The 55,834-nt window shown below is 63.0% G+C and carries 53 protein-coding genes; 31 read left to right on the top strand and 22 right to left on the bottom strand.

Annotated elements, in window-relative coordinates; all coding sequences use genetic code 11:
* Positions 1–105: 105 nt before the first annotated feature.
* Positions 106–2,127: a transketolase gene (gene tkt / locus NH195_RS04660; protein WP_066703861.1), complete on the bottom strand. Its 2,022-nt coding sequence runs from the start codon at positions 2,125–2,127 to the stop codon at positions 106–108.
* 350 nt (positions 2,128–2,477) lie between these two features.
* Between tkt and NH195_RS04655 the strand changes: the two genes are divergently transcribed.
* Both NH195_RS04655 and NH195_RS04650 read left to right on the top strand, forming a co-directional pair.
* On the top strand, positions 2,478–3,026 hold the full coding sequence (locus tag NH195_RS04655; RefSeq protein WP_066703858.1) for a hypothetical protein: 549 nt from the start codon (positions 2,478–2,480) through the stop codon (positions 3,024–3,026).
* Between the two features lie 3 nt (positions 3,027–3,029).
* Positions 3,030–3,446, top strand: coding sequence for a cell division protein ZapA (locus NH195_RS04650; RefSeq protein WP_066703855.1), 417 nt, complete (start codon positions 3,030–3,032; stop codon positions 3,444–3,446).
* Between the two features lie 267 nt (positions 3,447–3,713).
* Here NH195_RS04650 and grxD read toward each other — a convergent pair whose 3' ends face one another.
* From grxD to NH195_RS04625, 5 genes are all read right to left on the bottom strand, one after another.
* Positions 3,714–4,073 (bottom strand): Grx4 family monothiol glutaredoxin, encoded by a 360-nt coding sequence (gene grxD / locus NH195_RS04645; RefSeq protein WP_066703852.1) that lies wholly within the window; start codon positions 4,071–4,073, stop codon positions 3,714–3,716.
* Between the two features lie 115 nt (positions 4,074–4,188).
* Positions 4,189–4,419 carry a BolA family protein gene (locus NH195_RS04640; RefSeq protein ID WP_066703849.1) on the bottom strand — a complete coding sequence of 77 codons (231 nt, stop codon included), beginning with the start codon at positions 4,417–4,419 and terminating at the stop codon, positions 4,189–4,191.
* Between the two features lie 162 nt (positions 4,420–4,581).
* Positions 4,582–5,067 carry a hypothetical protein gene (locus NH195_RS04635; protein ID WP_066703846.1) on the bottom strand — a complete coding sequence of 162 codons (486 nt, stop codon included), beginning with the start codon at positions 5,065–5,067 and terminating at the stop codon, positions 4,582–4,584.
* Between the two features lie 71 nt (positions 5,068–5,138).
* A complete protein-coding gene (gene purL, locus NH195_RS04630; protein ID WP_066703844.1) occupies positions 5,139–7,298 on the bottom strand; it encodes a phosphoribosylformylglycinamidine synthase subunit PurL in 2,160 nt (719 codons plus the stop codon).
* Positions 7,299–7,742: 444 nt separating this feature from the next.
* A complete protein-coding gene (locus tag NH195_RS04625; RefSeq protein ID WP_066703841.1) occupies positions 7,743–8,648 on the bottom strand; it encodes a LysR family transcriptional regulator in 906 nt (301 codons plus the stop codon).
* 224 nt (positions 8,649–8,872) lie between these two features.
* Between NH195_RS04625 and NH195_RS04620 the strand changes: the two genes are divergently transcribed.
* From NH195_RS04620 to NH195_RS04560, 14 genes are all read left to right on the top strand, one after another.
* Entirely contained in the window at positions 8,873–9,844 is a 972-nt protein-coding gene (locus NH195_RS04620; protein WP_081423796.1) for a lysophospholipid acyltransferase family protein, read from the top strand.
* Position 9,845: 1 nt separating this feature from the next.
* The gene (murI, locus tag NH195_RS04615) at positions 9,846–10,658 is read left to right on the top strand and encodes a glutamate racemase (protein ID WP_066703838.1); all 813 of its coding nucleotides are present in this window, start codon (positions 9,846–9,848) and stop codon (positions 10,656–10,658) included.
* A 128-nt stretch (positions 10,659–10,786) separates the two neighbouring features.
* Positions 10,787–11,815 carry an N-acetyl-gamma-glutamyl-phosphate reductase gene (argC, locus tag NH195_RS04610; RefSeq protein ID WP_066703836.1) on the top strand — a complete coding sequence of 343 codons (1,029 nt, stop codon included), beginning with the start codon at positions 10,787–10,789 and terminating at the stop codon, positions 11,813–11,815.
* 30 nt (positions 11,816–11,845) lie between these two features.
* The gene (ccmE, locus tag NH195_RS04605) at positions 11,846–12,289 is read left to right on the top strand and encodes a cytochrome c maturation protein CcmE (RefSeq protein ID WP_081423795.1); all 444 of its coding nucleotides are present in this window, start codon (positions 11,846–11,848) and stop codon (positions 12,287–12,289) included.
* Between the two features lie 115 nt (positions 12,290–12,404).
* Positions 12,405–12,986, top strand: coding sequence for a thermonuclease family protein (locus tag NH195_RS20755; RefSeq protein WP_238379695.1), 582 nt, complete (start codon positions 12,405–12,407; stop codon positions 12,984–12,986).
* A gap of 148 nt (positions 12,987–13,134) precedes the next feature.
* Positions 13,135–13,746 (top strand): holin-associated N-acetylmuramidase, encoded by a 612-nt coding sequence (locus tag NH195_RS04595; protein WP_066703831.1) that lies wholly within the window; start codon positions 13,135–13,137, stop codon positions 13,744–13,746.
* The gene (locus tag NH195_RS04590; protein ID WP_066703828.1) at positions 13,737–14,336 is read left to right on the top strand and encodes a holin family protein; all 600 of its coding nucleotides are present in this window, start codon (positions 13,737–13,739) and stop codon (positions 14,334–14,336) included. The genes NH195_RS04595 and NH195_RS04590 overlap by 10 nt, the downstream gene beginning before the upstream one ends.
* On the top strand, positions 14,329–14,511 hold the full coding sequence (locus NH195_RS04585; RefSeq protein ID WP_238379694.1) for a hypothetical protein: 183 nt from the start codon (positions 14,329–14,331) through the stop codon (positions 14,509–14,511). Before NH195_RS04590 ends, NH195_RS04585 begins: the two co-directional genes overlap by 8 nt.
* Positions 14,511–14,657 carry a hypothetical protein gene (locus NH195_RS21080; RefSeq protein WP_155846074.1) on the top strand — a complete coding sequence of 49 codons (147 nt, stop codon included), beginning with the start codon at positions 14,511–14,513 and terminating at the stop codon, positions 14,655–14,657. The genes NH195_RS04585 and NH195_RS21080 overlap by 1 nt, the downstream gene beginning before the upstream one ends.
* Positions 14,654–15,088 (top strand): hypothetical protein, encoded by a 435-nt coding sequence (locus NH195_RS04580; RefSeq protein ID WP_066703822.1) that lies wholly within the window; start codon positions 14,654–14,656, stop codon positions 15,086–15,088. The genes NH195_RS21080 and NH195_RS04580 overlap by 4 nt, the downstream gene beginning before the upstream one ends.
* Positions 15,089–15,260: 172 nt before the next feature.
* On the top strand, positions 15,261–17,231 hold the full coding sequence (locus NH195_RS04575; protein ID WP_066703819.1) for a heme lyase CcmF/NrfE family subunit: 1,971 nt from the start codon (positions 15,261–15,263) through the stop codon (positions 17,229–17,231).
* Positions 17,228–17,680 carry a cytochrome c-type biogenesis protein gene (locus tag NH195_RS04570; RefSeq protein ID WP_066703817.1) on the top strand — a complete coding sequence of 151 codons (453 nt, stop codon included), beginning with the start codon at positions 17,228–17,230 and terminating at the stop codon, positions 17,678–17,680. The genes NH195_RS04575 and NH195_RS04570 overlap by 4 nt, the downstream gene beginning before the upstream one ends.
* Positions 17,681–17,913: 233 nt before the next feature.
* On the top strand, positions 17,914–18,477 hold the full coding sequence (locus NH195_RS04565; RefSeq protein ID WP_066703814.1) for a DUF2087 domain-containing protein: 564 nt from the start codon (positions 17,914–17,916) through the stop codon (positions 18,475–18,477).
* Positions 18,478–18,556: 79 nt separating this feature from the next.
* Positions 18,557–19,333, top strand: a complete 777-nt coding sequence (locus tag NH195_RS04560; protein ID WP_066703811.1) for an enoyl-CoA hydratase-related protein — start codon at positions 18,557–18,559, stop codon at positions 19,331–19,333.
* Between the two features lie 7 nt (positions 19,334–19,340).
* Here the strand turns inward: NH195_RS04560 and NH195_RS04555 are convergent, their stop codons facing one another.
* A complete protein-coding gene (locus NH195_RS04555; protein ID WP_066703808.1) occupies positions 19,341–19,781 on the bottom strand; it encodes a MarR family winged helix-turn-helix transcriptional regulator in 441 nt (146 codons plus the stop codon).
* Between the two features lie 70 nt (positions 19,782–19,851).
* Here NH195_RS04555 and NH195_RS04550 point away from each other — a divergent pair, with 70 nt between their 5' ends.
* Positions 19,852–20,304: a hypothetical protein gene (locus tag NH195_RS04550; RefSeq protein ID WP_066703806.1), complete on the top strand. Its 453-nt coding sequence runs from the start codon at positions 19,852–19,854 to the stop codon at positions 20,302–20,304.
* Between the two features lie 79 nt (positions 20,305–20,383).
* On the opposite strand, the gene NH195_RS04545 is transcribed toward NH195_RS04550, so the two are convergent.
* Together NH195_RS04545 and gltX are read right to left on the bottom strand one after the other, a co-directional pair.
* Positions 20,384–21,682 (bottom strand): citrate synthase, encoded by a 1,299-nt coding sequence (locus tag NH195_RS04545; protein WP_066703803.1) that lies wholly within the window; start codon positions 21,680–21,682, stop codon positions 20,384–20,386.
* A gap of 246 nt (positions 21,683–21,928) precedes the next feature.
* Positions 21,929–23,371: a glutamate--tRNA ligase gene (gene gltX / locus NH195_RS04540; protein WP_066703800.1), complete on the bottom strand. Its 1,443-nt coding sequence runs from the start codon at positions 23,369–23,371 to the stop codon at positions 21,929–21,931.
* A gap of 81 nt (positions 23,372–23,452) precedes the next feature.
* On the opposite strand from gltX, the gene NH195_RS04535 reads away from it, so the two are divergent.
* On the top strand, positions 23,453–25,618 hold the full coding sequence (locus NH195_RS04535) for a ComEC/Rec2 family competence protein (RefSeq protein WP_238379693.1): 2,166 nt from the start codon (positions 23,453–23,455) through the stop codon (positions 25,616–25,618).
* A gap of 57 nt (positions 25,619–25,675) precedes the next feature.
* On the opposite strand, the gene lexA is transcribed toward NH195_RS04535, so the two are convergent.
* The 5 genes from lexA to NH195_RS04510 form a co-directional block, all read right to left on the bottom strand.
* Positions 25,676–26,395: a transcriptional repressor LexA gene (lexA, locus tag NH195_RS04530; protein WP_066703797.1), complete on the bottom strand. Its 720-nt coding sequence runs from the start codon at positions 26,393–26,395 to the stop codon at positions 25,676–25,678.
* A 382-nt stretch (positions 26,396–26,777) separates the two neighbouring features.
* Positions 26,778–27,950 carry a molybdopterin molybdotransferase MoeA gene (locus tag NH195_RS04525; RefSeq protein WP_066703794.1) on the bottom strand — a complete coding sequence of 391 codons (1,173 nt, stop codon included), beginning with the start codon at positions 27,948–27,950 and terminating at the stop codon, positions 26,778–26,780.
* Positions 27,951–28,439, bottom strand: coding sequence for a cyclic pyranopterin monophosphate synthase MoaC (gene moaC / locus NH195_RS04520; RefSeq protein WP_066703791.1), 489 nt, complete (start codon positions 28,437–28,439; stop codon positions 27,951–27,953).
* On the bottom strand, positions 28,439–29,239 hold the full coding sequence (gene trpC, locus NH195_RS04515; RefSeq protein WP_066703788.1) for an indole-3-glycerol phosphate synthase TrpC: 801 nt from the start codon (positions 29,237–29,239) through the stop codon (positions 28,439–28,441). Before trpC ends, moaC begins: the two co-directional genes overlap by 1 nt.
* A gap of 118 nt (positions 29,240–29,357) precedes the next feature.
* Positions 29,358–30,539 carry a cytochrome P450 gene (locus NH195_RS04510; protein WP_066703785.1) on the bottom strand — a complete coding sequence of 394 codons (1,182 nt, stop codon included), beginning with the start codon at positions 30,537–30,539 and terminating at the stop codon, positions 29,358–29,360.
* Between the two features lie 60 nt (positions 30,540–30,599).
* On the opposite strand from NH195_RS04510, the gene NH195_RS04505 reads away from it, so the two are divergent.
* The 6 genes from NH195_RS04505 (at position 30,600) to NH195_RS04480 (ending at position 38,284) form a co-directional block, all read left to right on the top strand.
* The gene (locus tag NH195_RS04505; protein WP_238379692.1) at positions 30,600–32,426 is read left to right on the top strand and encodes a sensor histidine kinase; all 1,827 of its coding nucleotides are present in this window, start codon (positions 30,600–30,602) and stop codon (positions 32,424–32,426) included.
* Positions 32,410–33,645 carry a sigma-54-dependent transcriptional regulator gene (locus tag NH195_RS04500; protein WP_066703779.1) on the top strand — a complete coding sequence of 412 codons (1,236 nt, stop codon included), beginning with the start codon at positions 32,410–32,412 and terminating at the stop codon, positions 33,643–33,645. Before NH195_RS04505 ends, NH195_RS04500 begins: the two co-directional genes overlap by 17 nt.
* 123 nt (positions 33,646–33,768) lie before the next feature.
* Positions 33,769–34,770, top strand: a complete 1,002-nt coding sequence (locus NH195_RS04495; protein WP_066703777.1) for a DctP family TRAP transporter solute-binding subunit — start codon at positions 33,769–33,771, stop codon at positions 34,768–34,770.
* 301 nt (positions 34,771–35,071) lie between these two features.
* Positions 35,072–36,079, top strand: a complete 1,008-nt coding sequence (locus tag NH195_RS04490; protein ID WP_066703774.1) for a DctP family TRAP transporter solute-binding subunit — start codon at positions 35,072–35,074, stop codon at positions 36,077–36,079.
* 115 nt (positions 36,080–36,194) lie between these two features.
* Positions 36,195–36,884 (top strand): TRAP transporter small permease, encoded by a 690-nt coding sequence (locus NH195_RS04485; RefSeq protein WP_066703771.1) that lies wholly within the window; start codon positions 36,195–36,197, stop codon positions 36,882–36,884.
* A gap of 5 nt (positions 36,885–36,889) precedes the next feature.
* Positions 36,890–38,284: a TRAP transporter large permease gene (locus NH195_RS04480; RefSeq protein WP_066703768.1), complete on the top strand. Its 1,395-nt coding sequence runs from the start codon at positions 36,890–36,892 to the stop codon at positions 38,282–38,284.
* A gap of 134 nt (positions 38,285–38,418) precedes the next feature.
* Here NH195_RS04480 and trpD read toward each other — a convergent pair whose 3' ends face one another.
* Complete coding sequence (gene trpD / locus NH195_RS04475) at positions 38,419–39,435, bottom strand: anthranilate phosphoribosyltransferase (protein ID WP_066703765.1); 1,017 nt, start codon at positions 39,433–39,435, stop codon at positions 38,419–38,421.
* Positions 39,432–40,019 carry an anthranilate synthase component II gene (locus tag NH195_RS04470; RefSeq protein WP_066703763.1) on the bottom strand — a complete coding sequence of 196 codons (588 nt, stop codon included), beginning with the start codon at positions 40,017–40,019 and terminating at the stop codon, positions 39,432–39,434. The genes trpD and NH195_RS04470 overlap by 4 nt, the downstream gene beginning before the upstream one ends.
* A gap of 217 nt (positions 40,020–40,236) precedes the next feature.
* On the opposite strand from NH195_RS04470, the gene NH195_RS04465 reads away from it, so the two are divergent.
* Both NH195_RS04465 and NH195_RS04460 read left to right on the top strand, forming a co-directional pair.
* The gene (locus NH195_RS04465; RefSeq protein ID WP_066703757.1) at positions 40,237–41,658 is read left to right on the top strand and encodes a divergent polysaccharide deacetylase family protein; all 1,422 of its coding nucleotides are present in this window, start codon (positions 40,237–40,239) and stop codon (positions 41,656–41,658) included.
* Positions 41,659–41,769: 111 nt separating this feature from the next.
* Positions 41,770–42,540 carry a DUF2189 domain-containing protein gene (locus NH195_RS04460; RefSeq protein WP_066703754.1) on the top strand — a complete coding sequence of 257 codons (771 nt, stop codon included), beginning with the start codon at positions 41,770–41,772 and terminating at the stop codon, positions 42,538–42,540.
* Here the strand turns inward: NH195_RS04460 and NH195_RS04455 are convergent, their stop codons facing one another.
* The 6 genes from NH195_RS04455 to bcp form a co-directional block, all read right to left on the bottom strand.
* Positions 42,541–43,425, bottom strand: coding sequence for a DMT family transporter (locus tag NH195_RS04455; protein ID WP_066703752.1), 885 nt, complete (start codon positions 43,423–43,425; stop codon positions 42,541–42,543).
* A gap of 3 nt (positions 43,426–43,428) precedes the next feature.
* Positions 43,429–43,929, bottom strand: a complete 501-nt coding sequence (locus NH195_RS04450) for a hypothetical protein (RefSeq protein ID WP_066703750.1) — start codon at positions 43,927–43,929, stop codon at positions 43,429–43,431.
* Between the two features lie 106 nt (positions 43,930–44,035).
* Positions 44,036–44,584 carry a bactofilin family protein gene (locus NH195_RS04445; RefSeq protein ID WP_066703748.1) on the bottom strand — a complete coding sequence of 183 codons (549 nt, stop codon included), beginning with the start codon at positions 44,582–44,584 and terminating at the stop codon, positions 44,036–44,038.
* Positions 44,574–45,878, bottom strand: coding sequence for a M23 family metallopeptidase (locus tag NH195_RS04440; RefSeq protein WP_066703737.1), 1,305 nt, complete (start codon positions 45,876–45,878; stop codon positions 44,574–44,576). The genes NH195_RS04445 and NH195_RS04440 overlap by 11 nt, the downstream gene beginning before the upstream one ends.
* Before the next feature lie 329 nt (positions 45,879–46,207).
* On the bottom strand, positions 46,208–47,035 hold the full coding sequence (locus NH195_RS04435; RefSeq protein ID WP_066703733.1) for a ferritin-like domain-containing protein: 828 nt from the start codon (positions 47,033–47,035) through the stop codon (positions 46,208–46,210).
* Between the two features lie 10 nt (positions 47,036–47,045).
* Positions 47,046–47,504 carry a thioredoxin-dependent thiol peroxidase gene (gene bcp / locus NH195_RS04430; protein ID WP_066703730.1) on the bottom strand — a complete coding sequence of 153 codons (459 nt, stop codon included), beginning with the start codon at positions 47,502–47,504 and terminating at the stop codon, positions 47,046–47,048.
* Positions 47,505–47,591: 87 nt separating this feature from the next.
* On the opposite strand from bcp, the gene NH195_RS04425 reads away from it, so the two are divergent.
* The 5 genes from NH195_RS04425 (at position 47,592) to lpdA (ending at position 55,831) form a co-directional block, all read left to right on the top strand.
* Entirely contained in the window at positions 47,592–50,987 is a 3,396-nt protein-coding gene (locus NH195_RS04425; protein WP_066703727.1) for a YhdP family protein, read from the top strand.
* A gap of 26 nt (positions 50,988–51,013) precedes the next feature.
* Positions 51,014–52,075: a tRNA preQ1(34) S-adenosylmethionine ribosyltransferase-isomerase QueA gene (queA, locus tag NH195_RS04420; protein WP_066703724.1), complete on the top strand. Its 1,062-nt coding sequence runs from the start codon at positions 51,014–51,016 to the stop codon at positions 52,073–52,075.
* 157 nt (positions 52,076–52,232) lie between these two features.
* Positions 52,233–53,510, top strand: a complete 1,278-nt coding sequence (locus NH195_RS04415) for an MFS transporter (protein ID WP_066703721.1) — start codon at positions 52,233–52,235, stop codon at positions 53,508–53,510.
* A gap of 86 nt (positions 53,511–53,596) precedes the next feature.
* On the top strand, positions 53,597–54,223 hold the full coding sequence (locus NH195_RS04410) for a DUF924 family protein (protein WP_066703718.1): 627 nt from the start codon (positions 53,597–53,599) through the stop codon (positions 54,221–54,223).
* Between the two features lie 213 nt (positions 54,224–54,436).
* Positions 54,437–55,831 (top strand): dihydrolipoyl dehydrogenase, encoded by a 1,395-nt coding sequence (gene lpdA / locus NH195_RS04405; protein WP_066703715.1) that lies wholly within the window; start codon positions 54,437–54,439, stop codon positions 55,829–55,831.
* Positions 55,832–55,834: the final 3 nt, after the last annotated feature.

Raw genomic sequence — 55,834 nt, 5'->3', positions numbered from 1 at the left:
TCACGGCAGGGGGCGCTGTCTGGCAAGAGTAACGTGGGGGCAGGACATAAAACAAACGCCCGCGCAAGGGGCGCGGGCGTTTGTATCGCATCAGGGGCGTGGCACTCAGCCCAGCAGAGCCTTGACCTGAGCCACGATGTTCTCGGCGGTGATGCCGAATTTCTCGTAGAGTTCTTCGGCCGGGGCAGAAGCGCCGAAGCGGTCCATGCCGACGAAAGCCTGTTTCGCTTCGCGGCCACGCTCGCCCAGGAGCCAGCGGTCCCAGCCGCCCGCGCGCATCGCGGCTTCGACGCCGACGCGCACCGGACCGGCCGGAAGCACCTTGCGGCGATAGGCTTCGTCCTGCTCGGCGAAGAGCTCCATGCAGGGCATGGACACGACACGGGTGCCGATGCCGTTCTCCTGCAGGATCTTGCGGGCTTCCATGGCGATGGCCACTTCGGAGCCGGTGGCAATCAGGATCGCGTCGCGCTTGCCTTCGGCCTCGGCCAGCACATAGGCGCCTTTCGAGACGAGGTTGGCGGTTTTGTGTTCGGTCCGCAGCGTCGGGACGTTCTGACGGGTCAGGACGAGGACGGAGGGGGTCTTCTGCGCGGTGAGTGCGATTTCCCAGGCTTCGGCGGTTTCGACCGTGTCACAGGGACGGATCGTCAGCGTGTTCGGCGTCGCGCGGCAGATCGCGAGATGTTCGACCGGCTGGTGCGTCGGCCCGTCTTCGCCCAGACCGATGGAGTCATGGGTCATGACATAGGTCACCGGAATGCGCATCAGGGCCGACAGACGCATCGCCGGGCGCGCGTAATCGGTGAAGCAGAAGAAGGTGCCGCCATAGGGGCGAATGCCACCGTGCAGCGCCATGCCGTTCATCGCGGCGGCCATGCCGTGTTCGCGGATGCCGTAATAGACGTAACGCCCCTTGCGGTTGGTCTCGTCAAACACGCCCATGTCAGCGGTGAGCGTGTTGTTCGAGCCGGTGAGGTCGGCGGAGCCGCCGATGGTCTCGGGCATGATCGGGTTGATCACTTCGAGCACCTTTTGCGAGGAGGCGCGGGTGGCGAGGCTCGGCGCGGTTTCGGAGACCTGCTTCTTGAACGCCTTGATCGTGGCGGAGAGCTTCTTCGGCGCATCCCCCGCGAAGACGCGGTTGAACTCGGCCTGACGGCGCTCGGACTGCTCCTCGAAACGGGCTTCCCATGCGACGCGCTCGTGGCGGCCTTTGGAACCGATTTCTTCCCACTGGGCTTTCACTTCGGGGGCAACCTCGTAAGCGCCCCAGTTGACGCCATAAGCGGCTTTCGCGGCGGCGAGCTGGTCGGCGTTGGTGAGCGCGCCGTGGCCTTTGGACGTGTCCTGCGCGGCGTGACCCAGAGCGATATGAGTCTTGCAGGCGATCATCGACGGTTTCTTGGATTTCTTCGCGGCCTCGATGGCGGCGTCGATCTGGTCCGGATCATGACCGTCGATCGCCTGCACATGCCAGCCCGCGGCCTTGAAGCGCGCCACCTGATCGGTGCGGTCGGCGATGTCCACGGTGCCGTCGATGGTGATGTTGTTGTTGTCCCAGAAGACGATGAGCTTGGAGAGCTTCTGACGTCCGGCGAGCGCGATGGCTTCCTGGCTGACCCCTTCCATGAGACAGCCGTCACCGGCCATCACATAGGTGAAGTGGTTTTGCAGCTTGGAGCCGAAGCGCGCCCGCAGGCTTTCTTCGGCCATGGCGAAACCGACGGCGTTGGAAATGCCCTGACCGAGCGGGCCGGTGGTGGTCTCGACACCGTCCAGCAGGAAGTTCTCCGGGTGACCGGCGGTCTTCGCGCCCATCTGGCGGAAGTTCTTGATCTCTTCCAGCGGCATTTCCTTGTAGCCGGTGAGGTAGAGCAGGGAGTAGATCAGCATGGAGCCGTGGCCCGCCGACAGGATGAAGCGGTCGCGATCCGGCCAGAGCGGTGCGGAGGCATCGAATTTCAGATGCTTGCCGAACAGCACGGTGGCCACATCGGCCATGCCCATCGGCATGCCGGAGTGACCGGAGTTGGCACCGGCGACGGCATCGAGCGTCAGGGTGCGGATGGCGGCGGCACGCATCCAGTGATCGGGGTGCGCCTCGCGCAGGGTTGCGATATCCACGGGCGGATCTCCTTTAGGCTCCCAAACTGGGCCGGACCCCGTGGAATCCACGGAAATTCCGGCCTTTCGGGCCTCCTGATAACGATGTGACGGCAAAGTGCAAGCGGCGAGGCACGCCTGCGACGCTATTGTGCGCGCGCATTCGGGGGATGGTGGGCGCTTTCCGGCCCCGGATCAGGAGGCATGTTGGTAAATCCGGCCCTATGAGATAGTCTCGCGAATCAAAGGACAGAACATGAGGCCCGCGCGCTTCGCCCTTGAGGACAAAGGAAGTTTCGGCTTTCATGGAGGTTAGGGCAGGGGGGGCAGAGCAGGCTCGTGGTGACAAAGCAGAATGTGAGTAGGTGGCAATGAGCGAGATTTCCGATTTCGAGGCCCGGATCACAGCGGCGCTTGAGCGGATCGGGCGTGCGGTGGCGGTGGCCGAAGAGCGCGCCGAGGCGGCACAGTTCCAGGCCGACGCCCTGGTCGGCGGAGGAGTCGCGAGCGAGGTGCTTGAGGCCGAGGTCGCCCGTCTGAACGATGCGCTGGCCGAAGAACAGAGCGCGAATGCCCAGCTCGAGGAGCGGGTGAAGGCCATTCACGACCGTCAGGAGAGCCATGTTGCGGCGCTCGAAGACGAGGTCGAGACGCTGCGGCGTCAGTTGATGGATCACGACCGGGAAATGCAGAAGTTGCGCCATGTGAATGCGCAACTGCGTGAGAACAACGCGGCGCTGCGGGCCGCCAATGCCGAAGGGCTGGGCGACGCGGGTCTGATCGACGAAGGCATGCGCGCGGAACTCGAGGCGCTCAAGGTGGCGCGTGAGGTGGATGTGACAGAGCTCGATGCGATCCTGACGGAGCTGCGCGCGGTGATGGCGCGAGCGACCGGTGCGCAGCCGAGCGAGGAGGTGTAAACGATGCCCGAAGTGAAAATCTCCATCGGTGGACGCGAATTCGATGTGGCCTGTCAGGTGGGTGAGGAACATTTCCTGAAATCCGCCGCCGAGCTTCTGGACAACGAGGCCTCGGTCTTGTCGAGCCAGATCGGGCGTTTGCCCTCCGAACGCATGCTGTTGATGGCGGGGCTTATGCTTGCGGACAAGACGGCCGGGATGGAAGAGCAGATGCGCGCGCTGGAGAGCAAGCTTGGCGCACAGGAGGCGCTGATCGAGGAGATGCGGGCGCGCCCCGCCCCGGAACCGCAGAAGATCGAGGTGCCGGTGGTGCCCGCCGATGTCACCGACACGCTGGCAGAGATGGCGGCGCGGGCGGAGGCGATGGCGGCGGCCTTCGAGGAACGTCTGGGCGTCACCGATACGCTGGATGAGGCGTGATGCTTCGGTCCGTCGCGCTTGGGCTGTCTGTCGTCATGGCAGACGTGGCGCCGGACGGGAATTCGCTTTTTACACCTGATGTCGGCGACGCGCAGGGATGACGCTCTTTCGAAGGTCCGGACGGGCAGACACGGCTGATCTTCCAGAACGGAGATGAGGCCCGTCTGATTGCCGGGGATTGTTGGTTTTCGATCAAATAAAACTCTGAGTAGACAGCAAAAAAGGCGCGGTCAGCCCGCGCCTTTCGTCATTTTCAAAGACCGGAGATCAGGCGTTCGCGGCGCGGATCTGGTCGGCTTTCTCGGTGTCGAACGCGACGCCCTTGTCCGCGAGCATCTGGTCAAGCTCGCCCGAGAGCGTCATCTCGATCACGATGTCGCAGCCGCCGACGAATTCGCCTTTGACGTAAAGCTGCGGGATCGTCGGCCAGTCGGAGAACTCCTTGATTCCCTGACGCACTTCCTCGTCGGAGAGCACGTCGACGTCGAGATAATCGACACCCATGAAGTTCAGGATGCCCGCCACTTTCGACGAAAAACCGCAGCGCGGCATGAGTTTCGTGCCCTTCATGTAGAGAACGACATCGTTCTCATCGACGGTTTTCTGGATGGTGTCTTGCGCAGTCATGATCAATGTCCTTTGGGTGGTCTTCACGGAGTCCGCGAAGGCCGTATTTGAAAAGCCGGGGCAGGCGGTTGAACACTATATAGAGCGTCTCCAGTGCCCCGGCCAGAAGTTCCACTTATTCCGGCGCGCGGGTGGTGAGCGCCAGGGCGTGCAGCTCGCCGCTTTCGAGCTGGGCTTTGAGGGTCGCGTTCACCGCGCGTTGTTGCTGGACGCGGTTCATGCCCTTGAAAGACGGGTCGATCACCTCGGCGGCGAAATGCTGGCCGTCGTCGCCCTGAACGATGATCTGGGCGTCGGGCAGACCTGCGCGGATCAGGTGTTCGATGTCAGAGGCGGTGATGGCCATGAAGGGCGCTCCTTAGCGTCGTGATTGGGTCGGAGTGGAATGTAAGCTCTGCACCGGGGCGCTGCAAGCGCTCAAACCGGAGAGGGGCTTTGTGTGGCTTTGCAGAGCGGTTTTTCCTGTCGGATTTGCGTCGGACTTCTGTCGGACTTTTGTCGGGCAGGCTTACGCGCCGGATCTTTGGGCAAGTGCGTCGAGAAAGGCGTCGAAATCGGCGGCCAATGTCTCGGTGTCGGCCCAGAGACGGGCGCATTTGCGTAGGAGCCGCAGGCGTTCGGCCGCCAGATCGTCGGGCAGGTCGAGGGCCGCGGCCTCGACCAGTTGCTTCATCCGCTCGTGCAGTGGTTTGAGCCGGTCGAAATCCCGGAGCATGGCGGGCAGCAGCGTCGGGTCGTCGCGCCAGCTTTCGCCGTTGAAGCGCATCTGCGTGACGCGCTGGCCCGCGCCCGCGCAATCGTAGAGCACACAGCCGCGGTTGCCGATGGTTTCGAGCTGGTCGTGACAGGAGCAGAGATGGCTGGAGAGATTGGGGCAGGGGGTGCCTGCCGGTTTGTCGAAGGAAAACAGATCGCCCTTGTCGAGTGTCAGTCCCACGCAACAGAGCGCGGCGCAGCGGGAACAATCGGAGGTGAGGTCGGGCGTGTCAGTCATGTGTCTCTCATAAAGCAAAAGGCCCGCGAGGGGGCGGGCCTTTCTTTGAGGATTTGTCCAGCAAAGGAAACTCAGCCGAAAATCTCGGTAAAGGTGCCGCGATAGATGGCGGAGAGTTCGGCGAGCGGGGCCTCGGAAGCGCCGAATTTGACCGCGTCGCCGGTGAATTTGCCGACGGTCGCGATCGGCACACCGGCCTGAGCGGCGGCGGCCATCAGGGCCTCGGCCTGGTCGAAGGAGCAGGCGATGAGATAGCGGGCCTGATCTTCGCCGAACAGCGTGGGTGTGTCCTCTGCGTCGAGCGTGACGCCGACACCGGCGGCTTCGGCCATCTCGAAGGCCGCAAGCGCAAGCCCGCCGTCGGAGAGGTCGGTCACGGCGCCGATCAGTTTGCCATTGGCGCGGATGAACTCACCGTTGCGCTTCTCGGCGGCGAGATCGACATGCGGCGCGTCGCCGTCTTCGCGATTGAACACTTCGTAGAGGAGGGCGGATTGACCGAGGAGGCCCTTGGTCTCGCCGATCAGCAGGGCGACATCGCCTTCGTTCGCCAGACCGGCGATCAGATCGTCTTCGGAGGCGATAAGCCCCACGGCGCCGATGGTCGGGGTGGGCAGGATGCCTTCGCCGTAGCTCTCGTTGTAGAGCGAGACGTTGCCGGAGACGATCGGCATATCGAGGAAGGACACCGCTTGGCCGATGCCGTCGAGCGCGCCGACGAACTGGCCCATGATTTCGGGCTTTTCAGGGTTGCCGAAGTTCAGGTTGTCGGTGGTCGCCAAGGGCAGGGCGCCGACGGCGGAGAGGTTGCGATAGGCTTCGGCCACGGCTTGCTTGCCGCCCTCGACCGGGTTGGCGCGCACGTAGCGCGGCGTCACGTCAGAGGTGAAGGCGAGCATTTTCGGCGTGCCATGGACGCGGATCACGCCGGCGCCGAGGCCGGGAGTCCGCACCGAGTCGGCCATCACTTGCGTGTCGTATTGTTCATAGACCCAGGCTTTGGAGGCGTAGTTCGGCGAGGAGATCAGGCCTTTGAGCCCGTCGATGCCGTCGATCTGGGGCACCTCAGCGACCTGTTCGGCCTCGGGCGTCGGCACCCACGGGCGGTCGTATTCCGGCGCGGAGGAGGCGAGTGTGGAGAGCGGCAGATCGGCCATGCATTTGCCGTTGTGCATGATCAGGAAGCGGTCTTCTTCGATGGTCTCGCCGACGATGGCGAAATCGAGGTCCCATTTCTCGAAGACGGCGCGGGCTTCGGCCTCTTTCTCGGGCTTCAGCACCATGAGCATGCGTTCCTGAGATTCGGAGAGCATCATCTCATAGGCGGTCATGTTGGGTTCGCGCTGCGGCACGTTTTCAAGGTCCAGACGCACACCCAGGCCGCCCTTGTCGCCCATTTCCACGGCGGAACAGGTGAGACCGGCGGCCCCCATGTCCTGAATGGAGATCACGGCGCCGGTCTGCATCAGCTCCAGCGTGGCTTCCATCAGGCATTTCTCAGTAAACGGGTCGCCGACCTGAACGGTGGGGCGTTTCTCTTCGATGCTGTCGTCGAATTCGGCCGACGCCATGGTCGCGCCGCCGACGCCGTCACGACCGGTTTTCGCGCCAAGGTAGACGACGGGCATGCCGACGCCGGAGGCGGCCGAATAGAAGATCTTGTCGGCGTCTGCGAGGCCCGCTGCGAAAGCGTTCACAAGGCAGTTGCCGTTATAGGCGGCATGGAAGCGCACTTCGCCGCCCACGGTCGGAACGCCGAAACAGTTGCCGTAACCGCCGACACCTTCGACCACGCCGTGGACGAGCTGTTTGGTCTTCGGGTGATCCTTGACGCCGAAGGACAGCGCGTTCATCGCCGCAATCGGGCGCGCGCCCATGGTGAACACGTCACGCAGGATGCCGCCGACACCGGTCGCGGCACCTTGGTAGGGTTCGATATAAGAGGGGTGGTTGTGGCTTTCCATCTTGAAGACCACGGCCTGACCGTCGCCAATGTCCACAACGCCCGCGTTCTCGCCGGGGCCACAGATGACCTGCGGGCCAGTGGTGGGCAGTTTGCGCAGGTGGAGTTTCGAGGATTTATAGGAGCAGTGCTCGTTCCACATGGCCGAGAAAATGCCCAGCTCGGTAAAGCTCGGCTCGCGGTTCAGAATGCGCAGGATCTCAGCGTATTCTTCCGGCTTGAGACCGTGGGCGGCGATGATCTCTTCGGTGATGGCGGGTTCGGTCATGAGTGTCCCCTCGAATGTCCCCGGGCTTGTCCCCCGTGGGCGGCAGCGTCATACCGCGCCCTCTTAGGACGTTTGGCGGTTTTGGGAAAGGGGCTAAAGCAATGCGGAGTACGGCCAAAGCGCATGGATTCCCGATGTTTCGTCGGATTTGGCCGGGATTGTCCGGGGTGAGCCCGTCTTGCGACACAAAACCGGGATAAAAGCAAAAAAAAGGCCGAGCAAAGCTCGGCCTAAGTCCAACAGGGAGGTAAAACCGCAAAGAGTTGCCTCAATCAGCGGCTTCATTGCTGCATTTAAGGGCGGTTTGTGAATCGTTCAAGGGATTTTCTGCGCATGCATTGCAATGCCGCCATGCAGAAATTGCATATCCTTATGTCCATCGCGGACCTGTCGTCCTGCATTCCCGCATGCGAGACTGTTTGCGAGACGCGTGCGATGGGGCGATCAGAGCAATTCGTCCTTGCGCATGACGCGGCGGTGGGCGTTGATTTCCTCGATGATGAAATCGCGGAACACCTCGATGCGTTTCGAGTGGCGCAGCTCTTCGGGATAGGCGAGAAACACCGGTACTTCGCCGCTTTCCACTTCGGGCAGGACCCGGACGAGATGCGGCGAGGTCTCCACGAGGTAATCGGGCAGAACGCCGACGCCGAGATGGTTCAGAACCCCCTGCAACACGCCGAAATAGTTGTTCACGAAAAGCTTCGAGCGGATGTTGTGATCGTTCAGTTCCTCGACCAGACGGGCGCCTGCGGCGACCTGATGGGCGTTCGGGTTCTGACAGATCAGCCGGTGCTTCGTCAGATCGTCCATGGTTTCGGGCATGCCATGCTCGGCCAGATATTCCGGCGTCGCGAACAGGCGCATGCGGATGTTCATCAGACGCTTGCGGATCAGATCGGCCTGCGATGGCTCTTTCATCCGGATCGCCACATCGGCCTCGCGCATCGGCAGATCGAGCACACGCTCCTCAAGCATCAGGTCGATGTTGAGCTCAGGGTATTTCTCATAAAGCTTGGAAAGGCGCGGCGCGAGCCAGAGCGTGCCGAAGCCGGTGGCGGAGGTGACGCGCAATTCGCCGTAGACCTCTTCTTCGCTGTCTCGAATGCGTGCGGCGGCGGCGTCGAGCCGTTTCGCCATGGCGCGGGTCGCCTCGAAGAGCAATTCACCCTGCTCGGTGAGAATCAGCCCGCGGGCATGGCGGTGGAACAGTGTCGTGGAGAGCGATTCCTCGAGCGCCCGGATCTGTCGCGAGACGGCGGACTGGCTCAGATGCAGCGCATCCCCCGCATGGGTGAGCGATCCGGCATCCGCCACCGCGTGAAAAATTCTCAGCTTGTCCCAATCCATACCCGTCACCTGCTCCTCCTCCTCTTTCGGACAGTTTACACGAAACCTAGCCCGAAAAGGAATTTTGGCCGCTTCATTCTTTGTTTTCGCACAGATCGCAAGGGGAATGCCTTGCGCGAACACAAATTGACGCAAGGATATGAAGCAATTGCAAAGATTTCGGGCAGAGATGGTTGATCGCGGGCAAAGTGCCGGGCTTAATGGAATTCGTTCGGGAGGGGCGCATGCAGATCGGGGAACCACATTCGGGGCCACAGGAGGGGCTGAGCACGCGGGCTTTGAATGCGCGCCAGGTGGCCCGTGACATTTCATATGCCAGCGCGGCGGCGACGCGCACCGGGCGGGTGCTGATCCGGGTGATGGAGAACGCCACGGGGCGGCTCAGCCTGATGAAACGCGCCCGTGGATACGACGCGGATGTGGCGGCGGGGGGCGATTTCTGGGCGGTGATGGCGGCCCGCTACGGGCTGACGCTCGAAGTGGCGCGCGGCGCGTTGGACAATATCCCGACCGAGGGGCCGCTTGTCGTGGTGGCCAATCATCCTTACGGCATTCTCGACGGGCTGATGCTGGGCCATATCCTGTCGCTGACGCGGGGCGACTTTCGCATTCTGGCGCATCGGGTGTTCCGCCGGGCCGAGGATCTCGACAAGGTGATCCTGCCGATTTCCTTCGACGAGACGAAAGAGGCGCTGGCGCTCAATCTGGAGACCCGCAAGGAGGCGCTGCGCTATCTTGGGGAGGGCGGCTGTATCGGGGTGTTTCCGGGCGGCACGGTGTCGACTGCCGCGACACCTTTGGGGCCGCCGCTGGATCCGGTCTGGCGGGCGTTTACCGCGAAAATGGTGGCGAAATCCGGGGCAACCGTGGTGCCGATTTGTTTCGACGGGGCCAATTCGCGGCTGTTTCAACTTGCGAGCCATGTCCATGCGACGCTGCGCATGGGGCTCTTGATCCGGGAATTCCGTCGCAGCCTCGGCGCGCCGGTGCGGGTGGCGATCGGCGATCCGATCGGTCCGGAGCGGCTGGCCGAATTCCGCGGCGACAGCAAAAAGCTTATGGATTTTCTGCGCGCCGAGACCTATTCACTATCGTCAAAGCCTTTGGCGCAGGCCGGGCTGGGCTTTGAATTCGAAGCGAAACATGGCGCGCGGCTCCGCACTCAGGACCGTAGAGGCCTTAAGGATCGGTATTGAGATGGCAGTCGGTATTTTTGACAGTGGTTTGGGCGGGTTGACGGTGCTCGATGCGGTGTCGAAGCGGCTTCCCGATGTGCCCTTTGTCTATTTCGGCGACAATGCGCATGCGCCTTACGGGGTGCGCACCGCCGATGACATTTACAACCTGACGACGACGGCGGTGGAACGTCTCTGGGAGGCGGGCTGCGATCTTGTGATCCTCGCCTGCAACACGGCCTCGGCGGCGGCGCTCAGACGGATGCAGGAAAGCTGGATTCCCCGCGACAAGCGGGTGTTGGGCGTTTTCGTGCCGCTGATCGAGGCTTTGACCGAACGGCAATGGGGCGACAACTCGCCACCGCGCGAGGTCGAGGTGAAACACGTGGCGCTTTTTGCGACTCCCGCCACCGTGGCATCCCGCGCGTTTCAGCGTGAGCTGGCGTTTCGGGCGATTGGCGTCGATGTCGAGGCGCAGGCCTGTGGTGGTGTCGTCGATGCCATCGAAGAGGGCGACATGATCCTGGCGGACGCTTTGGTGCGGTCGCATGTCGATGCGCTCAAACGCAAGATGCCGACGCCGGACGCGGCCATTCTGGGCTGTACCCATTATCCGATCATGCAGGAGGCCTTTCAGGAGGCTTTGGGCGCGGATGTGAAGGTGTTCAGCCAGGCCAACCTGGTGGCCTCGTCGCTCGCCGATTACCTGACGCGCCATCCGCAGATGGTCGGGCCGGGCACCGAGTCGATGTTCCTGACCACGGGCGATCCGGTGAAGGTCGCCCGCGGCGCGACGCAATTCCTGCGACGAAAAGTCGAGTTCACCAAGGCGTGACGGGTTTGGGAGAGGGGCTTTGCCCTGCGCCCACCCGTCGCAATTGCGATAAATTCAGAATCCTTCTAAGTTGAGGGCTCCTGTCGGCTGGTGAGGGCATGACAGGGCCGATGTGAGAGACGACCGACATGACCTATAAAATCGCCATTCTTGGAGCTTCCGGCTATACGGGCGCCGAACTTGTCCGCCTGATCGCGACCCATCCGATGATGGAGATCGTGGCGCTGTCTGGCGACCGCAAGGCGGGGATGGAAATGGCTGAGGTCTATCCGCACCTGCGTCACATGGATCTTCCGGCGCTGTGCAAGATCGAGGACATTGATTTCGCCACGGTCGATCTGGCGTTTTGCGCGCTGCCGCATGCGACCTCGCAAGCGGTGATCAAGGAGCTGCCGCCGACCACCAAAGTGGTCGATCTGTCGGCGGATTTCCGGCTGCGCGACCCGGGCGAATACGAAAAATGGTATGGCAAGCCGCACTCCGCCGTGGAGATCCAGAAAGAGGCCGTTTATGGCCTCACGGAATTCTACCGCGACGAGATCAAATCCGCGCGTCTGGTGGCCGGGACCGGGTGTAATGCCGCGACGGGCCAGTTTATCCTGCGCCCGCTGATTGCGGCGGGGGTGATTGATCTGGACCAGATCATTCTCGATCTCAAGGTGGCGGTGTCGGGTGCCGGGCGTTCGCTCAAGGAACACCTGCTTTACGGCGAGTTGGAAGACAACGCCTTCGGCTATTCCATCGGCGGCAAGCACCGGCATCTGGGCGAGTTCGATCAGGAGTTTTCCAAGATCGCGGGCCGCGATGTGCGCATCCAGTTCACACCGAACCTGATCCCCGCGACGCGCGGCATCCTTGCCACGGCTTACGTGCAGGGCGAAGCGAGCGCGGTGCATTATGCGCTGGCCGATGCCTATATGAACGAGCCTTTCATCCATGTGCTGCCCTTCGGCCAGGCCCCCGCGATGAAACATGTGCGCGGCTCGAATTTCTGCCATATCGGCGTGGTGGAGGACCGCATTCCGGGCCGCACCATCGTCATCGGCACCATCGACAACCTGACCAAAGGCTCGTCCGGTCAGGCCATTCAGAACGCCAACCTGATGCTGGGGCTCGATGAGACCATGGGTCTCATGAATGTGCCCATGTATCCGTAAGGGAGCTGAGGAGGAGATCCCATGGCCGGTTTGAAAAACCTTAAAAAGACGCGCCGCATTCAGGTCTTTGCCGTCGCCGCCGTGGCGCTGGCGCTGTCCACCGGCATGATCGGCTATGCGATGCGCGACGGGATCAACCTCTACCGCGACCCGTCGAAGGTGAAGGCCGAGCCGCCGCGTGCGGGCGAGATTTTCCGCTTGGGCGGGCTTGTCGAAGACGGCACTCTGGTGCGCGGCGAGGGTACCCATGTGACCTTCTCCGTGACCGACGGGGCGGAGACCATTCCGGTGACCTTCGAGGGCGTGTTGCCGGATCTCTTCGGCGAAAATCAGGGCATGATCGGCACCGGGTCGATGGTCGGCGGCACCTTTGTGGCGACCGAGATTCTGGCGAAACACGACGAGACCTATATGCCGAAAGAGGTGATGGACTCGCTGAAAGAGACCGGGGTCTATAAAGAGCCGGAGAGCTGAGCCTCTGTTCTGCTGCTGCAAGCGCAGCAAGTGTTTTTCTTGAAATCTTAAAAAATCTCCCCTTCAATTCCCGCTATTCCGGGGGGAATGAAGCATGTTTGAATTTCTTTTTGCCGTGGCCATCGTCATTGGCGGTCTTTTCATTCGCAATGCCAGGAAAGAGGCGAGGCGTGCCGTGCGTCGCGCGTTTAAACCGGCAGAGCCTAAGCCGCTCTATCGGCCAACACCGAAGCCTGCACCCTTCAATGAAAAAACGGCCAGAGAGGCTTTGGAAAAGCCCGTCTTGCGGGGCACCGCTTATGTCGTCGATGGCGATACGCTGACCATCGCCAAGACCCAAATCCGTCTCTTTGGTGTCGATGCGCCGGAGCTTAACCATCCTTATGGCAAAAAAGCGAAATGGGCCTTGGTTAAGCTTTGCAAAGGTCAGTCCATACGCGCCGAGGTGACGGATGTGGACACTCATGGCCGCACGGTTGCGCGGTGTTACTTGCCCGATGGGCGGGACTTGTCGGCTGAGATGGTCAAGCAGGGCCTCGCAATCGACTGGGCGAAATTCTCAGGGGGAGCATACAGATCCATGGAGCTGCCGGATGTTCGTCAAAAGCTCTGGCTTGCGGATGCGCGTCAAAAGGGGCGGATGCAGGTTTGGGAGAAGTTTGAGGCCAAACAGAAAGCGCGCAAAGAGAGCGAGTGAGAACTGCAATCTCTTCACGATGCGCGGCTTTTTCTCCCGCGTTTAAAGGCGGTTAATTGCCTTTAAAAGGCTGTCCGAACGCCCAACTCCGGCTGCGTTAACCTTTTTGCGCGAGCCTCAACTCATCAATTTGGTGGGATTGAGGCAGATGAAAACAGTACAGCAAATCGCGATGGAAATCGTCGCCCGCGAGGGTGGCTACGTCAACGACCCCGACGATCCGGGCGGGGCGACGAAATACGGGGTGACGCTTGGTACGATGCAGCGGATCGGGCTTGATCTCGATGGCAACGGACGGGTGAGCGAGACCGATGTCAAACGGCTGACGCGCGACAAGGCGCGGGACATCTTTGTCGAATATTACTTTCACGGACCGCGGATCGACGAATTGCCGCCAGTGCTGCAAGCCAGCGTGTTCGACATGTATGTCAACGCGGGCGCCAATGCGGTGCGGATTTTGCAGAGGCTTCTTAATGACATGGGTCAGCGCATCGCCATCGACGGGGCGGTCGGGCCGCAGACCATCGAGGCGGCGTTTATCGCCCAGTCTCTGGCGCCGAATTACCTTGCGGACGCTTACGGCATCGCCCGGCGCAACTACTATTACGCGCTGGCGGATCGCCGTCCGGGATCGCGCAAATATGCCAAACGCCGGGATGGCGGCAAAGGCGGCTGGATCACCCGCGCCGAAGAGTTCATTTCCTCGCGCTATCACCTGACGGAGGCCGAGCATGCCGCGCGGGTGGCGGCATGGGGCTGATTGGGCGGATTTTTGACGCGCTGTTCGGCGACGGGCGCAATGTGGTGAAGGACACGGCCGAAGTGTTCTTTGAGAACAAGGAAAACGCCGGCGCGCGGGAAGCGGGTTATCGCGCGGCGGCGATGCAGCAATTCGCGGGCGAATTCGCGACGGCGCGCACCGGCTATTTCGACCGGTTCATGGATGCCTTGAACCGGGTGCCGCGCCCGCTGATGGCTTTTGGCACCATCGGGCTTTGCGTCTCGGCCATGGTCGATCCGATCTGGTTTGCCTCGCGGATGCAGGGGATCGCGCTTGTGCCGGAGCCTCTGTGGTGGCTGTTGGGCACCATCGTGTCCTTCTATTTCGGCGCGCGTTACCAGGTGAAATCGCAGGAATTCCAACGCTCTGTCGCCTCGACCATGGCGCAGGCCCCGGTGGTGCAGGCCAATATCGCCGCGTTGCGGGCGCTCGATGCGGGCGCGCAGGGGCAGGGGCTTGCGTCCGGCTCGGGATGGGCTGCCACAGACGTGGAGGCTCAGGTCGATGTGCCGGGTGCCGAGGCGCCGAACCCTGCGCTTGCGGCCTGGAGGGAGGGACGTGATGAGTGAGGCTCTGATTGGCGCTTTGGCTGAACACGGGCCCTGGGTGCTCATGGTGTTTTTTCTGCTCTATCGCGACCTGCAAAAGGATCAGGCGACGCGGCGGGTTCTGGATAAGAACACGCAGATCCTGATCGAGATGACGACGATGATCCGGGAGCGTCTGCCCCGAGGAGGATCGTGATGCGGAGGTTCGGGATGCGTTGCGACAGGATGAAAGCGGCGTTGCGGGAGCTATGGCTGGGCGAGGCCCTGACCGCGGCGCTGAGACGGAACCGGGAAGCGGCGGATGCGCTCGACGCCGTCGTGAAGGAGATGTTGAAGCAATGAAACAGGTTCTTACTCTCTATGGCGTCGTGCTGGGCGTTTTGGCGGTTGCGGTGGCGATGTTCGGTGTGGCGGAGGCGCTTGTGCTGAGCTTCGGGGCCATCGCGTTGATGGCGCTGATGATCTCCGGCACGTTTCTGTGGCTCTGGCAGGTGCGGGCCACGCCTCTGGCGCTGGGCATGTCTTTGAGCTGGGCCGGATCGGGTCTGACCACCGGCTGGTGGTGGGCGATGCAGGTCCTGCAAAGCCCGCTCTGTGGCCCTGTGGCGGGGATCGAGGCGGCGGCGCTGTTTCTGTTCCTGTCGCTCCTGATCTCCGGCGCGGTGCTTCACTTTTCGGTGATACAGGGGACCTTCGGGCTTTCGGGCCTCAAATTCCTCTGGCCGGTGTTCGGCGCGGTGATCGTCTCTTTCGGGGTGCTTTTGATCCTCTGAGGGCAAAAGTTGGTGGGAAGGGACGCGAAAGGGGCCGGGGGCGGCCCCTTTCTTTATGGCAGAGCGATGGGAACGGCCCGGTGCCCCGGCCTTCATTTCCTTGCGACACGCGCGCGCAGCCCATTGGCGGACGGCCCGCGAGCGGGTAAAACCGGACAAAAGGGAGGCGCCTATGCTTGTAGAACTCGGACATTTTGCCCTCGTCATGGCCTTTTTCGTGGCTCTGGCGCAGACCGTCCTGCCGCTTTGGGGCGCGCAGAGCGGCAACCGCGCCATGATGGCCGTGGGCGAACCGGCGGCGATGATCCAGCTTGTGCTGATCGCCTTTTCCTTCGGCGCGCTGACCTATGCCTTCGTCACCTCGGACTTTTCGCTCAAGGTGGTGGTCGAGAACTCGCACACGCTCAAACCGATGCTTTACAAGGTCTCGGGCGTCTGGGGGAACCACGAGGGCTCGATGCTCCTCTGGGTGTTGATCCTTGCTCTGTTCGGCGGGGCGGCGGCGCTGTTTGGCGGCAATCTTCCCGCAACACTGCGGGCGCGGGTGATCGGCGTTCAGGGCTCGATCGGCGTCGCGTTCCTGGCCTTCATCCTCTTTACCTCGAACCCGTTCCTGCGCCTCGCCATGCCGCCGATGAACGGCGACGATCTCAATCCGCTGTTGCAAGACCCCGGCCTCGCCTTTCACCCGCCGTTTCTCTATCTCGGTTATGTCGGCCTCTCCATGACCTTCTCCTTCGCCGTCGCCGCCCTGCTCGAAGGCCGTGTCGATGCCGCATGGGGCCGCTGGGTCCGGCCGTGGACTTTGGCCGCCTGGGTGTTCCTGACAATCGGTATCGGGCTCGGCTCCTGGTGGGCCTATTACGAGCTTGGCTGGGGTGGATTCTGGTTCTGGGACCCGGTGGAGAATGCCTCGCTGATGCCATGGCTTTTTGCCGCCGCTTTGCTGCACTCCGCCATCGTCGTCGAGAAACGCGAGACGCTGAAAAGCTGGACCATCCTTCTGGCGATCATGGCCTTTGGCTTTTCGCTCATCGGGACGTTCCTCGTGCGTTCGGGGGTGATCACCTCCGTCCATGCTTTTGCCAACGATCCGGAGCGCGGCGTGTTCATTCTTTTGATCCTCGCGATCTTCATGGGCGGCGCGCTTCTGCTTTTCACGATTCGTGCCAATGCGATGCAGGCCAAGGGCGTGTTCTCACTGGTCTCCCGCGAAAGCGCCTTGGTGATCAACAACATCCTGCTGGCGGTGTCGTCCTTCGTCGTCTTCATCGGCACGATCTGGCCGCTCATCGCAGAAGCCTTCTGGGGCCGTAAACTCTCCGTCGGCGCGCCGTTCTTCAACGCCGCCTTTACGCCGTTTTTCGTCGCTCTGGCGATCCTTTTGCCGATCGGGGCGATCCTGCCGTGGAAACGCGCGCGGATGGGGGCGACCGTGAAAAAACTCATCCCCTCGATGGTCCTCGCCTTCGCCGTTCTTGGCCTGATCTGGTCGATCCAGACAGAGAAAACGCTCTTGGGTCCGGTCGGCATCGCGCTTGGCACATGGCTTCTGGCGGGGGCGGTGCAGGATCTTTTGCTGCGCACCGGCAAGACCGTTAATCTCGGTCGTCTCACCCGTCTGCCGCGGGCCGATTGGGGGCGTCTGCTGGCTCATGGCGGGCTTGGCATCACCATGGCGGGGATCGCCGGGCTGACGGCGTGGACGGTCGAAGACATCCGCGTGGTGCAGGTCGGCGAGACCTTCGAGGTGGCGGGCTATACCATCGCGCTCGAAAAGGTCGAGCGGGCGCAGGGGCCGAACTATATCACCACCATGGCGACCATGTCGGTGTTCGAGGGCGACAAGAAGGTCGCGACGCTCCACCCGGAGAAACGCAACTACCCGGTGGCGCAGATGCCCACGACCGAAGCGGGCATCGACAACGGGTTTCTGCGTGACGTCTATCTGGTGATCGGCGATGTGCAGTCGAATGGCGGCTGGGCGGTGCGCACCTATATCAAGCCGCTCGCCAACTGGATCTGGGGCGGCACGATCATCATGGCCTTCGGTGGGCTGCTGTCGCTCACGGATCGTCGCTACCGCGTCGGCGTCGGCGCGCGCAAAGCCCATGGCGCAGCGAAGGGAGTGCCCGCCGAATGAAACGTCTGCTTCTTGCCCTCGCACTTCTGATCGCCACGCCGGTTTTGGCCGTGCAGCCCGACGAGGTGCTGCCGGACCCGGCGATGGAGGCCCGTGCGCGCGATATTTCCCAAGGTCTGCGCTGCCTCGTCTGCCGCAACGAGAATATCGACGAATCGAACGCCACGCTCGCCAAAGACCTGCGGCTTCTGGTGCGTGAACGTCTCGTCGCGGGGGATACGAACGATGAGGTGGTGGACTATGTGGTCGACCGCTACGGCGAATTCGTGCTGCTGAAACCGACGATGAATGGCGCCAACAAGGTGCTCTGGATCGCGGGGCCGGTGATGCTGATCCTCGCGCTTGGCATCGGCATTTCCTTCATCCGCCGCCGGGGGCAGGAGAGCGAGGTCGTCCCGGAACTGACCGACGAGGAAAAGACCCGGCTTGAGAGCCTGATGCAGGAGTGACGCACCGCTTTGCGTTTCCTTTGCTGCTGCAAATACTCGGGAACCCTGCCGCTGGACACAAAGCGGCGGGTTTTCTATACAGTCCGCACGGTCCGCAGTTCACCGAGTCGCTGCCGCCCTTTTGGGTAAGCTGAACCTGCTCTTATAAAACCTTCCGGTCTTTCCGCGCGTCTCAGGCGTGGGCCAAGGGCAGCTCCCCGCACGACATCTGACGCGATCCACGGAGTGAACCGATGACTCGTGAGACTATTTCTCTCACCCTTCCCGATGTGTCCGCCTTTGCGCGGGTGCTGAAATCCGAATTCGATGGCGGCGCGATCCCCGGCCATCAGAGTTTGCTCAATGCCATCGCCCGCGCGGGCGGGTATCGCAATTTCCAGCACCTTAAGGCCACGCAAACCGGCACCGACCCGGTCGAACCCGTCGAGGGCCGGGCCGTGTCTCGTGCTTTGGCGCGGTTTACGCCCGAGGGCTTGCTGGAGAGCTGGTCCACCAAACGCAAGGTGCGCCAGCATTGCCTTTGGGCGCTCTGGGCGCAGGTGCCGCCGCGTACCGTGTTCACCGAGAAGATGATTTCCGAACTGTTCGACGGCATGACCGCTTTCCGTGATCCGGCGCAGATCCGGCGCTCGCTGATCGAGGACGGGCTTCTGGAGCGCAACCGCGACGGCTCGCGCTATGTCCGGCTTGAAGCGAAACCCGATGCGACGGCGCAGGCGGTGATCCGCGAGGTGCTCCGCCGCCGCAGCGCCAATCCGAGCGTGCCGGAACGGACCTCGTCTCTCTATGGTCTCTGAGCGCATTTGACGGAGCGTCTCTCTTTCTTTTGTCCGCCAAGCCCTTATCTTGGGCGCGCAAACAGGGAGAGAGACGCGCATGCAGTACGAGACCATCCGCTTTACGCTGGACAACGACATCGCGACCGTGACGCTCAACCGTCCGGCGGTCAAAAACGCGCTCAACACCCAGATGCGCGCCGAGATCACCCATGCGGTGCGCGATGCCGGGCGATCTGCGCGGGTGATCGTTCTGACCGGGGAGGGCAACGCGTTTTGTTCGGGTCAGGATCTCGGCGACGGGGTGGATGCGGCGACGGCCGATCTCGAACGCACGCTGCGCGACGAATACGAGCCGATGCTCTACGCGATCCACGAATGCCCGGTGCCGGTGATCGCCGCCGTCAACGGCGTGGCGGCGGGAGCAGGGGCGTCGCTGGCGCTGGCCTGCGATGTGGTGATCGCCACGCAATCGGCGATCTTCCTACAGGCGTTTTCGCGCATCGGCCTCATGCCGGACGCGGGCGGGACCTATATCCTGCCACGCACCATCGGCATGGCGCGGGCCATGGGGTCGGCGCTGTTCGCCGATGAGGTCACGGCGTCGCAGGCCGAGCGCTGGGGCATGATCTACGAGGCGGTGCCGGATGGGGATTTCTCGGCGCATTGGCAGGCTCGTGCGGCACATCTCGCGAAGGGGCCGACGGTGGCCTATCGCCACATCAAGGAGGCGATGCACGCCTCCTATGACAATACGCTGGAGCAGCAACTGACGCTTGAGGCGAAGCTGCAAAACCATTGCGGCCAGACGCGGGATTTCAAGGAGGGCGTGCTGGCGTTCCTTGAAAAGCGCAGACCGAAATACGAGGGGCGTTAACGCCCTCTCAATGATCTGACAGGTTGCCGATCACACGGGACAGGAGCGCCGCGAAGGTCTGGCGCTCTTGCTCCGTCAGCCCGGCCATGGCCCGGTCGTTGACCTCGCCCGCCGCCGCCGTCGCCGCTTGTTCCAACCCCTTCGCCCGCTCCGTGAGCCACACGGTCTGAACCCGCGCATCCGCCTCATGGGCGCGGCGCGTGATCAGCCCGTCGCGCTCCATCCGCGACAGGGTGTTGGCCATGGTCGCCTGCTCGACGCCCAGCTCCGTGACCAGCTCGCGCTGGGTCTGCCCCTCCCGCTCCCAAAGCGCCAGAAGCACCGGAAACGTGCCGGTCGAGAGCCCCAGAGGCTTGATCTGTGCCTGAAGCGCGCGGGCGAAGAGGCGGGCCATCAGGTTGACCTGATAGCCTTCGGAACAGGTGCGGGTGAAATCTCTCTCTGTCATGGGGCTTGTCTGACGCATGATAGCAAGCTATGCAATATTAGATAGCAAGCTATATAAGTGGAGACTCATCATGCCGACTTTCCTTCCCAAACTTCACGCGCTTTTCGGCGCAACCGGGCTTCTGATCGTTCTGGCCAACTGGAGCGCCACGGTTATCACTCTGATCATCGGCGACAAATACGTGATCGCCCTGACCAAGCTCTCCATCGCCTGGGGCCTTCTGGCGCTCATTCCGATGCTGATCTTGGCCGGGTTCAGCGGCAACCGTCTCGGCCAGCGGATGCGCGGGCCTTTGATCGCCGCAAAACAAAAGCGGATGAAGCTCATCGCGTTCAACGGTCTGGTGTTCCTCGTGCCCTCGGCCCTGATCCTTGTGCCACTTGCGATGCAGGGGCAGGGCGGGGCGGTCTATTATGTGATTCAGAGCGTCGAATTGCTCGCGGGCGCGACGAATATCACGCTTCTGGGCCTGAATATGCGCGACGGGATACGGCTTGGCCGCCGTCGGATCTCTGCCGCCTGAGGGTTTTCCGATGGCGCAAATACTCAAAGAAAAACCCGCCGTTTCCGGCGGGTTTTCCAATTTCGAAGGCTGAGAAAGATCAGCCGCGGTCTTCGACGTTCACATAGGAACGCTGGGCGTGACCTGTGTAGAGCTGACGCGGACGGCCGATTTTCATCGCCGGATCCTCGATCTGTTCTTTCCACTGGGAAATCCAGCCGATGGTGCGCGACAGGGCGAAGATCGGGGTGAACATCGCGGTTGGGAAGCCCATCGCTTCGAGAATGATGCCGGAGTAGAAGTCGACGTTCGGGAAGAGTTTCTTCTCGGCGAAATACGGATCTTGCAGGGCTTGTTTTTCAAGCTCCTTGGCGACCTGAAGCGTCGGGTTGTTCTCGATGCCCAGGAGTTCCAGAACTTCGTCGGCGGACTGTTTCATCACGGTCGCGCGCGGGTCGAAGTTTTTGTAGACGCGGTGGCCGAAGCCCATCAGGCGGAACGGATCGTTCTTGTCTTTCGCGCGGGCGATGTATTCCGGGATGCGATCCACGGTGCCGATCTCGCGCAGCATCTCGAGGCAGGCCTGGTTGGCGCCACCGTGTGCCGGACCCCAGAGGCAGGCGATGCCAGCCGCGATACAGGCGAACGGGTTGGCCCCCGAGGAGGACGCGAGACGCACGGTCGAGGTCGAGGCGTTCTGTTCGTGATCGGCATGGAGCGTGAAGATACGGTCCATGGCGCGCGACAGGATCGGGTTCACCTCATAGGTCTCGGCCGGAACCGAGAAGCACATGTGCAGGAAGTTCGAGGCGTAATCGAGATCGTTGCGCGGATACACGAAGGGCTGGCCGATGGTGTATTTGTAAGCCATCGCGGCAATGGTCGGCATTTTCGCGATCAGACGGATGGTCGCGACTTCGCGCTGATGCGCATCGGCGATGTCGATGGAGTCGTGGTAGAAGGCGGACATGGCGCCAACGACACCGACCATGATGGCCATCGGGTGGGCGTCACGACGGAAGCCGGTGAAGAATTTGAGCATCTGTTCGTGCACCATGGTGTGGCGCGTCACAGTGTTCTCGAATTTCTCCATCTGGGCCGCAGTCGGCAGTTCCCCGTAGAGAAGCAGGAAGCAGACTTCGAGGAAGTGGGATTTCTCGGCCAGATCGCCGATCGTGTAACCGCGGTGCAAAAGCACACCTTCTTCGCCGTCGATGAACGTGATCGAGCTTTCGCAGGAGGCGGTGGAGGTGAAGCCGGGGTCAAAGGTGAACACATCGGCCTGGCCGTAAAGCTTGCGGATGTCGATGACGTCGGGCCCCTCGGTCGGGGAAAGGACGGGAAGCTCGTAAGAGGTTCCGTCGAGCGTCAGGGTCGCAGTCTTCTGAGTGTCTGCCATGGTGGTTCCTTCGGTTGGCGGTGACTTCCCCGCGCTGCTTTTGCAGGCGGCGGAAATTCCGCTGGTGGTCACGCGGACGCCCGGGCGGATCCCGGACACCGTCTTGGCTAGGTCCCGTCCCGTAAACTCGGGAGGGACCGATTCCGAGCCTTGGGCCAGAGCGCCGGAAGCGCTTCTGGGCCGGGGCCTGACCGGAACGGGGTTCCGGCCTGAATTTCGCACGTGACCGTCTCTAGAACGCCCCGGTCACTCCTCTTGCGCCGCCGCCTGCGCGCTGATCCTCATGAAATCGCCGATCCGGGCGAGGCTCTCCTCGCGGCCAAGTACCAGCATCATGTCGAGCACGCTCGGGGTGACCGCACGGCCGGCGAGGGCGGATCTCAAGGGGCCGGCGACCTTGCCGAACCCGAGCTCCATTGCTTCCATCACGCGGCCGACAGCCTCCTCCAATGCGTCGCGCTCCCAGCTAGCACTTTGCAGGTGCGGCGTCAATTCTTCCAGTATACCGTTGGATACAGACCCCAGTTGTTTTTCCGCTTTCTCGTCCATGTCGACGGGCCGCGATATCAGTGCAAAACGTGCCTTTTCAAGAAGTTGCGGGTAGGTTTTGCTCGACCCCTTGACGCAATCGAGCGCCGCGCCCAGTCGCTCTTTTTGCTGCGATGTCAGGGCGGGTTCGCCCGCCGCCGCGAGGTAGCCCTCGATTTCGCTCAAGATTTCAGCATCCGCCATGATCGCGATATGCTGGCCGCAGATGTTTTCGAGTTTCTTGGTGTCAAACCGCGCCGGAGCCTTGTTGATTCCATCGAGATCGAACCATGCCTGCGCCTGCGCATCGGTGAAAAATTCGTCATCTCCATGCGACCAGCCGAGCCGCGCGAGGTAGTTGCGCATCCCTGCCGCCGGGTAGCCCATGGCCTGATATTCCTTCACGCCGACCGCGCCGTGACGTTTCGACATTTTCTTGCCGTCCGGCCCGAAAATCAGCGGGATATGAGCATAGACCGGCACCGGCCAGCCCATCGCGTTGTAGATTGTCATCTGACGTGCGGCATTGGCGAGGTGATCGTCACCCCGGATCACATGGGTCACGCCCATGTCCTGATCGTCCACAACCACAGCCAGCATGTAGGTCGGTGTCCCATCCGAACGTAACAGGATCATGTCGTCGAGCTGATCGTTTTTGAAGGTCACGTCGCCCTGCACCCGGTCCTTGACCACGGTGACGCCTTTGCGCGGCGCTTTCACCCGGATCACATAGGGCATGTCCGGGTAGCTCGACGGGTCGGCATCGCGCCAGGGCGAGCGGAACAACGTGCTCTCCTTCCTGGCGCGGGCCTCTTCGCGGAAGGCTTCGATCTCGTCCTGAGTCGAGAAACATTTATAGGCCTTGCCCATCTCCAACATCTCGCGCGCCACCTCGGCGTGCCGCTCCGCGCGCTCGAACTGGCTCACCGCTTCGCCGTCGTAATCAAGCCCGAGCCACGCCATGCCGTCGAGAATGCCCTGGGTCGCGCTGTCGGTCGAGCGCACCCGGTCCGTGTCCTCGATCCGAAGCAGGAACTTGCCGCCACGGCCCCGGGCATAGAGCCAGGAGAACAGCGCCGTGCGGGCGGTGCCGATATGCATGTCGCCGGTGGGCGAAGGGGCGATGCGGGTGACGACGGGTTTGGCGGCGGTATCGGACATGGGAAGATTAACCTTTTGGTAACCATGTTGGCGGATGCTTTTCGTCACCGGGCATAAGGGAAGGCGGAAGGGGAAACAAGGGTGCGCGCCCTCAGGAAACTGGCACAGATCCCCCTCGACATCGTCGATGGTCAACGCGGGCGGCTGTTCCTCTGGACGCCGGTGTTTTACGCCATGGGGATCGGCCTGTTCTTCACGCTGCCGAATGAACCTTCGCGTGCGCTGCTGGTGGTCTTGCTGGCCTGTGCGGTTGCGCTTGGCCTGCTGCTTTGGCGTGTGCCGCCGCAGATTGCGCCCTTCGTAACCGCGCTTCTGCTTGTGCTGGCCGGGTTGCTCATCGCCGGGTTTCGCACGCAGAGTGTCGCCGCACCGGTGCTGAATTACCGCTATTACGGTCCGGTGGAGGGGCGGGTGATCAAGATCGACCGCTCCGCCTCCGATGCGCTGCGCCTGACGCTCGACCGGGTGGTGCTGCGCGATACGGCACCGGGGCGCACGCCCGCGCGGGTGCGGGTGTCGCTGCATGGCGATCAGCCGTTTGTCGCTCCTGAACCCGGGCTGCGCCTCGCCATGACGGCGCATCTCTCGCCGCCGCCGGGGCCGACCGAGCCGGGCGGCTTCGATTTTCAGCGCATGGCCTGGTTCGACCGCCTCGGCGCGGTGGGCTACACGCGCACGCCGGTTTTGCGCGCCGCCCCGGTCGATCCAAGCCCTGTTCTCTGGATTCACCGGCTGCGGCAGATTTTGTCGCAGGATCTGCAAGCCAAACTGCCCGGCCAGACCGGCGCTTTCGCCGCCGCGATCCTGACCGGGGATCGCGCGGGCATTTCACAGGACACGGCGGAGGCGCTTCGGGGTGCCAATCTATCGCATCTTCTGGCGATTTCCGGGTTGCACATGGGGCTTCTGACCGGGGTGGTGTTCTTTGCTCTGCGGCTGGGCCTCGCGATGATCCCCGGCGCGGTGCTGAAATGGCCGATCAAGAAACTGGCGGCCGGGGGGGCGCTCCTCGCGGGCGCGTTCTATCTGGCGCTGTCGGGGTTCAATGTCGCGACCGAGCGGGCCTTTGTCATGGTCTCGGTCATCCTGATCGCCGTGCTGCTGGACCGGCAGGCGATTTCGCTGCGCACGGTCGCCATCGCGGCGTTGATCCTGCTGACGCTCCAGCCCGAAGTGCTCCCCGAACCCGGTTTCCAGATGTCCTTTGCCGCCACCACGGCGCTCGTCGCGGTGTTCTCCATCATTCGGCGGTTGCGGCTGATGTGGTCTTGGCCGTCGTGGCTTCGCAGCCTCGCGACGGTCGTGATCTCCTCCGGCGTGGCGGGCATCGCCACCGCGCCGGTCGCCGCCGCGCATTTCAACCGGATCGCGGATTTCGGGCTGATCGCCAATGTGGTCTCTGTGCCCTTGATGGGGGCGATGGTGATCCCGGCGGCGGTGCTGGCGCTGGTGCTGACGCCCATCGGGCTGCAATCGCTGGGGCTGGCGGTGATGGGCTGGGGCATCCGCTGGATTCTGTTCGTGGCCGAGACCGTGTCCTCATGGGAGGGTGCGGTCAGCCGTTTGCCGTCGCCGCCGCACGCCACATTGCCGTTGATTGCGCTGGGGGCGCTGTTCGTCATCCTCTGGCGCGGGCGGGCGCAGCATGTCGGGCTGATCGCGGTGCTCTGGGGCTTCTGGCTCTGGAGCGTCGCCGAACGTCCGGCGCTATTGATCTCCGACGACGGGGCGCTGGTTGGGCGGATGGGGCTGGACGGACGTGCGCTGTCGAAAGCGCAGGGCAGCGGGTTTGCCGCAACGGTCTGGCTGGAGAATGACGGCGATCTGCCGGATCAGGAACGTGCCGCTGCACGCACTATGCCGCCCTTGGACGTCGGGCCGCTCCGGGTGCGTCATGTCACCGGACGTGGCTGGCAGGAGGCGGTGCGGGCGGCCTGCGCCGAGGCCGATCTGGTCATTGTGAACCAGCTTTGGGACGAGGATATGCCAGAGGGATGCCTTTTGGCCGATCTCGGCATGTTGCGGCAGAGCGGCTCGCTCGCGGTGTCCCAGACGGGCGAGACGGTCACGATCCGTACCGCCTATGCCGCCTCGGGCCTGCGGCTCTGGAATACACCGGCGTTGCGTGGGGCACATGCGCCCTCCGCGCGGGAGGTGAGGGCCGGGCTTTTGCCCGCCGCCATGGGATTGCGGTTCCATGAGGCGGGGACCGGGATGGGTCGTCTGGCTTTGCGCGGCGCACCGTGAACATGAGAAAACCGCCACATTTGACTGCGGCGGTTCCTGACGTTTGGGCGTTGAGCCTCAATAGCTGCGGATCAGCCCCACCAGTTTGCCCTGCACCTCGACCAGATCGGCGGGCAGGACGCGGGTCTTGAACGCCGGGTTCGCCGCTTCAAGCGCGATCGTGTCGCCCTGGCGTTGATAGCGTTTGAGCGTGGTCTCGTAGCCCTCGACCATGGCAACGACGATGTCGCCGTTGCTGGCCTGACTGGTTTCGCGGATGACCACGATGTCGCCGTGGTTGATCCCGGCGTCGATCATGGAATCGCCTTTGACTTCAAGCGCATAGTGATTGCCGCGCCCCGAAAGCATCGACCCCGGTACGGCCACGTTCATTGCCCCGTCGGAGATCGCCTCGATCGGCAGGCCGGCGGCGATCTTGCCCATGATCGGGAGGTTGATCGCGGTCACCGCCTCGATCTCCATCGCGGCGGGGGGCGTGTGATCCGGGCGGTCGCCATCAATCACGCGGGGCGTGAAACCGCCAGACTGGGCCGCAGTCGGCGCGGTGGGCGCGCCGCCGAGGCTTTCAGGCAGTTTGACGATCTCAATGGCGCGTGCACGGTGCGCAAGGCGGCGGATGAAGCCGCGCTCTTCCAGCGCCGTGATCAACCGGTGAATCCCGGATTTAGAGCGCAGATCGAGCGCCTCTTTCATTTCATCGAAGGAGGGCGGAACCCCGTCCCTTTGAAGTCTGGTGTTGATGAAGTCCAGCAGCTGGAGCTGTTTTTTCGTCAGCATCGGCTCATTCCTCTGTCCCGTCCTCTGTTCTGGCGCGGCCATCGAGAGGGTGTTTGTCTCTTGTGTGACCCAGCCTGTGTCTGAGCGCCGGATGTAATGCACCGGCATGGGAGCCACGGGGCCGGAAATGCGCATTCTGATCGGGGTGGCGGAGGGAGGAGTGCTCGTCCCGACGCTTTTCCGACCAAAGGCCACGGGGCCACCGCTTTCCGTCAGTCCCCAGACGGGTTTTTGCGTGTGTTCTGAAAATGTTCTACCGCTGTTCCCGAAATGTGTCAATGTTCCTCTCCGTCTCACCAGAAAGCGATCTGTTGCGCCTTTGAGGAGAGTTGAGTGCAGCTTGGTTAAAACGGAGTTAATTTTGTCGGGAGCAGACGGTTTTTTACAGGCGGATCACGTCGACGGTTTCACCCGTCTTGCGCGCCGGATCGCCGACCGGGCGCACCAGGAGCGCGTTGGCCTGCGAGAGGATGGACATGAGCGAGCTGTCCTGACGGTCGAAAGGTTGCACGCCGTCCTCGGTCAGGATCGCACGCATGTAATGTTCGCGCGGGCCGTTTTCGGAAATATCCTGCAACAGCAAGGCTTTGCTGCGTGGGGCCGGGGCAGGGGGGAGCCCTGAGAGCGCAGTAAGCGCAGGCAGCAGGAAAAGCTGGGCCGTGACCATGGCCGAGACGGGGTTGCCGGGCAGGCCGAGCATCACCGCCCCGTTCAGCGACCCCGCCATCAGCGGTTTGCCGGGACGCATGGCGACCTTGTAGAAGGCGCGCGCGAGGCCGAGTTTTTCGGCCACCTTGCCGACCAGATCGTGATCGCCCACGGAGGCGCCGCCGATGGAGACGATCATGTCGGCCCCCTCGGCCATGGCGAAAGTGGCGGCCAGCATATCTTCGTCATCCGGCGCGATGGGCAGCATGCGGGCGACGCCGCCCGCCGCTTCGATCAGTGCGGCGAGGCCGAAGGAATTGGAGGCGATGATTTGCGAGGGGCCGGGCGTCTCGCCGGGCATCACCAATTCGTCGCCAGTGGCGATGAGCGCCACGACCGGGCGGCGCGTGACGGTCACCTCGGGGATGTTCATCGCGGCGAGAAGGTTGATGTCCTGCGGCGTCAGGCGGCGCGGGGCGGCCAGCCGGTCACCGGATTTGAAATCGCCCCCCAAGGGCCGGATGTTACGGTTCCCGGAGAGCGTTTCCGCGACGGTGATGACATCGCCGTCGCGGGAGACGTCTTCCTGAATAATCACGCGTGTGACGCCTTCTGGCACCGGCGCGCCGGTGAAGATGCGCACCGCGTCTCCATCACTGAGCGGACCCGCATAGCCATGACCGGCGGCACTTTCGCCGATGACGGTAAAGGTGTCGCCAACCGAGGGATGATCGGCCTTAACGCCGTAGCCGTCCATGGCGGAGGAGGCGAAGGGCGGCTGATCGCGCATCGCAATCGCATCTTCGGCCAAAACCCGCCCCGATGCCTCGCGCAGAGGAACGCGTTCGGTGCCGAGCGGATGGCAAAGTTTGAACACGTTTTCAAGCGCTTCATCGACGGTGATCATTTACTTGGCCTCACCAGAAATCTCATAAGTCCCGGATTTGCCGCCTTCCTTGCGCAGAAGCCGGGTCTGGACGATCTCCATGCCCTTCTCGGCGGCCTTCAACATGTCATAGACGGTGAGCGCGGCGACAGTGGCGGCGGTCAGCGCTTCCATCTCGACACCCGTTTGGCCGGAGGTCTTGACGGTGGCGCGAATGCGGATGCCGGGCAAGCTTTCGTCCGGCTCCAGATCGAGCGTTACCTTGGTGATCGGCAGCGGATGGCAGAGCGGGATCAGATCGGAGGTGCGTTTCGCCCCCATGATCCCCGCAAGCCGCGCCACGCCAAGAACGTCGCCCTTTTTCGCCGTGCCCTGGGTCACCAGCGCCAGTGTTTCGGGCGTCATTTTTATGGCGGACTCGGCGGTGGCCAGCCGGTCGGTCACGGCCTTGCCGGAGACATCGACCATATGGGCGTGGCCTTCCCCGTCGAAATGCGTCAGCTCCGCCATTATGCCGGAACCGGATTGGCGAGAAGCGCGCGGGTCGCGGCCTCGACATCGTCCTGACGCATCAGGCTTTCGCCGATGAGGAAACAGCGCGCGCCGTAACCCGCCATATCGGCGAGGTCCGCAGGCGTGAACAGCCCGCTTTCGCAGACCAGCGTGCGATCCGCCGGGACGAGTTTCGACAGCTCCCGCGTGGTGTCGAGCGTGGTCTCGAAAGTCTTGAGGTTGCGGTTGTTGACGCCCAGAAGCGGGGATTTGAGCTTGAGCGCGCGGTCCAGCTCCTCTGCGTCATGCACCTCGATCAGAACGTCCATGCCGTAACCGAAAGCGGCGTCTTCCAGATCGGCGGCCAGCGCATCGTCGACGGAGGCCATGATGATCAGGATCGCATCGGCACCCCAGGCGCGGGCCTCGGCCACCTGATAGGTGTCATAGAGGAAATCCTTGCGCAGAACCGGCAGGGAGACCTCGGCGCGGGCGGCTTTCAGGAACTCGGGCGCGCCCTGAAACGATGGCGCATCGGTCAGGACCGACAGACAGGTCGCGCCGCCGGCCTCATAGGCGCGGGCGATGGCAGGCGGATTGAAATCCGGGCGGATGAGGCCCTTGGACGGGGAGGCTTTCTTGACCTCGGAAATCAACCCGTAGCCGGTCTGTGCGGCTGTTTGCAGCGCCTTGGCAAAGCCGCGCGTGGGGCTTTGGGCGGAGGCTTCGGCTTCAAGATCGGACAGACTCACGGATTGCTTCGCCGCGGCCACTTCTTCGAGCTTATAGGCTTTGATTTTATCGAGAACGTTGGACATGGGGGCAGAGATACCTTGCAGGGGCGATTTAGGGAAGATGGCAAAGGGCCACTTTGAGGGTTTTCTGATGGGGTAAATACTCACTGTTGCGCCATGAGTATTTGGGCCATCAGAAAGCCTAGGTGCGTACCCTGAGACGTGCTAGGCCGTGAAAATGCCATGTGTCGGCGTAGACCGGTGGTTCGGTGAGGTAGATATTCGGGCAGCGCTCGAACAGGAGCGGCAGGGCAACGCGCATCTCCAAGCGGGCGAGAGGCGCGCCGACGCAGAAATGGATGCCCGCGCCGAAGGAGGTGTTCTGTTTCACCTTGCGGGTCGGATCGAAGCGGTCGGGATCGTCCCATGTGTCGTCGTCGCGGTTGGCGGCACCGAGCAGAAGCCCGATCTTGTCGCCGCGTTTGAGCGGTTGGCCTAGGAAACTGGTGTCCTCATAGACCCAGCGTTGAAACAGGTGCAGTGGCGGATCGAAGCGCAGGAGCTCTTCGATGGTGCCGTCGATCTTGTCATCCGAGAGGAATTCGCGCGGCGTGTTCTGTTCCAGAAGGGTTTTCACCGCGATGCCGAGGCTGTGGACGGTGGCTTCGTGACCGGCGTTCAGCAGGAGAATGCAGGTGGTGATCAGCTCATCGGTGGTCAGTTTTTCGCCATCCTGTTCGGCGGCGATCAGTGAGGTGATCAGATCATCGGCGGGTTTGGAACGCCGCTCCTCGACGTAGGAGCGCATGAAGTCGGAAAACTCGGTGGCGGCTCTGGCGGCGGCGTCTTCGATCTCTCGGGTCCGATTGGGCGTGTAGACCGCGACCATGGCGTTGGACCATGTCAGGAGCTGGTCCGACATTTCTTCGGGCACGCCCAGCAGGCGGCAGATGATCCGCACCGGCACCATTTTCGCAAAGGCGGGCATGAGATCGAATTCCTCATCGGGAAAGCGGTCGATGAGATCGTTGGTGATCTCTTCGAGGTCCGGGATCAGCGCCTTGATCCGCCGCGAGGTGAAAGCGCGGAGCACCAGCGAGCGCAGCCTTGTGTGCCGCTCGCCTTCGAGTTCCAGCATCGAGTGATCCTCGATGTCGTAAAAGGCGCGCAGATGGGCGGGGATGTCGGGTTCGAAGCCCTCGGGGGCCTCCCGGCCAAAGCGGTTGTCGCGCAAGGCCATCGACACCCCGTCATAGCCCGCCACCACGGGCAGGTTCAGGTCCTCCCAGAACACCATCTTGCCGCCCGCGCGCAGACGGTCGTAGAACGGGTAGGGGTTTTGGACGAAATCGGGGTCGGAGGGGGAGAGGGCGAAGCGTTTCATGGCCGGGAAGGTGATCGCAAGCGCTTCCCTTTGCAAGCGGGAGTTTCTAGAGTCCCGGACATGACGTCACAGGAAATGCCTCATGCCGGCGCGCCCTCTGCGGAGGCCGAGCGCCATGCCGCCCGCCGCCGGGTGTTTACGGCTCTTGCCGGGCTGATTGTCGTGGCGATCTTCGGGTTGGGTGTGTTCGGGTTTTCCTTTCGCGCCGCCCTCGATCAGGCGGCGGCGCGGGGCACGTCGGATCTGACGCTTTCCGCAGATCGTCTGACCACCGGGCTGCAACGCTATCGCGAGCTGGCGGTGTTCTTGTCCGATCACCCGACGGTGACGGCGCGGGTTACGGCGCCTGCCGATGGCGGGGCGCTTGACGCCGATGCCCTGTTGCAGGGGGTGGTGGACAAGACCGGGGCGTCGTCGATGATGGTGGTCTCGACCACGGGAGAGGTGCTGGCGAGCGCAGGCGAAAGCCACTTGCCGAAAGGCGCGCAGGCAGCGCTGACGCGGGCGCTGGACGGAGCGCTGGGCATCGCGCATTTCGTAGATCCGGAAGCACGCCGCCGCTACATGTTCGCAGCCCCGGTGTTCTCGCCCGAGGGGCCGCCGGTGGCCGCCGTTCTGGTGTCCGTCGACATCGGATTACTGGAATGGGGCTGGCCGTCGGAGCCGTCGGCAATCTATTTCACCGATGACTATGGTGTGATCTTCGTGGCCAATCGCTCCGAGTTGATCCTCAGGGGCGGCCTGGGCGGGGCTTTGCCGGTGCGGGGGACGCATCTTCTGGCAGGGCACGACATCTGGACCCATGACATGGGCCCCTACATCCCGTCACCGGCGCTGCATCTGACGAAACCTCTGCCGGTCGTCGGGCTGACTGCGGAGCTTTTGCTGGATCTGCACCCGGTCATCGCGCAGGCGGGGTTGCAGGCGGGGCTGGCCGCCGCTCTGGCCTTGGTCTTCGCGGCTTTTCTGTTCTTCACCATGGAACGACGGCGGACGCTTGCGGAGGCCAATGCCCGGCTTGAGGCACGGGTGGCGGCGCGGACCGAGGCACTTGAGATCGCCAACCGGGAGTTGCAGCACGAGGTGCATGAACGTCACGAGGCAGAGGCCCGGCTCAAGCGTGCGCAGGCCGATCTGGTGCAGGCGGGGAAACTCTCGGCGCTGGGCGAGATGTCGGCGGGGATCAGCCATGAGCTCAATCAGCCGTTGATGGCGATCCGGTCCTTTGCCGAGAATGCCCAGGCTTTTCTCGAACGCGACAGGCCGGAAAAGGCCGCCGACAATCTCGGGCGCATTTCCGAACTGGCGCGCCGGATGGGACGGATCATCAAGAACCTGCGTGCCTTTGCCCGCCAGGAACCGGAGACCGCGACCAATGTCGAACTGACCGGTGTGATCGAGGCGGCGCTGGAGATGACGCAGGGCAAGATTTCGCGGGCGGGCGTGACGCTTGACTGGACGCCGGTGGCGCAGGTCTGGGTGCGGGGCGGCGAGGTGCGCCTTCAGCAGGTGGTGATGAACCTTCTGTCGAACGCGGTCGACGCGATGATGGATGTGGAAGACAAGCACATCACGATCCGTCTGGTCCCGGGGGCTGTTGAGGGCGAGACGGGTGGCGATCCGACGCGCCTCACGGTGGCGGACAGCGGGCCGGGGATTGCCGAGCCGGAAAAGATCTTCGACCCGTTCTATACCACGAAAGAGGTGGGCGCGGCGCAGGGCATGGGGCTTGGTCTGTCGATCTCCTACGGGCTGGTGCAGAGCTTCGGAGGGCGCATCCGCGGCGAGAACCGCCCCGAGGGCGGGGCGGTGTTCACCATCGAATTGCAGCCCGCCGATGTCAGCGGAACTATGGGCGGGCAGGAGGTCCATGATGGCACATATTGAACGCGTACTTCTGGTCGATGACGACGCCTCGGTGCGTGAGGCCTTGGGGCAGACGCTGGAACTGGCCGATCTGGTGCCGACGCTGGCGGGCAGTTACATCGAGGCCAAAGATCACATTTCGCGCGAGTTTCCCGGTGTGGTGGTGTCCGACATCCGCATGCCCGGCAAGGATGGCTTTGCGCTTTTGGACTTCGCCCAGAAGGTGGACCCGGAACTGCCGGTGATCCTGCTGACCGGAGAGGGCGACGTGCCGATGGCGGTGCGGGGGATTTCCTCGGGCGCGTTCGATTTTCTGGAAAAACCCTGCGCGCCCAAGGACCTGATCGCGGTGGTCGAGAAGGCGTTGAAAACCCGCGCGCTTGTGTTGGAGAACCGTCGCCTCAAGCGGCAGGTGGAGCAGGGCGATGCCGCTGCGCGCCTGCTCCGGGGTACCTCCGAGATGTCGGTAAAGATGCGGGATGCGGCGCGAACCGTGGCGCGTTCGGCCTCCGACGTTCTGGTGACCGGCGAGCCGGGGGTGGGGACGGCGAAGATGGCCGAGGTGGTGCATCTTTTGTCGGCGGGTTCGATGGCACCTTTCCTGAAATTCTCCGCCTCGGCGATGACGCCCGATACGCTGGTGCAGGCTTTTGCTCAGGCGGAGGGCGGATCGGTGTTCCTCGACGAGATCGTACAGCTCACCAGCCCGGCGCAATTCGCGCTGCTGGAGCTTTTGGAAACCCACGATCGGCCGCGTCTCATCGCCGGGACCTATGCCGATCTCTCGGCTGAGGCGGGCGCGGGGCGGTTTTCGCCCGATCTGTTTTACCGGCTGGAGGCGGCGGTGATCCGCATTCCGCCGCTGCGCGAGCGGCGCGAGGACATTCCGGTGCTGTTCCGGCATTACGTCAACATCGCCTGCGAACAGAGCGACCTGCCGGTGCCGGAAATTACGCCCGATGTCATCTCCCGCCTGATGGCGCAGGACTGGCCGGGCAATGCGCGCTCCCTGATGAACGCGGCGATGCGGTTCGCCATGGGGCTGACGGAGGGGGAGGCGCAGGAGGAGCTGGGGCTTGCGGAGCAACTGGCGCAGGTCGAGCGGTCTCTGTTGATCGCGTCGCTGCAACGTCACAAGGGCAATGCGACGGAGGCGGCCAAGGGTCTCAAACTGCCGCGCAAGACCTTCTACGACAAGCTGACGCGGCATGGGGTGAGGGCGGAGGAGTATCGCGCCTGACGTCCTTTGCGTTCTGCAAAAGCATGACCCGATACCTTGGGTTACATTGCTTGACGCTACGTCCACCTGTCTTCTGAGCGTAACCCGGGAGGGAGTGGTCCGGGGAACCTTGGGAGGTACATCATGAAATTTCTGACTTGCGCGCTGGCGACCGGCGTCTTCGTTTCGTCTGCTGGCATGGCCGTGGCGGCCTGCGATCCGGGCGAGATCGTCATCAAGTTTAGCCATATCGTCAATACCGACAAGCATCCGAAAGGCATTGCGGCCAATCTGTTGATGGATCGGGTAAACACGGAAATGGACGGCAAGGCCTGTATGGAGATCTATCCGAACGCCACGCTCTACAATGACGATCAGGTGCTTGAGGCGATGTTGCAGGGCGATGTGCAACTGGCCGCGCCCAGTCTGTCGAAATTCGAGACGTTCACGAAACAGTTCCGCATCTTCGATCTGCCCTTCATGTTCAAGAACATCGCCGCGGTGGACGAGTTCCAGAGCTCGGAGACCGGGCAGGCGATGAAAGAAGGCATGGTGCGGCGCGGGCTTTTGGGGCTTGAGTTCTGGCACAACGGGCTGAAACAGATCACGGCGGACCGGCCGGTTCTCTGGCCCTCCGATCTCGAAGGGCTGAAGATGCGGGTGCAGCCCGCCGAGGTGATCATCGAACAGATGAAAGCGCTGAAAGCCAACCCACAGCCGATGGCTTTTCCCGAAGTGTACGGCGCGTTGCAGACCGGCGTGGTGGACGGCCAGCAGAACACCTATTCCAACATCTACGGCCAGAAATTCTTCGAGGTTCAGGACGGGGTGACAGAGACCAATCACCTTCTTCTGGACTATATGGTGGTGACCTCGGTCGATTGGTGGGACAGCCTGCCGGACGATGTGCGCACGCAATTCGCGACGATCCTGCATGAGGTGACCCAGGCGCGCAACGGCGAGTCCGAGCGGGTCAACATGGAGGCGAAACAGGGCATCCTCGACGCCGGTGGCGTGGTGCGCGAACTGACGGATGAACAGCGCGGGGCCTGGGTCGAAGCGATGAAACCGGTCTGGAGCCTGTTCGAGGACGAAGTCGGGGCGGAGAATATCGCTGCGGCGCAGGAGATCAACGCTCGGCATTGAACAGGCTGCGCGGCGCGATCCGGGCCGCGAGAGGCGCCGTGAGTCGAACTGTGCGATTTTCCACACATACGCAATTTTCTTGCGTGCGGAAAATCGCACACTTGCGTGAGATGCATGCCTGCTATGCGTCTTTGCCTTCATGTAACAATCTGAAACCAAATGGTTTTCAAGAAAGTTTCATCTATCTCACAGGAATACTTGTCGGATCGCAGGCGGGTTTGTTTCCTCTGTCGCAGAGTGAAGCGGGTGAAATCCGCCCGATCACCCCACCGACATATGATTTCATGATGGGAGGACAGACATGAAATTCCTGGCTACCGCCGCCACCGCCCTGGCACTTTCCGTGACCGCCACCACCGCTTTCGCCTCCGCGGGCTGCGACGACGGCGAGATGGTGATCAAGTTCAGCCACGTCACCAACACCGACAAGCACCCGAAAGGCATCGCGGCCCAGCTTTTTGCCGATCGCGTGAATGCCGAGATGGACGGCAAGGCCTGTGTCGAGGTCTATCCGAACTCCACGCTCTACAACGATGACCAGGTGCTCGAGGCGATGCTTCAGGGCGACGTTCAGATGGCCGCGCCGTCGCTGTCGAAATTCGAGACCTTCACCAAGCAGTTCCGCATCTTCGACCTGCCGTTCATGTTCAAGAACATGGATGCTGTCGAGGAATTCCAGAATTCCGACGCCGGTCAGGCGATGAAGGAATCGATGGTGCGCCGCGGCCTTCTGGGCCTCGAGTTCTGGCACAACGGCATGAAGCAATTCTCCGCCAACAAACCGCTTCTGGAACCGATGGATGCCGCCGGTCTCAAGTTCCGCGTGATGCCCTCCGACGTGCTCGTCGCCCAGATGGACGCGCTGGACGCCAGCCCGCAGCCGATGGCCTTCTCCGAGGTCTACGGCGCGCTGCAAACCGGTGTCGTGGACGGGCAGGAAAACACCTGGTCCAACACCTACGGCCAGAAGTTCTTCGAAGTGCAGGACGGGGTGACCGAGACCAACCACGGTCTGCTGGACTACATGGTTGTGACCTCCGTCGACTGGTGGGAAGGGCTTGACGCCGACATCCGCGACCAGCTTGCGACCATCCTCCACGAGGTGACCGTCGAGCGCAACGCCGCGATCAACGAGGTCGACGCCGACAACCGTCAGGCGCTTCTCGATGCCGGTGGCGTGATCCGCGAACTGACGCCGGAGCAGCGTCAGGACTGGGTCGATGCGATGAAACCCGTCTGGGAGAAATTCACCGATGACGTGGGCGCCGACAACATCGCGCTGGCGCAGGAAATCAACGCCAAACACTGAGCGCTGATCATCATGGCAGGGTCCCGTCGATGACGATGGGGCCTTGCCTGCATCCGCAATGCCGGATGCCACGGGTCCCCCGGACCCGACAGAGGGACAACAGGGGTCAATCTCCATGACACAATATCAGGACAACCTGCCGAAATCGGCGGTGGCGAAGTTCTTCGACGGGCTCGAGGAAAACGTCATCGCGGCGATCCTTGGCGTGATGACGCTCATCACCTTCGTCAACGTGGTGCTGCGCTACGTGTTCAACCATTCCCTGATCTGGGGCCTCGAAGTGGTGCTGATCCTCTTCGCCTGGCTCGTGCTTCTGGGAATTTCCTACGGGTTCAAGAAGACCTCGCATCTGGGCGTCGACGCGTTGATCAACGTGCTGCCAACGCGGGGGCAGCGGCTCATGGCGGTGCTTTCGGCGCTGGCCTGTCTCGCCTATGCGATGCTCTTGATGAAAGGCGCCTGGGATTACTGGGCCCCCTTTGCCGCGTTGCAGCCGACCGAAGGCCGCTGGTTCCCGCTGGGCTTCACCGAGAACGTGCGCGACCGGGCGTTTTACATCACCGATCAGGTGCCCATGCTCGGCATCTTCCGCTGGCTCGAAGATGCGATCAACTATGGCGACAGCTATGACAAGCTGCCGCGCGTGGTCCCCTATGTCATCATCCCCTTCTCGGCGGCGCTGATGCTTTTGCGCGTGGTGCAGGCCACGATCCGCATTCTGGCGGGCAAACAATCCAGCCTTATCGTGTCCCACGAGGCCGAAGACGAAGTCGAGCGCGTGGCGCACGGCGAATACGAGGAATAATCCCAATGGACGTCGTCTTTCTTTTCGTCATGGTGGTGGGCCTGTTGCTGATCGGTGTGCCGATCGCGGTCTCTCTCGGCCTGTCCTCCATGATCTTCCTGCTGGTGTTCTCCGACACTTCGCTGGCCTCCGTGGCGCAGTCGCTCTATCAGGCCATGGCCGGTCACTACACGCTTCTGGCCATCCCCTTCTTCATCCTCGCCTCGTCGTTCATGTCGACGGGCGGTGTGGCGAAACGCATCGTGCGCTTTGCCATCGCCTGTGTCGGGCATTTCCACGGCGGTCTGGCGATTGCGGGCGTGTTTGCTTGTATGATCTTCGCCGCTCTGTCCGGCTCGTCGCCCGCAACCGTGGTGGCCATCGGCTCCATCGTCATCACGGCGATGCGCCAGATGGGCTATACCAAGGATTTCGCCGCCGGTGTCATCGCCAACGCGGGCACCTTGGGTATTCTGATCCCGCCGTCCATCGTTATGGTGGTCTATGCCTCCGCAACAGACGTCTCCGTCGGGCGGATGTTCCTTGCGGGCGTCATTCCGGGGCTTTTGGCCGGCACCATGCTCATGCTGGCGATCTATGTCATCGCGCGGGTCAAGAACCTGCCGAAAGGCGACTGGGCCGGCTGGAGCGAAATCGGCCGCTCCTTCCGCGAAGCCTTCTGGGGGCTGATGCTCATCGTCATCATCATGGTCGGCATCTACGGCATTCCGGGCATCACCGGTGCGATCTTCACCCCGACCGAAGCCGCCGCGGTGGCCTCCGTCTATGCCTTCCTTGTCGCCTCTTTCATCTACCGCGACATGGGGCCGCTGGCGGATCGCGACGGCACCGGGCCGAAATCCCTTCTGGCGAAACCCTATGCGCTGATCACCGCCTTCTTCCACAAGGACACGCGTCACACGCTGTTCGATGCGGGCAAGCTGACGATCATGCTCATGTTCATCATCGCCAACGCGCTGATCCTGAAACATGTGCTGACCGACGAACAAATCCCGCAGCAGATCGCCAATGCCATGCTGTCGGCGGGCTTCGGCAAGATCATGTTCCTGATCATGGTCAACGTCATCCTTCTGATCGGTGGCCAGTTCATGGAACCCTCGGGGCTGATCGTGATCGTCGCACCGCTGGTCTTCCCGATCGCCATGGAACTCGGCGTCGATCCGATCCACCTGGGCATCATCATGGTGGTGAACATGGAGATCGGGATGATCACCCCGCCGGTGGGCCTCAACCTCTTCGTGACCTCGGGCGTTGCGGGGATGCCGATGATGGCCGTGGTCCGCGCCGCCCTGCCGTTCCTCGCGATCCTCTTCGTCTTCCTGATCCTCGTCACCTATGTGCCATGGATCTCGACCTACCTGCCCACGACACTGATGGGGCCGGAGATCATCACGAAGTAAGAGTGTTCGATCTGGACAAGTTTAAGGGGCCTTAGGGCCCCTTTTTCGTCTCCTTTGTGCGCAAAATACTCAAATGAAAACGGCGCACCCGGTTGAGAGGGCGCGCCGTGAGTATTTTGATCAGCAAAGGAAACTCAGTGGCGAGAGGTCAGTTCCGCCAGGGCTTGCAGGCGTTTGAGTGCTTCGCCGGAGGCGATGCTCTCAGACGCGATCTCGACGCCTTCCTTGAGGTTCGTGGCCTTGTCGGCCACCACAAGTGCTGCGGCGGAGTTCATCAGGACCGCATCGCGATACGCGCCGGTTTCGCCCTTGAGCAGGTTCATCATCGCGGCGCCGTTTTCCTCCGGCGTGCCGCCCAGGATGTCCTTGAGCGGGTGAACCGGGAGGCCCGCATCTTCCGGATGGATTTCCATCGAGCCGATCTTGCCATTGTCGAGCGCGGCGACAGATGTCGCGCCGGTGATCGAGACCTCGTCCATGCCGTCGTGACCATAGACCAGCCAGGCTTTCTCGGAGCCGAGCATTTGCAGCGTTTCCGCCATCGGCCAGATCAGGTCGGGGGCGAAAGCGCCGGTGAGCTGGCGTTTGACGCCCGCCGGATTGGTCAGCGGTCCGAGGATGTTGAAGATGGTCTTGCAGCCCAGTTCGACCCGCACGGGGCCGACATATTTCATCGCCGGGTGGTGCATCGGCGCCATCATGAAACCGATGCCGATCTCGTTGATCGCCTCTTCGACCACATCCTTGCCGACCATGACGTTGATGCCGTTGACCGACATGGCATCCGCCGAGCCGGATTTGGAGCTGAGGTTGCGGTTGCCGTGTTTGGCGACGGTGACGCCCGCGCCCGCGACGACGAAAGCCGAGGCGGTGGAGATGTTGAGTGTGCCAAGCCCGTCACCGCCGGTGCCGACGATGTCGATCGCGCCCTCGGGGGCGTTCACATGGACACAGTGATCGCGCATGACCTTGGCGGCGGCGGCGTATTCGGAGACGGCCTCGCCGCGTGCCCTGAGCGCCATGAGCAGTCCGCCCATCTGTGCGGGCGTCGCCTCGCCATTGAACAGAAGCTCGAAAGCGGCTTCGGCCTGCGCCCGGCTCAGCGGCCCTTCGGAGGCCGCGAAAATCAGGGGTTTCATCGCATCGCTCATGCCGGTTGGTCCTCTTTCAATTGGTTCAGAAAATTGCCGAACATCTCGTGGCCGTGCTCGGAGCGGATGCTTTCGGGGTGGAATTGCACCCCTTCGATGGGCAGCTCCTTGTGGCGCAGCCCCATGATCGTGCCGTCTTTCAGCTCCGCCGTGATTTCGAGGCAGTCGGGCAGGGTGGCGCGATCCACGACCAGCGAGTGATAGCGCGTGCCCTGAAGCGGCGAGGGCAGGCCTTTGAACACGCCTTTGTCCTCATGGTAGATCTCGCCCATCTTGCCATGGACGATCTCATGACAGCGCACGACATTGCCACCGAAGGTCTCGCCGATGGCCTGATGGCCCAGACAGACGCCAAAGAGTGGGATCTTCGCTTCGGCTGCGGCATGGATGAGCGGCACGCAGATGCCAGCCTCTGTCGGCGTTTTCGGCCCGGGCGACAAAACGATGCCGGAAGGGCGCAGCGCCATGGCCTCCTGCACGTTCAGCGCGTCATTGCGGACCACATTGGCCTGCCACCCGATCTCGCCGATGTAATGCACGAGATTATAGGTGAAACTGTCGTAGTTATCGATCAGAAGCAGCATGGTCGCAGTCCTTTACGTGCGTGCAAACGCCGGAAATCAAGCCACCCGGGCGCGGTGTTTCGCACGCCGGGCGGCAAAGCGCTCAAAGGGGGATGATCCCGCCTTTAAGCCGGGTTATACATGTTCACAAGGGCCGCAGAGGGTCAAGGGGATGCCTTGGCTTTCACGCGGTTGAAAAGGGCCGCAAAGGCGGTGTGCAACAGGCAAGGAGTGCGCAATGGGGCGTGGAGTTCTGACAGGGGTGATCTGGGGGGCGATCGTGGGGTTCGGCATCCTGACACTCGCCAATGAAATCGCCGCTCCGGTCAACCTGACGCCCGTACCTGCGCCCGCCGTGACGGAAAATCTGCCAGACGCGCCGGAAGCCGGGGCAGAACGCGCGACAGAGCGCAGCACAGAGGTGACGCCCGATGCGCCCGCCGCCGATCCGCATCGCGCCGAAGCGCAGCCTGAGATGCAGGCGCCGGAAGGGACGGAACTCCGCCCGGAGGTGTCCGAGCAAGCGGCCGAGGCCCCGGCGATCACCGTGCCTGAGGCGCTCGAAACTCCCGAGGCCGGAGAGCTGGGCGCGGTCGTGAGCACGCCAAGCGATCCGGTCCTGACACCGCCGCAGGCTATGGCGCCGGAAGCCTCCGCGCCTGAGGCCTTGCCCTCTGCCGAGGAGGCTCTTCCGGAGGCGGCCCCGCTGCCCGAGGGGACGGATGTCGCACCCGAAGCGCCGGAGAGGCCTGAGGTCGGCACAGAGACGGCCACGCCGGAGATCATGCTCGACGGGGTCGACATGGAACCTGCCCCGAACGCCGCGCTCGAAGAGGGACCGGCCACGGCGGTGATGCCCGGCCATCAGGCTGGCAGTTTCACCGACCGCGCGGACAGCCGCGTTTCCTCTCGCCTGCCGTCGATTTCCGGCTCTTCGACTTCGCAAGCCGAGGCGAGTGCCCCGGTGGTGATCGCCGACGATTTGCCCGCCCTTCTGGCCTATTCCGCCAATTACACCGCCACCCCGCCGGGGCCGGTGATGAGCGTGATCCTGATGGACATTGGGGAGCTTGGCCCGGAGGACAAGACGCTTGCGAACCTGCCGTTCCCGGTGAGCTTCGCGGTCGATGCGCTGGCCCGACAGGCCGGAGAGCGCGCCATGGCCTATCGTGACAAGGGGCTCGAAGTGATGGCGATGATCGGTCTGCCCGAAGGTGCGACGCCGCAGGATGCCGCCGTGACGCTGTCGCAGGCCGCCGAACTGGTGCCGGTCTCCATCGGTTTCCTCGATGTGCCTTCTGGCACGTTCCAGACGTCGCGTCAGGTCGCGGCTCAGGTGGTCGCGACCGCGCAGGACAGCGGGCGGGGTCTTGTGACCTTCCCGCGCGGGCTGAACGCGATGGAACAGGAAGCACAGCGCGCCAAGGCGCCCGCGGCCCTCGTATTCCGCGATCTCGACGGGCAGGGGCAGGATGTGGCGGCGATCAAGCGCTTCCTCGATCAGGCGGCATTTCAGGCGGGCACCGGCAAGACCGTGGTGCTTTTGGGGCGCTCACGCCAAGAGACGCTACAGGCGCTTGCGGAATGGTCGCTGGGCAACCGCGCCGCGACCGTAACCATGGTGCCGCTGTCCTATCTTTTGAGCCGCACGCCCCTGTAAATCCGTCTCTTGCCTCGCCGCGCTGCGGCGGGGGCGATGCTTGACAGGGCGCGACATTTTGTCCTCTCTTTGAGGCAGACCGGCGGCAAGTCCGGCAGGGAGGACATTTCAATGACAGATATGACGGCGGTGGCGGCGGCCCCGTTGCCAGATGTGGCACGTTTGACGCTTGCCGATCTCGGTGCGGCGCTTCGGGAAGGATGGCGGGATTTTCGGCGCGCGCCCGGTTTCGGCTGTTTCTTCGCGGGGATTTATGTGCTGATCGGGCTCGGCTTTGTGATCTTCGGCGCGGGGACGGTGCTCTGGACCTTCGCGGTCTCGCTGGCCTTCCCGATGTTCGCGCCCTTCGCAGCCGTCGGGCTTTATGAGGTGTCGCGCCGGATGGAGCGTGGCGAGCCGCTGGACTGGCGCAAGATCCTCGGTTCGGTGGCCGCCGAACGCGACCGGCAAATCCCGTGGATGGGGGCGATCATCGTCATCTATGTGCTGTTCTGGTCCTTCCTCGCCCATATGATCTTCGCGCTCTTCATGGGGCTGTCGGTGATGACCAACATCAGCTCCTCCTACGAGGTCTTCCTGACCCCCAACGGGCTGATGATGATCGCGGTCGAGCTGGGCGTTGGCGGGGTTCTGGCCTTTGTACTGTTCTCACTGACGGTCACCTCCTTGCCGCACCTTCTGGAGCGCGAGGTCGATTTCGTCACCGCCATGCTCTGTTCGCTCCGGGTGGTGCGGGAGAACCTGTTCGTCATGCTGGTCTGGGCCGCGCTGATCGCCGGGCTGACCTTTCTCGCGATGCTGCCAATGTTTCTCGGGCTGTTCGTGGCGCTGCCGGTCTTTGGCCACGCAACGTGGCATCTCTATCGCCGGGCGCTTGTCTGATCAGCGCCGCGCGGTGAGCATCAACAGCACGCCGGTGCCGACGATGACCGCGCCGCCGATCAGCTCAAACGCATCCGGGCGTTCGCCAAACACGAGTGCACCGAGGATCATCGCGAACAGCAGCCGCACATAGCGAAACGGTGTGACCACCGACAGCTCGCCCATGCGCATCGCCATGGTCAAAGCGGTATAGGCGCCAACCCCGACCGCCACGGCAAGGCTAAGCGCGGCCAGATCGGGCAGGGTGGGCAGGAGCCAGCCGCCGCTCCAAAGCGTGAGCGCCAGACCGGAGAGCACGAGCGCGGCAAAGCCGGTCAGCCCGAGCTGGGCATAGGACAGCACCGCGGGGGCGGCGCGGGTGGCGAGATCGCGCCCGGCAAAGCCGATCATGCCGAGAACAGCGAGGATGGAGAGCGGGGTAAACCCGTCGAGACCGGGGCGGATCACCAGAAGCACGCCGACAAAGCCAAGCGCGATCAAGGCCCAGCGGCCCAAAGTAACCCGCTCGTGAAAGAGCGCCACACCGGCGGCGGCCACCACCAGAGGCGTGGCTTGCAGAATGGCGGAGGTGGTGGAAAGCGCGGTGAGCGCCAGCGACAGGGTGAAGAACACTCGTCCCATGACCTCGAACACCGCGCGGATCAGCATCACGCGTTCGGCCATCACCGGATGGATCAGCCGCTCGCGCCGTCGCGCGGTCAGCACGGCAAAGACCGCCATGCCGCCTGTGCCGAAGAGGGTGAGCACCTGACCGACGGGCAAATGCGCGGTGACGGTTTTGATCGCCATGTCCTCGAGCGAAAACAGGAACATGGCGAGCACCATCAGCAGCGCGCCCTTGAGATTGCCCGCTTTCAGGGCCGTTGGGTCCGTTGACAGGGACATGGGTTAAACGTCGGTGCCGTCGGGAAAATCATCCGGCCCGAGCACCTGCATCTCCGCATCGGGGGGCAGGGAGGTGACGACTTCGAGCACATGGTTCAGCGCCACGACGCAGTAGTGATAGAGCGGAATGCGGTCATCCTCCCAATGCAGCCCCTGCTTGACGTGGCGCAGGAAAACGGCGGAGGGGTTCTCGCGAAACAGGCTGGCGTGGCTTTCCGCCGTCTCCGGATCGCTGCTCATCTGGCTCTCGTCGGTGATCTTGAAGGACACGTATTCGTCGAATCGAAGCGTAAAGCGGCGCGAGCCGGGGCGGACCTCGATGGCGGAAACCGGCCCCAGGATGTCGTCGATCACCGAACTGCCGGTCTGGGCAGGCCCCGGTTCGCCGGGAATGCCCTCGTCGAAAATCGCGGTCAGGCGACGTTCGTCGAACCGCCCCATGCGAAAATCCGAAAGATAGAGATTGGCGACTTTTTCAAGCTGGCGCAGGGCTTCGGCGGGCATGGGGACTCCGGGTTGTCTCTTCCCACGATGGCGGAGGCGGCGGGGCGGTTCAAGCATGAAAAAAGGCGGCCCGAAGACCGCCTTTCGCATTCTCGTGCCGGAAGGCTTATTCGCCTTTGGCGGCTGCGGTCGCTTTCGACACGGCGGCAGAGGTCTGCGCCGCCGCGGGCGCAGTCGACGGGGCCGGTTTCGCGCCGGTGGCGAGCGGATCGTCGGCCCGTTGGACGGAGCCTTCGAAATGCGCACCGCTCTCGATGGCGATGGTTTTGTGGATGATGTCGCCTTCGACCTTCGCGGTCGAGGTCAGGCGGACTTTCAGACCGCGCACGCGGCCCACGATGCGACCGTTCACCACGACGTCATCGGCGATCACTTCGCCGCGGATCGTGGCGCTTTCGCCGACGGTCAGCAGGTGCGCGCGGATGTCGCCCTCGACCGTACCTTCGATCTGGATGTCGCCGGTGGTCTTGAGATTGCCCACGACGGTGAGGTCGGAGGACAGCACCGAAGCTGCGGGCTTCGGTTTCGCGGACGTGGCCGCATAGTCGGGCACAGGCGTCTTCGGCAGAGGGGGCTTCGTGGCCGCCGCCTCGGGTTTCTTCGCGTCATCGCCCTGTTTCGGGCCCGGTTCGTTGATTCTGCTTTTAGAAAACATCGTTGGCAGCCTTAATATAAGTCATCGGATCGACGGCCTTGCCCTGGACACGGATTTCATAGTGAAGATGCGTGCCGGTCGAGCGGCCGGAATTTCCCATAGCACCGATTTGTTCGCCGCGCGAGACCCTTTGCCCGACTTTCACGAGAATTTGGGACTGGTGGCCATAGCGGGTTTCGATGCCGAATTCGTGCTGGATCTTGACGAGACGCCCGTAGCCCGATTGCCAGCCCGCGAAGGTCACGACACCATCGGCGGTGGCATAAAGCGGGGTGCCGTAGGCGGCGGCGAAGTCCTGTCCCTCATGCATCCGGCCCCAGCGCGGTCCGAAGGGAGAGGTCATGCGGAACGCGTCTTTCAGCGGCAGGGCGAAGGGTGCTTTCTGGGCGGCGATGCGGTAGAGATTGAGCCGGTCCATCTTGTCGATGATCGCATTGGCGCGCATCGAATCCGGGTCGATCATGCCGCCCTTGGTGGAGAATGTGATCGGTGTGAGGGGGCCGCCCTGACCGGAGTAGCCCTTTTTCACTGTGGCGATCAGGTGCTCGGGGTCCATGCCGGCGGATTTGAACATCTTGTCCAGAGGCGCGACGGAAATTGTCACCGCATCTTCGAGCTGGGTGAAGATCCGGTCGTTCTTTTCTTCCATCAGCTTGAGATCGGTCTCCAGATTGTCGGCCATCTGAAGGGCACGGCTGGCGGAAACCACCATCTCGTCGCGCTCGGCGGCGGTATCGGCCAGCGCTGCGGCCAGCACGTCGACTGTGGCCTCGACCTCTTCGGCGCTCATGCCATTGGCCGCCGCCGTGCCGCCGTCGCGTTGGGCGATGAGCTGGGCCTTGTCGGCCTCGGCGGCATCGCGATCCTTGAGCGCGCGGCGCAGGTTGGTCTGCACCACGTCGACGCCTTTTTCCAGCTCGCGCACCCGCTCTTCGGAGGCGAGAAGCTGACTCTGCATATCTGAGATTTGGGCGAGCGCGGTGTTGAACCGGGCCTGAGCGGCGGCGGCTTCTTCGGCGCGCATGTCGCGTTCATGGGCCAGTTCCGCCACGCGGGTCTCGAACAGGACCAGATCGCGGCTCGATTGTTCGCGCAGATTGCCGGAGCCGATGCTGTCCATCAGGAGGATCGCCGTGGCAATGATCATCCAGGTCGCGAACACCGTGGACCCGGTGATGGCCACCACTTGGGTGAGGGGCGTGATCCGCAGATACCGCGTGTCGTTGTCGGACCGCAGAAACACCCGACGCTCGGGGAATCTGCGCTCAAGCAGGTGATTGAGCTTTCTGATCATCGTCTTGTCGTTGCCGTTCTCTTATCCCGTTCCCTCGACCCGCTTTGCACCATGTACTCTCGGACGGGAGCGTGTCGCACCCGGCCTGAAACAAAGGACGATCCGTCTCATGCGGAGCTTCATGTCCGTCACTCGAAAGCGGTTGCCCCCTGTTAGCGAAGCGGGACCAAAGGGGCAACTTTTTTGCCTCCTCGGAGGTGGGATGCGGGGGATTCCAGCCGGAAAGCTCAGGATGTGGGCGGTTTTTCGCCGATGTTAGCGGTCACGCTTCGGTGCGTTGGCGAGGGGCTGCGACGGGCTGCCGCAGGCCGCGCGCTGCGCCGTGGGCGTCAATTCCAGGCAGGCGGCAGTTCATCGGCCAGGGGCCAGTAGAAATCCGGCGGCAGTCCGGCCTCGGCGCGCTTTTCATCGTTGAACGGCGGTTTGGTGCCGCCAGGGAAATAGCGCCGGATCAGGCCGTGGAATTCGTCTTTCGGATCGAGCCCCTGTCGGCCGCAGAGGAAGTTGAACCACTTCGCGCCATAGGCGACATGGCCGACCTCCTCGGCATAGATCACTTCGAGGGCTGCGACCGTTTCCGGGTCCTTGGCGTTTTGAAAGATCTTGATCATCCCCGGCGTCACATCGAGCCCGCGTGCCTCCAACACCATGGGTACGACCGCGAGGCGGCCCATGATGTCCTCCGCCGTGTCCTCGGCGGCGCGCCACATCCCGGCATGGGCGGGCAGATCGCCGTAAAACGACCCCATCGCCTCCAAGCGGTCACAGACCAGATTGAAATGCTTGCTTTCTTCATCGGCCGATTTCACCCAGTCGTCGTAAAATCCGGGCGGCATGTCGATACCGGTAAAGCGGGCGACGATGTCCCAGTGCAAATCGACGGCATTCAGTTCGATATGTGCAATGGCATGCAGGATCGCCTTGCGCCCCTCGGGGCTTCCGGGCTTGCGTTTGGGCACGTCGCGCGGAGCCAAAAGTTCGGGTTTTGCGGGGCGGGCGGGTTGCATCGGCGGATAGGCCGTGCCGAGCGGGATCGGAGCCCCGGCGGCACGGCTTTCGCGCCACATCGCGGCGTAGCGATGCGACAGTGCGGTCTTTTCCCGGCCATCGGCGGTGCGCAGCACCTCTTCGGCCATGCCTGCAAGCGTCAGTGTCATTGTGCGTGGCTCATGCCCTGGCGGCCTCGAGCACATCGGCCGCATGGCCCGCAACCTTGACCTTGTCCCAGACCTGCGCGACCTTGCCGGTCTCGTCGATCAGCACGGTCGACCGCACGATGCCCATATAGGTCTTGCCGTAGTTCTTTTTTTCCTGCCAGACACCGTAATCCTCGCAGACCGTGCCAGCCTCATCGGACAAGAGCGGGATGCCGAGGGAATGCTTGGCGCAGAAATTCTCGTGTTTCTTCACGGAATCCTTGGAAATTCCGAAGACCGCGACACCGGCGGCGGCGAACTCGTCCTTGAGCGCGGTGAAATCCAGCGCTTCGGTGGTGCAGCCGGGGGTGTTGTCCTTGGGGTAGAAATACAGCACCACCTTCTGACCACGCAGCGCCGACAGGGTGACGCTGTCGCCGCCATCGCGGAGTAGGGTGAAATCGGGGGCCATGGTTCCGGCGTCGATCATGGTGTTTTCCTCTCATCAGGCATTCGTGAGTTGCACAGGATGTTGCACAGGGAGTTGCAATGCGCTTGGCTTTCGTTTTAGGCCGCATTGCGACAAGATGAAACCGACAGTCGTCGCCGCAAGACGACCCGCAGGAAAATCAACGAGCCGATTTTGTCCGACGAGACCGAAAACCACGCCGAAGAGCCGCCGGGCACGCCCGAACAGCCTAAGCGCAAGCCCTTGAAGACCCATCACAAGATCGGGATCTGGACGGGTGCGCTGATGCTGGTCATGGTGCTGTTTGCGGGTCTGGCGGTTTTGGCCTTCACCGGGCGGGTGGTCACTTTCCCCGAGGCTCTGACGTCGCGGATCGAGGCCGGGATCAACCACAAGCTCGACGGGCCGCAGGTCTCCATCGGCCAGATCGACGCCGTGGTCGATCGCAATTTCGTGCCGCGTGTGACCGCCCGCAATGTCGGCATCATCGACGCCTCCGGGGCGGAAATTGGGCGGCTCAACAGCTTGCGTGCGGTGCTGTCGAAAGAGGCGCTGAAGTCGGGGCGGCTGCAACCCGACACGCTGCGGCTCTCGGGGGCGCAGATTACCGTGCGGCGGCGTGCCGATGGCACATTCGCGCTCGATTTCGGCGGTGCGCAGGGGGTGGCCGGGTCGGGCATCGAAGTGCTCGAAGCCATCGACACCGCCTTCTCCAGGGCACCGCTTTCGGATATCTCCCGGGTTGAGGCCCGCGAGATCACCGTGACGCTCGAGGATGCGCATTCAGGGCGGATCTGGCAGGCGACGGATGCCGGGATCGTCCTGAAAAACACAGGCCAACTGCTTGATATGGCGCTCGATTTCGAACTGTTCAACGGCACGGAAGAGCTGTCGCGCATCGCGCTTGGTTTCGCCTCCGCCAAGGGCTCTCTGGCGACGACGATTTCGCTCGACATGGAGCGCGCGCCGACCCGCGATTTCGCGCTGCAAAGCCCGGCGCTGTCGTTTCTCTCGGTGGTCGATGCCCCGCTGTCGGCCTCGATGCGCGCCGAGATCGACGGACAGGGGCAACTGTCGCAATACACCGGCACGCTGGCGATTGCGCCGGGGCGGATCGTGGCGGGCGAGGGCGCGGAGCCGATCGCCTTCGAGGGCGCGCGCGGCTATTTCGATTACGACCCGAAACGCGAGCGGATCGACTTTCCCGAGCTGCGGCTTACCACCGATGCGCTGGAGATGACCGGGCGGGGGCATGTGCTTCTGGGCGATTTCGAAAACAACTGGCCGCAGAGTTTCACCGGGCAATGGCAGTTTTCCGAACTCAAGGTGTCGCCCGAAGGGATGTTCGACGCGCCTTTGGTGTTCGATCAGGCCATGGTCGATGCAAGGCTGAGGCTGGCCCCCTTCCGGCTTGATGTCGGTCAGATAGATCTGGGACAGACGACGCCCGAGGGCGACCTCTGGCTGCGCGGCAAGGGCCGGGCGGAAGTCACGCCAGACGGATGGCAGGCGGGGCTCGATCTGTCGGTCGACAAGATGAGCATCGTGCAGCTTCTGGCGCTCTGGCCGCCTGCCGCCGTGTCCAAGACCCGGGACTGGATGGCGGAAAACATTCGGAGCGCGACCTATCGCGATCTGGATCTGGCGCTGCGGTTCAACCCGGGGCAAAGCCAGCCGGTGCTGGCGCTCGACTGGGATTTCGAGGATCTTGATCTGCGCTTCATGAAAAGCCAGCCGCCGGTCGAGGGCGGGGCGGGGCATGGGGCGATTTTCGGGCCTGCGATGGCGATCACCATGGCAGGCGGCGCGATCACCGCCCCGTCGGGCGGGGCGATCGAGGTGGCGGGCACCACCCTGCGCATCCCGGATATTTATGCCAAACCGGCGCGGATCGAAATCGGGCTTGAGACCCGCTCCAGCATCGAGGCGGGCATGGCGCTGATGGCGGAGCCGCCGTTCTCGGTGCTGAAAGAAGCGAGTTTTGGCCCGGATGTGGCGAAGGGGCAGGCGGAGCTGCACGGCCGGATCGCCCTGCCGTTGATTCAGAAGGTGATGCCGTCGGATGTGAATTACCTGCTGAACGGGGTGTTGAGCGACGTGTCCTCCGACCAGCTCATGCCTGGACAGGTGCTCTCCGCTGATCAGTTGCGGCTGACGGTGGATCCGTCGGGGCTTTCGGTCGCGGGCGAGGCGCGCATCGGCACGGCGCAGATGGCGGGGCAGTGGCGCAAGGCCTTCGGGCCGGAGAATCGCGGCAAATCCGACATGACGGGACGGGCGCGGATCAACCAGGCGCTGCTCGACACCTTCGGCATCGCATTGCCAGCGGGCATGGTGGCGGGAGAGAGCTGGGGTGATCTCTCGGTTGCCCTGCGCCAGGGGCAACCGCCGACATTCGCACTCACCTCCGATCTCTCGGGGCTGCGCCTGTCCTTTGCGCCTCTCGGATGGGGCAAACCGGCGGGGACCAAGGGGCTTCTGAGCCTTGAGGGCAGGGCGGGGACGCAGCCGGAGATCACGGCCCTGACGCTCAAGGGCGCGGGGCTCGAAGCCACGGAGGGACGGCTCACGCTGACCACGGGCGGGCAGTTCGATCGGCTGGCCTTTGGGCGCGTGCGCTTGGGGAGCTGGCTCGATGTCCCTGCGGTGTTGATCGGGCAGGGCAAGGGCAACCCCGTGAAAGTGGCGATCACCGGCGGGACGCTGAACCTGCCACGGGCCACATTCGGCGGCTCCGGTGCGGGCGCGCTTTCGGGGGCCGCTGTGCCAATCGAGGTGCAGCTTGACCGGCTGCGGATCGCTGAAGCGCAGGACCTTACGGGGTTCTCCGCGCGGCTGTCGGCCGGGGCGGGCGGCCTGACCGGATCGTTTCGCGGCCTGCTCAATGGCACGGGGCCGCTCACAGGAACCGTGAGTCCGGGCCCCCACGGCCCCACGATCACCGCCAGTTCGCAAGACGCGGGGGCTGTGGTGCAGGCCTCGGGCCTTCTGGAACGTGCTGCGGGCGGGACGCTGAACATCGGTCTCACGGCGCTGTCGGAGAAAGGTAGCTACGACGGGCGGGTGGTGGTCGGTGACATCCGGGTGCTCTCCGCGCCCTCGCTGGCGGAATTGCTTTCGGCGGTGTCGGTCGTGGGGCTGATCGAGCAGATGACGGGCGGCGGCGGTATCCTGTTTTCCCATGTGCAGAGCGATTTCACCATGAAGCCCGGACGGCTGACGGTGCGGGAGGGCTCGGCCGAAGGTCCGTCGCTTGGCATTTCCATGGAAGGGCTCTATGACAGCGGCGCCGGGACGGTGGATTTGCAGGGCGTGGTGTCGCCGGTCTATTTCCTCAATGCGCTGGGCCAGGTCGTATCGCGCAAGGGGGAAGGTCTGTTCGGCTTTACCTACACGCTCACCGGTCCTGCGAAACATCCGGCGGTCGGGGTCAACCCGCTGTCCCTTCTCACCCCGGGCGCGTTGCGGGATATCTTCCGCAAGAAACCCGCCGGGGACCAATAGTGCGACCACAAGCTCTGAGGCGTTCCATGAAACTGTCCGATTTCGATTTCGAACTGCCCGAGGGGCTGATTGCAACCCGTCCCGCCAAGCCGCGCTCGTCCGCGCGTCTTTTGGTGGCGACGCCGACGCGGATCGTGGACGGGCATGTGACGGATCTTCTGGAGTGGTTCCGCCCCGGCGACCGTCTGGTCCTGAATGACACCAAGGTGCTACCCGCACGCCTGACGGGCAAGCGGGGGCGCGATACGGCACAGGGTTGGCAGGAGGCGAAGATCGAGGTCACGCTTCTGGAACCGCAGGCCACGCCGGGCCAGTGGCGAACGCTGATCAAGCCGTTGAAAAAGATCAGGGAGGGCGAGGAGGTCCGGTTTTCCGACGATCTCGCGGCCAGGCTGATTGCGAAGGAAGACGGTGAGGCGGTGGTGGAATTCAATCTCACAGGAGAGGATTTCGACCGGGCGCTGAATGCGGCGGGGTCGATGCCGCTGCCACCCTATATCGAGGCGAAACGCAAGGCGGACCAGCAGGACAAGACGGATTATCAGACAGTCTGGGCCAGGAACCTCGGTGCCGTCGCGGCGCCCACCGCGTCGCTGCATTTCGACCAACCGCTCCTGAAGGCGCTGGCCGACAAAGGCGTCGAATTCACCTATGTGACCCTGCATGTCGGGGCGGGGACCTTCCTGCCGGTCAAGGTCGATGACGTGTCGCAGCACAAGATGCATTCAGAATGGGGCGAGGTTTCCGAAGGTGCGGCCATCGAGATCAACACCACCAAACAGCGTGGCGGGCGAGTGATTCCTGTGGGCACCACGGCGCTGCGACTCATCGAGAGTGCGGCGCCCGCGCCCGGTGTGATCGCACCGTTTTTGGGCGAGACCGATATTTTCATCAAGCCGGGCTATGAGTTTCGTGTCGCCGATGCGCTGATGACGAATTTCCACCTGCCGAAGTCGACGCTGATGATGCTTGTCTCGGCGATGATGGGCCGGGAGCGGATCAGGCAGGTCTACGATCATGCCATTGCCGAGGGCTATCGTTTCTTCTCCTATGGCGATGCATCCCTGTTGTTGCCGCAGGAGCCGTGAGACGGGTCTTTGCCGAGCTTCGGCCCCTTCTCAAAGCGTTAACCTTAATCTGATTAACCTTAACGCGACCATCCGCCCGATCCGGGCCCGGGACGGACATCACCGTTCCCGCGCCCGGGTGGTTTCCCCCTTCACCGAATCCCCCTAGGCTCTCCCCATGCGTTACGTTCTTGCCAATACTTCGCCTCTGCTGCTCGGCATTCTCCTTCTGATGATCGGCAACGGGCTTCAGGGCACGCTGCTCGGTGTGCGCGGCGTTGCCGAAGGGTTTTCGACGCTGGAAATCTCCATCGTCATGTCCGGTTATTTCGCGGGGTTCCTGGGCGGTTCGCAGGCCGCGCCGCTGCTGATCCGCCGGGTCGGGCATGTGCGGGTCTTCGCGGCGCTGGCCTCGTTCATCTCGGCGGCGCTCATCCTGTTTCCGGTGGTGACCAATCCTTGGGTCTGGACCGCGCTGCGGATCGTGTTGGGGTTCTGTTTCTCCGGCGTCTATGTGACGGCGGAGAGCTGGCTCAACAATGCGACGACCAACGAGATGCGCGGCAAGGTGCTGTCGGCCTATATGCTGGTGCAAACCCTCGGTATCATCCTGGCGCAATGGATTCTGGCGCAGGGCGATCCGTCGGGCTTCGTCCTCTTCATTATCCCATCCGTGCTGGTGTCGATCTCATTCGCGCCGATCCTGTTGTCGGTCGCGCCCACCCCGGCCTTCGAAACCACCAAACCGATGACCCTGCGCCAGTTGTTCAGGGCATCGCCACTCGGCTGTGTCGGCATGTTCCTCATGGGCGGTGTCTTCGCCTCGCAAATGGCCATGGCGGCGGTATACGGCGGGCAGGCCGCCTTCAACCTGTCGCAAATCTCCATGTTCGTGGCTGCGATCTACCTCGGGGCGCTGGTGTTCCAGTTGCCGATCGGCTGGCTGTCTGACCATTCCGATCGCCGCAAGGTCATCTTTGCTGCGGCGGGTGTCGGGGCGCTGGCCTGCGTTCTGGGCGCGATGTTCGCGGGCACATATATTCTCGTGCTGGTCGCAGGCTTCGTGGCGGGGGGCATGTCGAGCCCGCTTTATTCCCTGTTGATTGCGCATACCAACGATTACCTCGCGCCCGAGGATATGGCGGCCTCCTCCGGCGGGTTGATCTTCATCAACGGTGTCGGTGCCGTGGGGGGGCCGCTCATTGCCGGTTGGCTGATGAGCGTGACCGGGCCACGGGGATACTGGCTGTTCCAGATCGTGCTGATGGCCGGTGTGGCGCTTTATGCGCTCTGGCGGATGACGCGTCGTCCGGCGATCGCGGTCGAAGACAGCGCAAGCTATGTTCCGGTGATGCCTTCGACCACGCCGGTCGCGGCCGAAGTGGCACAGGAAGTGGCCATAGAACGGGCGGAAGAGGGCGCTTCTGATGTTCATGAGCAACATTTGGCAAAGTGACGCGGTGTCTCTGATAATAAACTTGCTTTGTGCTTTGGTCTTTGTAACGGTTTCGTAAAGGCAAGCCGTCGAAAGGAGCGAGGCTGATGGCGCACACACAGACCGAAGCACAGGACACCGCGATCGGGGGGCAAGAGAAAACCCCGGAACAAATTCTGGCCTTCTGGCTCGATGAGCTGAGCCCGGTGGATTGGTATCGGGTGGATGACGCGCTCGATCAGACGATCCGGGACGCGTTCCTCGTCACTTGGCAGAACGCGCAGGAAGGGGCCTATTCGCTCTGGCTCACCTACCCGTCGGGGGCGCTGGCCTATATCATCCTGAACGATCAGATGTCGCGCAACATGTTCCGGGGAACGGGGCGGGCCTTTGCCTCCGACCGGGCGGCGCTGGCGGCGGCGAAGGCGGCGTTGGACAAGGGGTGGGATCTGCGGATCGACGCACCCGCGCGGCAGTTCTTCTATCTGCCGCTGATGCATTCCGAATGCCTGACCGATCAGGAACGCTGCGTGCGGCTGATGTTCGAACGTCTCAAGGGCGAAGCGGGCAACCTGCTGCATGCCCGTGCGCATCGCGAGGTGATCCGTCTGTTCGGGCGTTTCCCCTATCGCAACGCGGCGCTGTCGCGGGCCACGACGGAAAGCGAACAGGCATTCCTGAGCCGGGGTGGCTATCCGGCACTGCTGCGCGAAATGGACCCTGTGGCGGCCTGATCCCTGATTTACAAGGGAAATTTACAAAGGAAACCCCAAGTTATGCGTTTCCCGCTCAAGCTATGCGTTGAGCGGGATGCAGCCTTTCGCTTGCGAAGTTCTGCCGGTCGTTGCTCCGACTCCCAAGATAGTTTAGCGTCAAACTAATTTGTGCTGCCTGCTGGTTTTCGGACCGGGGCGGAGCGCTCTAAACTGGTTTCGGGAGGATTCCTCATGTCAGACACATCATTCGACCTCGTGGTCATCGGCGCTGGCCCCGGTGGCTATGTTGCGGCCATTCGTGCGGCGCAGCTTGGCCTCAAGGTCGCCTGTGTCGAGCGCGAAAACCTTGGCGGGATTTGTCTGAACTGGGGCTGCATTCCGACCAAGGCGCTGTTGCGCTCGGCGGAAGTCTATCACCAGATGCACCGCGCCAAGGAATTCGGTCTGTCGGCGGGGGACATCGGCTTTGATCTCGACGCCATCGTCAAGCGCTCGCGCGGTGTCGCGGCGCAGATGAACGGCGGCATCAAGACCCTGTTCAAAAAGAACAAAGTCACCGCGATCATGGGCGAGGCCAAGCTCGCGGGCAAAGGCAAGGTCGAGGTCAAAACCGACAAGGGCACCGAGACTTTGACCGCCAAAAACATCATCGTCGCCACCGGCGCGCGGGCGCGTGAGCTGCCGGGGCTGGAGGCCGACGGCGATCTGGTCTGGACCTACCGCCACGCTCTGGTGCCGACGCGGATGCCGAAGAAGTTGCTGGTCATCGGATCGGGCGCAATCGGCATTGAATTCGCGAGCTTTTACAACACTTTGGGCGCCGACACGACGGTCGTCGAAGTGATGGATCGCGTGCTGCCGGTCGAAGACAAAGACATCTCCGCCTTCGCCAAAAAGCAGTTCGAAAAGCAGGGGATGAAGATCCTGCAAAAGACGACCGTGAAGAAACTCGACCGTGCAAAAGGCAAGGTCACAGCGCATTTTGAAGCCGACGGCAAAGTCACCACCGAAGAGTTCGACACGGTGATTTCCGCGGTCGGCATCGTCGGCAATGTCGAGGGTCTGGGCCTCGAGGAGGCGGGCGTGAAAATCGACCGCACGCATGTCGTGACTGACGAATTCTGCCGCACGGGCGTCGACGGATTGTTCGCCATCGGCGACATCGCGGGCGCGCCTTGGCTGGCCCACAAAGCGTCGCACGAAGGCGTCATGGTCGCCGAGCTGATCGCGGGCCTCCACCCGCATCCGATCAAGCCGAACTCGATCGCGGGCTGCACCTATTGCCACCCGCAAGTGGCCTCTGTGGGGCTGACGGAAGACAAGGCGAAAGAGGCGGGTTACGAGATCAAAGTCGGCAAATTTCCCTTTATCGGCAACGGCAAAGCCGTCGCCATGGGCGAGGCCGAGGGTCTGGTGAAAACCGTGTTCGACGCCAAGACGGGCGAGCTTTTGGGCGCGCATATGGTGGGCGCCGAGGTGACGGAAATGATCCAGGGCTACGTGATCGGGCGGACGTTGGAGACGACGGAAGAAGAGCTGATGAACACGGTCTTCCCGCACCCGACGATGTCGGAAATGATGCATGAGGCGGTGTTGGCGGCTTACGGTCGGGCGCTGCATATTTGAGGG

The organism is Celeribacter ethanolicus (assembly GCF_001550095.1).
GTDB lineage: Bacteria > Pseudomonadota > Alphaproteobacteria > Rhodobacterales > Rhodobacteraceae > Celeribacter > Celeribacter ethanolicus.
This window is presented reverse-complemented; position numbering and strand designations above follow the sequence as displayed.

What these genes read in the sequence shown, in the direction of transcription:
- NH195_RS04435 (WP_066703733.1), bottom strand. Translation starts at nt 47,035, where the DNA reads ATGACACTGACGCTTGCAGGCATGGCCGAAGAGGTGCTGCGCACCGCC.
- NH195_RS04545 (WP_066703803.1), bottom strand. Translation starts at nt 21,682, where the DNA reads ATGGCAGACACTCAGAAGACTGCGACCCTGACGCTCGACGGAACCTCT.
- NH195_RS04480 (WP_066703768.1), top strand. Translation starts at nt 36,890, where the DNA reads ATGGACGTCGTCTTTCTTTTCGTCATGGTGGTGGGCCTGTTGCTGATC.
- lexA (WP_066703797.1), bottom strand. Translation starts at nt 26,395, where the DNA reads ATGCTGACGAAAAAACAGCTCCAGCTGCTGGACTTCATCAACACCAGA.
- NH195_RS04485 (WP_066703771.1), top strand. Translation starts at nt 36,195, where the DNA reads ATGACACAATATCAGGACAACCTGCCGAAATCGGCGGTGGCGAAGTTC.
- queA (WP_066703724.1), top strand. Translation starts at nt 51,014, where the DNA reads ATGAAACTGTCCGATTTCGATTTCGAACTGCCCGAGGGGCTGATTGCA.
- NH195_RS04585 (WP_238379694.1), top strand. Translation starts at nt 14,329, where the DNA reads ATGAGTGAGGCTCTGATTGGCGCTTTGGCTGAACACGGGCCCTGGGTG.
- grxD (WP_066703852.1), bottom strand. Translation starts at nt 4,073, where the DNA reads ATGACTGCGCAAGACACCATCCAGAAAACCGTCGATGAGAACGATGTC.
- murI (WP_066703838.1), top strand. Translation starts at nt 9,846, where the DNA reads ATGGCAGTCGGTATTTTTGACAGTGGTTTGGGCGGGTTGACGGTGCTC.
- NH195_RS04570 (WP_066703817.1), top strand. Translation starts at nt 17,228, where the DNA reads ATGAAACGTCTGCTTCTTGCCCTCGCACTTCTGATCGCCACGCCGGTT.
- NH195_RS04455 (WP_066703752.1), bottom strand. Translation starts at nt 43,425, where the DNA reads ATGTCCCTGTCAACGGACCCAACGGCCCTGAAAGCGGGCAATCTCAAG.
- NH195_RS04620 (WP_081423796.1), top strand. Translation starts at nt 8,873, where the DNA reads ATGCAGATCGGGGAACCACATTCGGGGCCACAGGAGGGGCTGAGCACG.
- NH195_RS04460 (WP_066703754.1), top strand. Translation starts at nt 41,770, where the DNA reads ATGACAGATATGACGGCGGTGGCGGCGGCCCCGTTGCCAGATGTGGCA.
- NH195_RS04410 (WP_066703718.1), top strand. Translation starts at nt 53,597, where the DNA reads ATGGCGCACACACAGACCGAAGCACAGGACACCGCGATCGGGGGGCAA.
- trpC (WP_066703788.1), bottom strand. Translation starts at nt 29,239, where the DNA reads ATGTCCAACGTTCTCGATAAAATCAAAGCCTATAAGCTCGAAGAAGTG.
- gltX (WP_066703800.1), bottom strand. Translation starts at nt 23,371, where the DNA reads ATGTCCGATACCGCCGCCAAACCCGTCGTCACCCGCATCGCCCCTTCG.
- NH195_RS04505 (WP_238379692.1), top strand. Translation starts at nt 30,600, where the DNA reads ATGACGTCACAGGAAATGCCTCATGCCGGCGCGCCCTCTGCGGAGGCC.
- NH195_RS04565 (WP_066703814.1), top strand. Translation starts at nt 17,914, where the DNA reads ATGACTCGTGAGACTATTTCTCTCACCCTTCCCGATGTGTCCGCCTTT.
- trpD (WP_066703765.1), bottom strand. Translation starts at nt 39,435, where the DNA reads ATGAGCGATGCGATGAAACCCCTGATTTTCGCGGCCTCCGAAGGGCCG.
- bcp (WP_066703730.1), bottom strand. Translation starts at nt 47,504, where the DNA reads ATGATCGACGCCGGAACCATGGCCCCCGATTTCACCCTACTCCGCGAT.
- NH195_RS04655 (WP_066703858.1), top strand. Translation starts at nt 2,478, where the DNA reads ATGAGCGAGATTTCCGATTTCGAGGCCCGGATCACAGCGGCGCTTGAG.
- NH195_RS04470 (WP_066703763.1), bottom strand. Translation starts at nt 40,019, where the DNA reads ATGCTGCTTCTGATCGATAACTACGACAGTTTCACCTATAATCTCGTG.
- NH195_RS04595 (WP_066703831.1), top strand. Translation starts at nt 13,135, where the DNA reads ATGAAAACAGTACAGCAAATCGCGATGGAAATCGTCGCCCGCGAGGGT.
- lpdA (WP_066703715.1), top strand. Translation starts at nt 54,437, where the DNA reads ATGTCAGACACATCATTCGACCTCGTGGTCATCGGCGCTGGCCCCGGT.
- NH195_RS04510 (WP_066703785.1), bottom strand. Translation starts at nt 30,539, where the DNA reads ATGAAACGCTTCGCCCTCTCCCCCTCCGACCCCGATTTCGTCCAAAAC.
- NH195_RS04445 (WP_066703748.1), bottom strand. Translation starts at nt 44,584, where the DNA reads ATGTTTTCTAAAAGCAGAATCAACGAACCGGGCCCGAAACAGGGCGAT.
- NH195_RS04500 (WP_066703779.1), top strand. Translation starts at nt 32,410, where the DNA reads ATGATGGCACATATTGAACGCGTACTTCTGGTCGATGACGACGCCTCG.
- NH195_RS04490 (WP_066703774.1), top strand. Translation starts at nt 35,072, where the DNA reads ATGAAATTCCTGGCTACCGCCGCCACCGCCCTGGCACTTTCCGTGACC.
- NH195_RS04525 (WP_066703794.1), bottom strand. Translation starts at nt 27,950, where the DNA reads ATGATCACCGTCGATGAAGCGCTTGAAAACGTGTTCAAACTTTGCCAT.
- NH195_RS04640 (WP_066703849.1), bottom strand. Translation starts at nt 4,419, where the DNA reads ATGGCCATCACCGCCTCTGACATCGAACACCTGATCCGCGCAGGTCTG.
- NH195_RS04450 (WP_066703750.1), bottom strand. Translation starts at nt 43,929, where the DNA reads ATGCCCGCCGAAGCCCTGCGCCAGCTTGAAAAAGTCGCCAATCTCTAT.
- NH195_RS04635 (WP_066703846.1), bottom strand. Translation starts at nt 5,067, where the DNA reads ATGACTGACACGCCCGACCTCACCTCCGATTGTTCCCGCTGCGCCGCG.
- NH195_RS04650 (WP_066703855.1), top strand. Translation starts at nt 3,030, where the DNA reads ATGCCCGAAGTGAAAATCTCCATCGGTGGACGCGAATTCGATGTGGCC.
- NH195_RS04415 (WP_066703721.1), top strand. Translation starts at nt 52,233, where the DNA reads ATGCGTTACGTTCTTGCCAATACTTCGCCTCTGCTGCTCGGCATTCTC.
- argC (WP_066703836.1), top strand. Translation starts at nt 10,787, where the DNA reads ATGACCTATAAAATCGCCATTCTTGGAGCTTCCGGCTATACGGGCGCC.
- NH195_RS04550 (WP_066703806.1), top strand. Translation starts at nt 19,852, where the DNA reads ATGCCGACTTTCCTTCCCAAACTTCACGCGCTTTTCGGCGCAACCGGG.
- NH195_RS04580 (WP_066703822.1), top strand. Translation starts at nt 14,654, where the DNA reads ATGAAACAGGTTCTTACTCTCTATGGCGTCGTGCTGGGCGTTTTGGCG.
- NH195_RS04440 (WP_066703737.1), bottom strand. Translation starts at nt 45,878, where the DNA reads ATGATCAGAAAGCTCAATCACCTGCTTGAGCGCAGATTCCCCGAGCGT.
- NH195_RS04625 (WP_066703841.1), bottom strand. Translation starts at nt 8,648, where the DNA reads ATGGATTGGGACAAGCTGAGAATTTTTCACGCGGTGGCGGATGCCGGA.
- NH195_RS04560 (WP_066703811.1), top strand. Translation starts at nt 18,557, where the DNA reads ATGCAGTACGAGACCATCCGCTTTACGCTGGACAACGACATCGCGACC.
- moaC (WP_066703791.1), bottom strand. Translation starts at nt 28,439, where the DNA reads ATGGCGGAGCTGACGCATTTCGACGGGGAAGGCCACGCCCATATGGTC.
- NH195_RS04575 (WP_066703819.1), top strand. Translation starts at nt 15,261, where the DNA reads ATGCTTGTAGAACTCGGACATTTTGCCCTCGTCATGGCCTTTTTCGTG.
- NH195_RS04495 (WP_066703777.1), top strand. Translation starts at nt 33,769, where the DNA reads ATGAAATTTCTGACTTGCGCGCTGGCGACCGGCGTCTTCGTTTCGTCT.
- NH195_RS04590 (WP_066703828.1), top strand. Translation starts at nt 13,737, where the DNA reads ATGGGGCTGATTGGGCGGATTTTTGACGCGCTGTTCGGCGACGGGCGC.
- NH195_RS21080 (WP_155846074.1), top strand. Translation starts at nt 14,511, where the DNA reads ATGCGGAGGTTCGGGATGCGTTGCGACAGGATGAAAGCGGCGTTGCGG.
- purL (WP_066703844.1), bottom strand. Translation starts at nt 7,298, where the DNA reads ATGACCGAACCCGCCATCACCGAAGAGATCATCGCCGCCCACGGTCTC.
- NH195_RS04465 (WP_066703757.1), top strand. Translation starts at nt 40,237, where the DNA reads ATGGGGCGTGGAGTTCTGACAGGGGTGATCTGGGGGGCGATCGTGGGG.
- NH195_RS04555 (WP_066703808.1), bottom strand. Translation starts at nt 19,781, where the DNA reads ATGACAGAGAGAGATTTCACCCGCACCTGTTCCGAAGGCTATCAGGTC.